At 69.7% G+C, this 57671-nt stretch carries 52 protein-coding genes, 1 tRNA gene and 1 pseudogene (1 of these 54 running past the window's edge); 26 read left to right on the forward strand and 28 right to left on the reverse strand.

Features of this window, described 5'->3' with window-relative positions; genetic code table 11:
* Window positions 1–39: 39 nt before the first annotated feature.
* The 3 genes from EJC77_RS08990 to uriH are packed head-to-tail and all read right to left on the reverse strand — an operon-like array spanning window position 40 to window position 3420.
* Complete coding sequence (locus tag EJC77_RS08990; RefSeq protein WP_125611788.1) at window positions 40–975, reverse strand: ribokinase; 936 nt, start codon at window positions 973–975, stop codon at window positions 40–42.
* Window positions 976–1012: 37 nt separating this feature from the next.
* Complete coding sequence (gene uriT / locus EJC77_RS08995; protein ID WP_125611790.1) at window positions 1013–2431, reverse strand: uridine transporter UriT; 1419 nt, start codon at window positions 2429–2431, stop codon at window positions 1013–1015.
* Entirely contained in the window at window positions 2428–3420 is a 993-nt protein-coding gene (uriH, locus tag EJC77_RS09000; RefSeq protein WP_125611909.1) for a uridine-preferring nucleoside hydrolase UriH, read from the reverse strand. Before uriH ends, uriT begins: the two co-directional genes overlap by 4 nt.
* Window positions 3421–3651: 231 nt before the next feature.
* Here uriH and EJC77_RS09005 point away from each other — a divergent pair, with 231 nt between their 5' ends.
* From EJC77_RS09005 to dhaM, 8 genes are all read left to right on the forward strand, one after another.
* Entirely contained in the window at window positions 3652–4644 is a 993-nt protein-coding gene (locus EJC77_RS09005; RefSeq protein WP_125611911.1) for a LacI family DNA-binding transcriptional regulator, read from the forward strand.
* Between the two features lie 86 nt (window positions 4645–4730).
* On the forward strand, window positions 4731–6179 hold the full coding sequence (lysS, locus tag EJC77_RS09010) for a lysine--tRNA ligase (protein ID WP_125611913.1): 1449 nt from the start codon (window positions 4731–4733) through the stop codon (window positions 6177–6179).
* A 256-nt stretch (window positions 6180–6435) separates the two neighbouring features.
* Window positions 6436–6765, forward strand: a complete 330-nt coding sequence (locus EJC77_RS09015) for a histone-like nucleoid-structuring protein Lsr2 (RefSeq protein ID WP_125611792.1) — start codon at window positions 6436–6438, stop codon at window positions 6763–6765.
* Between the two features lie 163 nt (window positions 6766–6928).
* A complete protein-coding gene (locus EJC77_RS09020; RefSeq protein ID WP_125611794.1) occupies window positions 6929–9418 on the forward strand; it encodes an ATP-dependent Clp protease ATP-binding subunit in 2490 nt (829 codons plus the stop codon).
* Between the two features lie 177 nt (window positions 9419–9595).
* Window positions 9596–10102, forward strand: a complete 507-nt coding sequence (locus EJC77_RS09025; protein WP_125611796.1) for an amino-acid N-acetyltransferase — start codon at window positions 9596–9598, stop codon at window positions 10100–10102.
* A 102-nt stretch (window positions 10103–10204) separates the two neighbouring features.
* Window positions 10205–11206 (forward strand): dihydroxyacetone kinase subunit DhaK, encoded by a 1002-nt coding sequence (gene dhaK / locus EJC77_RS09030; RefSeq protein WP_125611798.1) that lies wholly within the window; start codon window positions 10205–10207, stop codon window positions 11204–11206.
* A 2-nt stretch (window positions 11207–11208) separates the two neighbouring features.
* Window positions 11209–11877 (forward strand): dihydroxyacetone kinase subunit DhaL, encoded by a 669-nt coding sequence (gene dhaL / locus EJC77_RS09035; protein ID WP_240630025.1) that lies wholly within the window; start codon window positions 11209–11211, stop codon window positions 11875–11877.
* Entirely contained in the window at window positions 11874–12548 is a 675-nt protein-coding gene (gene dhaM, locus EJC77_RS09040) for a dihydroxyacetone kinase phosphoryl donor subunit DhaM (RefSeq protein ID WP_125611800.1), read from the forward strand. The genes dhaL and dhaM overlap by 4 nt, the downstream gene beginning before the upstream one ends.
* A 62-nt stretch (window positions 12549–12610) precedes the next feature.
* Here dhaM and EJC77_RS09045 read toward each other — a convergent pair whose 3' ends face one another.
* Window positions 12611–13537 (reverse strand): HhH-GPD family protein, encoded by a 927-nt coding sequence (locus EJC77_RS09045; RefSeq protein WP_240630028.1) that lies wholly within the window; start codon window positions 13535–13537, stop codon window positions 12611–12613.
* A 162-nt stretch (window positions 13538–13699) separates the two neighbouring features.
* Here EJC77_RS09045 and EJC77_RS09050 point away from each other — a divergent pair, with 162 nt between their 5' ends.
* Window positions 13700–14320 (forward strand): hypothetical protein, encoded by a 621-nt coding sequence (locus EJC77_RS09050; protein ID WP_240630031.1) that lies wholly within the window; start codon window positions 13700–13702, stop codon window positions 14318–14320.
* A 116-nt stretch (window positions 14321–14436) separates the two neighbouring features.
* Here the strand turns inward: EJC77_RS09050 and disA are convergent, their stop codons facing one another.
* From disA to EJC77_RS09065, 3 genes are all read right to left on the reverse strand, one after another.
* Window positions 14437–15507, reverse strand: a complete 1071-nt coding sequence (gene disA, locus EJC77_RS09055) for a DNA integrity scanning diadenylate cyclase DisA (protein WP_125611807.1) — start codon at window positions 15505–15507, stop codon at window positions 14437–14439.
* An 81-nt stretch (window positions 15508–15588) separates the two neighbouring features.
* The gene (gene radA, locus EJC77_RS09060) at window positions 15589–16986 is read right to left on the reverse strand and encodes a DNA repair protein RadA (RefSeq protein WP_125611809.1); all 1398 of its coding nucleotides are present in this window, start codon (window positions 16984–16986) and stop codon (window positions 15589–15591) included.
* Between the two features lie 37 nt (window positions 16987–17023).
* Window positions 17024–18145, reverse strand: a complete 1122-nt coding sequence (locus tag EJC77_RS09065; protein ID WP_125611811.1) for an FUSC family protein — start codon at window positions 18143–18145, stop codon at window positions 17024–17026.
* A gap of 224 nt (window positions 18146–18369) precedes the next feature.
* Between EJC77_RS09065 and pstS the strand changes: the two genes are divergently transcribed.
* The 5 genes from pstS (at window position 18370) to EJC77_RS09090 (ending at window position 23568) form a co-directional block, all read left to right on the forward strand.
* Window positions 18370–19485, forward strand: coding sequence for a phosphate ABC transporter substrate-binding protein PstS (gene pstS, locus EJC77_RS09070; protein ID WP_125611813.1), 1116 nt, complete (start codon window positions 18370–18372; stop codon window positions 19483–19485).
* A gap of 49 nt (window positions 19486–19534) precedes the next feature.
* Window positions 19535–20464: a phosphate ABC transporter permease subunit PstC gene (gene pstC, locus EJC77_RS09075; RefSeq protein WP_276309067.1), complete on the forward strand. Its 930-nt coding sequence runs from the start codon at window positions 19535–19537 to the stop codon at window positions 20462–20464.
* Window positions 20461–21570, forward strand: coding sequence for a phosphate ABC transporter permease PstA (gene pstA, locus EJC77_RS09080; protein WP_125611917.1), 1110 nt, complete (start codon window positions 20461–20463; stop codon window positions 21568–21570). The genes pstC and pstA overlap by 4 nt, the downstream gene beginning before the upstream one ends.
* A 36-nt stretch (window positions 21571–21606) precedes the next feature.
* On the forward strand, window positions 21607–22386 hold the full coding sequence (gene pstB / locus EJC77_RS09085; protein ID WP_125611817.1) for a phosphate ABC transporter ATP-binding protein PstB: 780 nt from the start codon (window positions 21607–21609) through the stop codon (window positions 22384–22386).
* An 87-nt stretch (window positions 22387–22473) separates the two neighbouring features.
* A complete protein-coding gene (locus tag EJC77_RS09090; RefSeq protein WP_125611819.1) occupies window positions 22474–23568 on the forward strand; it encodes an AI-2E family transporter in 1095 nt (364 codons plus the stop codon).
* Window positions 23569–23660: 92 nt separating this feature from the next.
* Here EJC77_RS09090 and EJC77_RS09095 read toward each other — a convergent pair whose 3' ends face one another.
* The 3 genes from EJC77_RS09095 to EJC77_RS09105 form a co-directional block, all read right to left on the reverse strand.
* On the reverse strand, window positions 23661–24683 hold the full coding sequence (locus EJC77_RS09095) for an inorganic phosphate transporter (RefSeq protein ID WP_125611821.1): 1023 nt from the start codon (window positions 24681–24683) through the stop codon (window positions 23661–23663).
* Window position 24684: 1 nt separating this feature from the next.
* The gene (locus tag EJC77_RS09100; RefSeq protein WP_125611823.1) at window positions 24685–25302 is read right to left on the reverse strand and encodes a DUF47 domain-containing protein; all 618 of its coding nucleotides are present in this window, start codon (window positions 25300–25302) and stop codon (window positions 24685–24687) included.
* A 204-nt stretch (window positions 25303–25506) separates the two neighbouring features.
* On the reverse strand, window positions 25507–26154 hold the full coding sequence (locus EJC77_RS09105; protein ID WP_125611825.1) for a hypothetical protein: 648 nt from the start codon (window positions 26152–26154) through the stop codon (window positions 25507–25509).
* A gap of 161 nt (window positions 26155–26315) precedes the next feature.
* Between EJC77_RS09105 and EJC77_RS09110 the strand changes: the two genes are divergently transcribed.
* Window positions 26316–26388 (forward strand) — tRNA-Lys (locus tag EJC77_RS09110).
* A gap of 222 nt (window positions 26389–26610) precedes the next feature.
* Here the strand turns inward: EJC77_RS09110 and EJC77_RS09115 are convergent.
* From EJC77_RS09115 to EJC77_RS09145, 8 genes and pseudogenes are all read right to left on the reverse strand, one after another.
* A pseudogene (locus tag EJC77_RS09115) lies at window positions 26611–27627 on the reverse strand (Abi family protein).
* Window positions 27628–28361: 734 nt separating this feature from the next.
* Window positions 28362–28700 (reverse strand): PIN domain-containing protein, encoded by a 339-nt coding sequence (locus tag EJC77_RS20665; RefSeq protein WP_205787019.1) that lies wholly within the window; start codon window positions 28698–28700, stop codon window positions 28362–28364.
* Window positions 28701–28754: 54 nt separating this feature from the next.
* Window positions 28755–28928: a hypothetical protein gene (locus EJC77_RS20670; RefSeq protein WP_205787021.1), complete on the reverse strand. Its 174-nt coding sequence runs from the start codon at window positions 28926–28928 to the stop codon at window positions 28755–28757.
* Entirely contained in the window at window positions 28925–30055 is a 1131-nt protein-coding gene (locus EJC77_RS09125; RefSeq protein ID WP_125611827.1) for a helix-turn-helix domain-containing protein, read from the reverse strand. Before EJC77_RS09125 ends, EJC77_RS20670 begins: the two co-directional genes overlap by 4 nt.
* 92 nt (window positions 30056–30147) lie before the next feature.
* Window positions 30148–31056 carry an ROK family protein gene (locus EJC77_RS09130; protein ID WP_125611829.1) on the reverse strand — a complete coding sequence of 303 codons (909 nt, stop codon included), beginning with the start codon at window positions 31054–31056 and terminating at the stop codon, window positions 30148–30150.
* Window positions 31053–33656: a GMC family oxidoreductase N-terminal domain-containing protein gene (locus EJC77_RS09135; protein WP_164520368.1), complete on the reverse strand. Its 2604-nt coding sequence runs from the start codon at window positions 33654–33656 to the stop codon at window positions 31053–31055. The genes EJC77_RS09130 and EJC77_RS09135 overlap by 4 nt, the downstream gene beginning before the upstream one ends.
* A 25-nt stretch (window positions 33657–33681) precedes the next feature.
* The gene (locus tag EJC77_RS20355; protein WP_164520369.1) at window positions 33682–34440 is read right to left on the reverse strand and encodes a DeoR/GlpR family DNA-binding transcription regulator; all 759 of its coding nucleotides are present in this window, start codon (window positions 34438–34440) and stop codon (window positions 33682–33684) included.
* Between the two features lie 32 nt (window positions 34441–34472).
* A complete protein-coding gene (locus EJC77_RS09145) occupies window positions 34473–35825 on the reverse strand; it encodes an APC family permease (RefSeq protein WP_205787024.1) in 1353 nt (450 codons plus the stop codon).
* 422 nt (window positions 35826–36247) lie between these two features.
* Between EJC77_RS09145 and EJC77_RS09150 the strand changes: the two genes are divergently transcribed.
* The gene (locus EJC77_RS09150; protein ID WP_125611837.1) at window positions 36248–36841 is read left to right on the forward strand and encodes a TetR/AcrR family transcriptional regulator; all 594 of its coding nucleotides are present in this window, start codon (window positions 36248–36250) and stop codon (window positions 36839–36841) included.
* 98 nt (window positions 36842–36939) lie between these two features.
* Here the strand turns inward: EJC77_RS09150 and EJC77_RS09155 are convergent, their stop codons facing one another.
* Window positions 36940–37932, reverse strand: a complete 993-nt coding sequence (locus EJC77_RS09155) for a methyltransferase (RefSeq protein WP_125611839.1) — start codon at window positions 37930–37932, stop codon at window positions 36940–36942.
* Between the two features lie 110 nt (window positions 37933–38042).
* Between EJC77_RS09155 and EJC77_RS09160 the strand changes: the two genes are divergently transcribed.
* Complete coding sequence (locus EJC77_RS09160; RefSeq protein ID WP_205787031.1) at window positions 38043–38792, forward strand: alpha/beta fold hydrolase; 750 nt, start codon at window positions 38043–38045, stop codon at window positions 38790–38792.
* On the opposite strand, the gene EJC77_RS09165 is transcribed toward EJC77_RS09160, so the two are convergent.
* The gene (locus tag EJC77_RS09165) at window positions 38789–39769 is read right to left on the reverse strand and encodes an aldo/keto reductase (RefSeq protein WP_125611841.1); all 981 of its coding nucleotides are present in this window, start codon (window positions 39767–39769) and stop codon (window positions 38789–38791) included. The genes EJC77_RS09160 and EJC77_RS09165 overlap by 4 nt on opposite strands.
* A 96-nt stretch (window positions 39770–39865) precedes the next feature.
* On the opposite strand from EJC77_RS09165, the gene EJC77_RS09170 reads away from it, so the two are divergent.
* Window positions 39866–40606: an SDR family NAD(P)-dependent oxidoreductase gene (locus EJC77_RS09170; protein ID WP_205787033.1), complete on the forward strand. Its 741-nt coding sequence runs from the start codon at window positions 39866–39868 to the stop codon at window positions 40604–40606.
* Between the two features lie 153 nt (window positions 40607–40759).
* Here EJC77_RS09170 and EJC77_RS09175 read toward each other — a convergent pair whose 3' ends face one another.
* Complete coding sequence (locus tag EJC77_RS09175; RefSeq protein ID WP_240630034.1) at window positions 40760–42145, reverse strand: amidohydrolase; 1386 nt, start codon at window positions 42143–42145, stop codon at window positions 40760–40762.
* Window positions 42146–42261: 116 nt separating this feature from the next.
* Between EJC77_RS09175 and EJC77_RS09180 the strand changes: the two genes are divergently transcribed.
* The 7 genes from EJC77_RS09180 to EJC77_RS09210 are packed head-to-tail and all read left to right on the forward strand — an operon-like array spanning window position 42262 to window position 49532.
* A complete protein-coding gene (locus tag EJC77_RS09180; protein WP_205787035.1) occupies window positions 42262–43386 on the forward strand; it encodes a zinc-binding dehydrogenase in 1125 nt (374 codons plus the stop codon).
* A 31-nt stretch (window positions 43387–43417) separates the two neighbouring features.
* The gene (locus EJC77_RS09185) at window positions 43418–44395 is read left to right on the forward strand and encodes an aldo/keto reductase (protein WP_125611844.1); all 978 of its coding nucleotides are present in this window, start codon (window positions 43418–43420) and stop codon (window positions 44393–44395) included.
* Window positions 44396–44400: 5 nt separating this feature from the next.
* On the forward strand, window positions 44401–45396 hold the full coding sequence (locus tag EJC77_RS09190; RefSeq protein WP_125611846.1) for an alpha/beta hydrolase: 996 nt from the start codon (window positions 44401–44403) through the stop codon (window positions 45394–45396).
* Window positions 45393–46349 carry an alpha/beta hydrolase gene (locus EJC77_RS09195; RefSeq protein WP_205787043.1) on the forward strand — a complete coding sequence of 319 codons (957 nt, stop codon included), beginning with the start codon at window positions 45393–45395 and terminating at the stop codon, window positions 46347–46349. Before EJC77_RS09190 ends, EJC77_RS09195 begins: the two co-directional genes overlap by 4 nt.
* 25 nt (window positions 46350–46374) lie before the next feature.
* Window positions 46375–47340: an alpha/beta hydrolase gene (locus EJC77_RS09200; protein ID WP_125611848.1), complete on the forward strand. Its 966-nt coding sequence runs from the start codon at window positions 46375–46377 to the stop codon at window positions 47338–47340.
* Between the two features lie 19 nt (window positions 47341–47359).
* Window positions 47360–48331 carry an alpha/beta hydrolase gene (locus EJC77_RS09205; protein WP_125611850.1) on the forward strand — a complete coding sequence of 324 codons (972 nt, stop codon included), beginning with the start codon at window positions 47360–47362 and terminating at the stop codon, window positions 48329–48331.
* A gap of 40 nt (window positions 48332–48371) precedes the next feature.
* Entirely contained in the window at window positions 48372–49532 is a 1161-nt protein-coding gene (locus EJC77_RS09210; protein ID WP_240630037.1) for a multidrug effflux MFS transporter, read from the forward strand.
* Between the two features lie 43 nt (window positions 49533–49575).
* Here the strand turns inward: EJC77_RS09210 and EJC77_RS09215 are convergent, their stop codons facing one another.
* The 5 genes from EJC77_RS09215 to EJC77_RS09235 all read right to left on the reverse strand — a co-directional run bounded on the left by EJC77_RS09215 (window position 49576) and on the right by EJC77_RS09235 (window position 55120).
* Window positions 49576–50691, reverse strand: coding sequence for a flavin-containing monooxygenase (locus EJC77_RS09215; RefSeq protein WP_164520370.1), 1116 nt, complete (start codon window positions 50689–50691; stop codon window positions 49576–49578).
* A 68-nt stretch (window positions 50692–50759) separates the two neighbouring features.
* Entirely contained in the window at window positions 50760–52373 is a 1614-nt protein-coding gene (locus tag EJC77_RS09220; protein WP_125611856.1) for a LuxR C-terminal-related transcriptional regulator, read from the reverse strand.
* 224 nt (window positions 52374–52597) lie between these two features.
* Window positions 52598–52864, reverse strand: coding sequence for a hypothetical protein (locus tag EJC77_RS09225; protein WP_125611858.1), 267 nt, complete (start codon window positions 52862–52864; stop codon window positions 52598–52600).
* 460 nt (window positions 52865–53324) lie between these two features.
* Entirely contained in the window at window positions 53325–54248 is a 924-nt protein-coding gene (locus EJC77_RS09230; protein WP_125611860.1) for an RNA polymerase sigma-70 factor, read from the reverse strand.
* Entirely contained in the window at window positions 54245–55120 is an 876-nt protein-coding gene (locus tag EJC77_RS09235) for an NAD-dependent epimerase/dehydratase family protein (RefSeq protein WP_205787052.1), read from the reverse strand. The genes EJC77_RS09230 and EJC77_RS09235 overlap by 4 nt, the downstream gene beginning before the upstream one ends.
* Window positions 55121–55312: 192 nt before the next feature.
* Between EJC77_RS09235 and EJC77_RS09240 the strand changes: the two genes are divergently transcribed.
* Window positions 55313–55771: a VOC family protein gene (locus tag EJC77_RS09240; RefSeq protein WP_125611864.1), complete on the forward strand. Its 459-nt coding sequence runs from the start codon at window positions 55313–55315 to the stop codon at window positions 55769–55771.
* Between the two features lie 125 nt (window positions 55772–55896).
* Here the strand turns inward: EJC77_RS09240 and EJC77_RS09245 are convergent, their stop codons facing one another.
* The gene (locus EJC77_RS09245; RefSeq protein ID WP_125611866.1) at window positions 55897–56730 is read right to left on the reverse strand and encodes an ATP-binding cassette domain-containing protein; all 834 of its coding nucleotides are present in this window, start codon (window positions 56728–56730) and stop codon (window positions 55897–55899) included.
* Window positions 56727–57671, reverse strand: partial view of a dipeptide/oligopeptide/nickel ABC transporter permease/ATP-binding protein gene (locus tag EJC77_RS09250; RefSeq protein WP_125611868.1) — the 3' portion only. Its footprint extends 849 nt past the window's final position; 945 of the gene's 1794 nt are visible here — the last part of the coding sequence; its start codon lies off the right edge, out of view; it ends in the stop codon at window positions 56727–56729. The genes EJC77_RS09245 and EJC77_RS09250 overlap by 4 nt, the downstream gene beginning before the upstream one ends.

Consider the following 57671-nt stretch of genomic DNA (forward strand, 5'->3'; position numbering starts at 1 on the left):
TGACACCAGCCCGCCCAGCCTAACTACACGGCATTGGCACTAGCCGTGCAACGCCAGCGCGTCCTCGACCTCCTCCGCCGTCGGGTAGGCCGCCTGGGTGCCGCATTTCGTCGTGGCCAGAGCGGCCGCCACGGACGCGTACCGCGCCGCGTCCACGAGTGCGTCGCCCGCCGCCAGGCGTGCGGCCACGGCGCCCGTGAACGCGTCGCCGGCGCCGGTCGTGTCGACGGCGGCCACGGTGGTCGGTGCAACCCGCACCGGTTCGCCGCCGGTCGCCAGCACCACGGAGCCCTGCGAGCCGAGGGTCACCAGCGCGTTGGGGATGCCGCGGGCGGTGAGGGCCTCCGCCACCGGCGCCCACTCACCGGCGGCCGCATCCGCCCCGGGCAGGGCCGGGACGTCCAGGAATTGCGCGGCCTCGTGCGCGTTGACGAGCAGCACATCGCAGTACCGCACCAACTCGTCGTCGACCGCGGCGTACGGTGACAGGTTCAGCAACACCGTTGCCCCGGCGTCGTGCCCCAACCGCGCCGCGGCCGTGACCGTGGGGGGCGGCACCTCCAGGCACAGGCAGACGACGGCGGCACCGGCGAACGCGGCCGGGTCCAGGTCGGCGGGGGTGAGCGTGCCGTTGGCGCCGGCGTCGATGATGATGGTGTTCTCCGCGTGCGCGTCGACGGAGATGACGGCCACACCCGTCGGCGCGTCGGCACGGCGGATGCGGCCGGTGTCCACCCCGGCACCGGACACCGACGCCAGCAGCATGTCGCCGTTCGCATCGGATCCGACGGCGCCGAGCAGTGCCGTGTCGCCGCCGAGGCGAGCCGCCGCGACGGCCTGGTTGGCGCTCTTGCCGCCCGGGTTGACGGCGAAACCGTGCCCGTGCAGCGTTTCGCCCGGTTGCGGGAGCCGGTCCGTGTAGATGGTGAGGTCGGCGTTCAGCGACCCGGCCACGACGATGCGTGCGGAATTCATGGCGTGCCTTTCGATGCGGTGCGGGGTGGAGGCCGGCTCAGGCGTGGACCTCGGCCTCCACGGGCTTCGGGATCAACAGGGACGCCGCGAGCGCCAGCGCCGTGATGACCAGTGCCACGACCACGACTGTCGTGTACGAGGCAACGACGCCCATGGACGCGGTGGCCACCAGGATGGCGGGCAGCACCAGGAAACTCAGCCCGGCGCCCAGGTTGAACGCGCCGGCGTTCATGCCGGGCAGGAAGCCGGGGTTGCCCTTGGGGGAGTGCACCACGCCAAGACCGTTGAGCATGATGTTCACCGTGCCGGCGTACATGATGCCCAGCAGCGCCGTGCCGGCGATCATCAGCGGCAGGTTGTGCAGGCCGAGGAAGCCGATCACGGCCAGCGCCACCAGGGCGCCGACCATGCCCGTGCGCAGCACCCTGGTGTAGCCCAGCACGGGGGCCAGCCGGCCGCTGATCGGGCCGAAGACCCAGCCCAGCAGCGCGTACGGGGTGAGGATCAGCAGCGACATTTCGGTCGCCCCGATGGCGAAGCCCGGCTTGGCGGCCTGCACGAACGCGGGCACGATGCCGTTGATCGCGGCGAAGATGCCCGTCATGGTCAAGATGGTGGTCAGCAGGGTGGCCCAGGTGGAGCGCTGGCGCAGGTGCACGATCTGGACCATCGGGTGCTTGGAGCGCTTCTCCGTCGCCCAGAACAGGATGAAGGCGATCGCGGCGATCGCGGCCAGGGCGATGACCAGCACCAGGGTGCTGGTCGAGTAACCGCCCAGCAGGGCCGTGGCCTCGTTCAACATGGTCAGCAGGGCGCCGACGGCGATGACGATGAAGAGCACGCCCCACCAGTCCATCCGGGTGCCCTCGCCGGGCTTGCTCTCGCGGGCCAGGACCGCCACCAGGACGGCGGCCGCCGCGCCCAGGACAACCATCAGCCAGAAGACGCTGCGGAAGCCGTAGTGCTGGGCCAGGAAGCCGCCCACGAACGAGTCGATGCCGGCGATGCCGCCGTTGACGGCCGTGATCAGGCCCATCAGGACGCCGTATTTTTTCGGGTCGGTGACCTCGGAGCGCAGCATGATCAGGGCCAGCGGAACGGTGGGGCCGCTGACGCCCTGGATGATGCGTCCCACAAACAGCCAGGTCACGTCGGGGGCGAGCGCGGAGATGACCGAGCCGACGGCCATGAGGACCATCATGGCCAGCAGCACCCTTTTGCGGCCGATGATGTCGCTGAGACGGGGCAGGAACAGGGAGAACAGTGCGGCGGCGGTGAAGAACGAGGTCTGGGACAGGCCGATCACGGCCTGGTTGGTGTGCAGTTCCTCGCCCATGATGACCAGCGCCGGGCTGAGCATGGACGCGTTGAGCTGGAACGCGATGCAGGCGGCCAGCAATGCCACCATCAGGGCCGTGACGTTGCCGGCCTTGGACTTGGCTGCGGCGATGCTCATGCCGCCACGTCCCCGATCCGCACCAGGGCGTCGGTCACCAGGCCCCAGAATTTCTCGTGGTCCAGGGTGACGGCAACGGAGGTGTTGCAGTCCGCGGGCGGCTCGGCGCGGAAATCGGCGACGGTCATGCCGAGTGTCAGGGTGCCGGTCAGTTCGATGTCGACCGGGACCTTCCGGGTGGTCATCACGGTCGGGTCGATCACGTAGGCGACGGCGCACGGGTCGTGGACGGGCGGGTAGTCGAAGCCCTGGGCGTCCTTGTAGGTCTTGGTGAAGAACTCCATCAATTCCATGACGAACCTGGCGGGCCCGGTGCCGACGGCCTCGATCTTGGCCACGACGTCGGGGGTTGCCAGCGCCTGGTGGGTCAGGTCCAGGCCCACCATGACCACGGGCCACTTCTCGTTGAACACGATGTGCGCGGCCTCGGGGTCGATCTTGATGTTGAACTCGGCCACCGCGCTCCAGTTGCCCACATGGTAGCCGCCGCCCATGAGCACGACCTCCCGCACGCGTTCGACGATGCGCGGCTCCTTCCGGGCTGCCATGGCGATGTTCGTCAGGCCGGCCGTGGGCACCAGCGTCACGGTGCCGGGCTCGTGCGCCATGATCGTGTCGATGATGAGGTCGACGGCGTGGCGCGGGTCCAGCTCGATGGTCGGCTCGGGCTGGGCGGGGCCGTCCATGCCGGATTCGCCGTGGATGTCCGGCGCCGTTTCGATGCTGCGCACCAGCGGGCGGTCGCAGCCGGCCGCGAACGGGACGCCGGTGATGCCGGCGATGGTGCCCACGACCAGGGCGTTGCGGGTCACCTTCTCCAGTGTCTGGTTGCCGACGACGGTGGTCACGGCCAGCAACTCGATGTTGGGGTTGCCGTGGGCCAGCAGCATGGCGACCGCGTCGTCGTGGCCGGGGTCGCAGTCCAGGATGATCTTGCGGGGGGTGGTGGCCGGTGCCGGGCTGGATTCGGGGTTCACGGTGCTCTCCACGTCGTCGGGGTTCCTGCGCACGGCCGGCGCAGGGTCTTCCCTATGAAGTGTGACACCAGCGGAATGTGACGTCAAGCGCTTAACGTCATGAATTCGACGTCACGGATCAAGCGCTTGATGCCAGAAGCGGCGGGGGGCGCCGGCGGCCGCTACCATCGAGTCATGGGGTCCGGCGAAGTTTCCAAGCACACGAACGGCTATGGGCAGTCCGCCCCGCGTGCGACGGCCGCCATGGTGGCCGCGCGGGCGGGGGTGTCCACCGCGACCGTGTCGCTCGTGATCAACGGGAAGACGGCCGGGCGGGTCTCGGCGGACACGATCGAGGCGGTGCAGCGGGCCATCGCCGAACTCGGCTACGTCGTGGACGGCATCGGCAGTTCGCTGGCGCGCGGCGGCAGCAACATCGTGATCCTCGTCGCCCCGGATGTGGCGAACCCGTTCTACGCCGACGTCATAGCGGGGGTCCGTGGCGCCCTGGGCGACGACTACCAGCTGCTGCTGTCAGTGACCGACGCCGGCAAGACGCCGGAGCCCGGGGACATCCGCAAGTTGTTCTCGCTGCGCCCGGCCGGGTTGCTGGTCGACGCCCCGGGCACGGACTTCCTGGCCCACCTGGCGCCCGTGAGCCCGATGGTGCTGCTGGACGCGCCCGGCATTGACAGCACGGCGCCGTCCGTGAACTTCGACGTCGCCCACGGGGCCCGCGAGCTGGCCGACCACCTGGCCGGCCTCGGGCACCGGCGCGTCGCCTACCTGGACGCCGTGACGGGCACGGGCACGTTCCGGCTGCGCCGGGACGCCTTCCTGGCCCGGGCGGTCGAGCGGGGCCTGAAGACCGTTGCCGACGCCGGCGCGAAGGTCGACATTGCGGCGTCCGCCGCCGCGTTCGCCGACGCCTGGCCGCGCTGGGCACCCGCGGGGGTGACCGCCGTCGTCTGTGCCACCGACACACACGCCTACGGCGTGTTCGCGCAGGCACGGCGGGCCGGGCTGCGGATACCGGACGACGTGGCCGTGGCCGGGTTCGACGACCTGCCGTACTCGGCCACCAGCACTCCCGGGCTGACGAGCGTCCGCCTGCCCGCCGCCGCGCTCGGCCGGGCGGCCGGCAGCCAGCTGCGCCGGCTCATGGAGGGCATGCCCGTCGAGGAGTCCCGCGTGCTGCTGCCCAGCCGGCTCATGGTGCGCGGATCGACGGACCCGTCGCATCCAGGGCGCGCGTAGGTGGCTGTCAGGAACAGCCACTAAGCTTGGTTGGCGTGAGTGCTGAAAATACCGTGACCCTCGAGGCCGGCGATGTTTCCGAGCAGATGCATGTTCGTTTGGAGAAGCGGGCCAAGCTGCTCGAACGCGGTGAGCAGGCCTACCCGGTGGGCGTCGCCCGCACCCACACCATCGAGGAAATCCGCGAGAAGTTCCCCGACCTGGCCCCCGACGACGCCACCGGTGAGATCGTCGGCGTCGCCGGCCGCGTCGTGTTCGTCCGCAACAAAGGAAAGCTCTGCTTTGCCACGCTGCAGTCCGGCGCCGGGACGCGCCTGCAGGTCATGTTGTCGCTGGCGGGCGTCGGCGAGGATTCGCTGGCCGACTGGAAGTCGCTGGTGGACCTGGGTGACCACGTCTTCGTGCACGGGGAGGTCATCAGCTCCCGCCGCGGCGAACTGTCCGTCATGGCCGATTTCTGGTCGATGGCCTCGAAGTCGCTGCGCCCCCTGCCGGTGCTGTACGCCGAGTTGTCCGAGGAGATGCGGGTCCGGCGGCGTTATGTCGACCTGATTGTGCGCGACGCGGCCCGCGAGCAGGTGCGTACGCGTTCGGCCATTGTGAAGGCCATTCGCGACACGCTCAATGCCGAGGAATACATCGAGCTGGAAACGCCGATTCTGCAGCTGGTGCACGGCGGCGCCGCGGCCCGTCCGTTCCGCACCCACATGAATGCGTTTGACCAGCCGATGACGCTGCGAATTGCGTTGGAGCTATACCTGAAGCGGGCCGTCGTGGGCGGCCTGGACAAAGTCTTTGAGGTGGGGCGCATCTTCCGCAATGAGGGTGTTGATTCCACCCACAGCCCGGAATTCACCATGCTCGAGGCGTATGAGGCCTACGGCGACCAATTCACCATGGCCAAAACCATTCAGCGGGTAATCCTGGCCGCCGCCGACGCCGTCGGATCACGCGTCATCGAGACCGACCGCGGCACCATCAACCTCGAGGGCGTTTGGCCGTGGCTGCCCGTCTACCGGGGATTGTCCGACGCCGTGGGCCGGGAGATCACCCCGGATACCCCGGCGGAGGTGCTGCGCGAAATAGCGGCCGCCCATGAGATGAGGATTGACCCGGCCTGGAATGCCGAGAAGCTGGTCGTGGAATTGTTCGGCGAAATCGTCGAACCGACGCTCATCCAGCCCACATTCGTGTGCGACTACCCGCCGTCGGCCCAGCCGCTGGCGCGTCCGCACCGTGACAACCCGGCCCTGATCGAGGCGTGGGACCTGGTCATTGACGGCCGGGAGACGGGCACCGCCTTCTCGGAGCTCGTCGATCCGGTCATCCAGCGCCAGCGCCTGACGCAGCAGTCGCTGGCCGCCGCCGCGGGCGATCCGGAGGCCATGCAATTGGATGAGGATTTCCTGCGCGCCTTGGAATACGGGGCTCCGCCGATGGGCGGTTTGGGCTTGGGGGTCGACCGGTTGGTGATGTTGTTCACCCGGGTCGGAATTCGTGAGGCGATCCTCTTCCCCCTGATGAAACCTGAGTAGAAGCTGGGAAATATGGAGTATGTAGCAGTTATCGTTCCATCCGTCGGCGTCGGGGTCCTATTCTTCTTCGCCATGAAGGCCATCTTTAACGCGGACCGCGCCGAGCGCGAAGCGCTGGCCGCGGCGGAGCGCGAAGCCGCGCAAAAGGATGAATTTCCGCGCTAATTGCGCGCCCCTTTGACGCGGGGCCATGGGCCGAGCATAATTTAGGTTGAATCAATGATATTCAACCCTATATGTGAGGCGGTAAGTCACCATGGCACAAAGAGTCGAGATCACCCTGGTGGATGACCTGGACAAGTCCGCGGCCGATGAGAATGTGACGTTCGGGCTTGACGGGGTCAGCTACGAAATCGATCTGTCGAGTGCAAACGCACAGGAATTGCGCGACGCACTTGCCAAGTACATCGCCGCCGGCCGCCGTGCCGGTGGGCGCGCCATCCGCGGCCGCGGGCCGGCCGCCGCCTCGCGCAAAAGCGATGTCGGCGACATCCGGGCCTGGGCCCGTGACAATGGCTACAACGTGCATGATCGCGGCCGCATCCAGGCCGACGTCCGTGAGGCCTACTACGCCGCGCAGGGCTGAGCGGCAACGTCCACCACATTGGACGCCGTCCGTCCCGGGAACCCGGGGTGGGCGGCGTCTGCCGCGTTAACAAGGGTGCACATTTCCCCTGTGGCGAACAAGCGCCCATCCGGGCTCGCACCTGCGTAGCATCAAAGTACGCAGTAGCTAGGAGTGTGGCGAAATGTTTGAGAGATTTACCGATCGAGCCCGACGCGTTGTTGTGCTGGCCCAAGAAGAGGCTCGCATGCTCAACCACAATTACATCGGCACGGAGCACATCCTGCTCGGCCTCATCCATGAGGGCGAGGGTGTCGCCGCCAAGGCTTTGGAGTCCCTGAACATTTCCCTGGATGCCGTCCGGGAACAGGTCCAGGAGATCATCGGGCAGGGGCAGCAGGCCCCGAGCGGCCACATTCCGTTCACGCCGCGTGCCAAGAAGGTCCTCGAGCTGTCGCTGCGCGAGGCCCTTCAGCTGGGCCACAACTACATCGGCACCGAGCACATCCTGCTCGGGCTGATCCGCGAGGGCGAGGGCGTCGCCGCCCAGGTCCTGGTGAAGCTCGGCGCCGACCTGACGCGTGTGCGCCAGCAGGTCATCCAGCTGCTCTCCGGCTACCAGGGCAAGGAGCCGGTTGCCAGCGGCGGCCAGCAGCAGGAGGGTACCCCGGCCGGTTCCGTGGTGCTCGACCAGTTCGGCCGCAACCTGACCCAGGCCGCCCGTGAGAACAAGCTGGACCCGGTCATCGGGCGCGAGCACGAGATGGAACGCGTCATGCAGGTCCTCTCCCGGCGCACGAAGAACAACCCGGTGCTGATCGGCGAGCCCGGTGTCGGCAAGACGGCCGTCGTCGAGGGCCTGGCCCAGGCGATCGTGCGCGGCGACGTGCCCGAGACCATCAAGGACAAGCAGCTGTACACGCTGGACCTGGGCTCGCTGGTGGCCGGTTCCCGGTACCGCGGCGACTTCGAGGAACGCCTGAAGAAGGTCCTCAAGGAGATCCGCACGCGCGGCGACATCATCCTGTTCATCGACGAGATCCACACGCTCGTCGGTGCCGGTGCCGCCGAGGGCGCCATCGACGCGGCCTCCATCCTCAAGCCCATGCTGGCCCGCGGCGAGCTGCAGACCATCGGCGCCACCACGCTCGACGAATACCGCAAGCACATCGAGAAGGACGCCGCGCTGGAGCGCCGCTTCCAGCCGATCCAGGTCCAGGAGCCGTCCGTGCCGCTGGCCATCGAGATCCTCAAGGGCCTGCGGGACCGCTACGAGGCACACCACCGGGTGTCCATCACCGATGGGGCGCTGTCCGCGGCGGCCACGCTGGCCGACCGGTACATCAGTGACCGGTTCCTGCCGGACAAGGCCATCGACCTGATCGACGAGGCCGGCGCCCGGCTGCGGATCCGCCGCATGACGGCTCCGCCGGAGCTGAAGATGATGGATGAGCAGATCCTGTCCATCAAGCAGCGCAAGGAAGACGCCATCGACGCCCAGGACTTCGAGGGTGCCGCCTCGCTGCGGGACAAGGAGCAGAAGCTCATCTCGGCCCGCGCCGAAAAGGAGCGCCAGTGGAAGTCCGGCGGCCTGGACGAGATCTCCGAGGTCGACGACGAACTCATCGCCGAGGTGCTGGCCAACTCCACCGGCATCCCGGTCTTCAAGCTGACCGAGGAGGAGTCCTCGCGCCTGCTGAAGATGGAGGACGAGCTGCACAAGCGTGTCGTCGGCCAGAACGAGGCCATCCGGTCGATCTCCCAGGCGATCCGGCGCACCCGTGCCGGCCTGAAGGACCCGAAGCGCCCGGGCGGTTCGTTCATCTTCGCCGGCCCCACCGGCGTCGGCAAGACGGAGCTGGCCAAGGCGCTGGCCGAGTTCCTGTTCGGCGAGGAGGATGCGCTGATCACCCTCGACATGTCCGAGTACTCGGAGAAGCACACGGTCTCGCGACTGTTCGGCGCCCCTCCCGGCTACGTCGGCTACGAGGAGGGCGGCCAGCTGACCGAGAAGGTGCGTCGCCGCCCGTTCTCCGTGGTCTTGTTCGACGAGGTTGAGAAGGCGCACGCGGACCTGTTCAACTCGCTGCTGCAAATCCTCGAGGACGGCCGCCTGACGGACAGCCAGGGGCGTGTGGTGGACTTCAAGAACACGGTCATCATCATGACCACGAACCTGGGCACCCGGGACATCTCGAAGGCCGTCACCACCGGCTTCCAGTCCGGCACGGACACGCAGACCGGCTACAACAGGATGCGGGCCCGGGTCACGGAGGAGCTCAAGCAGCACTTCCGCCCCGAGTTCCTCAACCGTGTTGACGACGTCGTCGTGTTCCCGCAGCTGACGCAGGACGAGATCATCGAGATCGTCGACATGTTCATCGCCCGCCTGGAGAAGCGCCTGGCCGACAAGGGCATGGGCATCGAGCTCACGCAGGCGGCCAAGGTCCTGCTGGCCACCCGCGGCTACGACCCGGCCATGGGCGCCCGCCCGCTGCGCCGGACCATCCAGCGCGAGATCGAGGACCACCTGTCCGAGAAGATCCTGTTCGGCGACATCAAGACCGGAGACATCGTGGCCGTCGATGTGGACGGTGAGGGAGACGAGGCGACGTTCACGTTCGTCGGCTCGGCCCGCCCGCACATCCCGGACGCGCTCCCGGCCACCGCTTAACCAAGGTCTCGACAGGCTGGACACCGGGGTCTCGACGGGCTCGACCACCGGTGGTCGAGCCCGTCGAGACCCCGGTAGTCGAGCCGAGACCCCGACGACGCCGGTGACCCACCTTCCAAAGGTGGGTCACCGGCGTCGTGCGTTAAGCCCGCCCCGCCCGGGCCATAGACTGGCACGGTGACCACCCACTTCCAGCTTCGCCCCGCCCGCACCTCCGACGTCGGCGCGATCAAGGCGCTGGTGGCGCCACTGGCCGACCGGCGCATCCTCATCGCCAAGGAGTCGGTGGCCTACTACGAGGCGCTGCAGGAATTCAGCGTCGCCGAGAGTGCCGGAAAGGTCATCGGCTGCGGCGCCCTGCACGTCATGTGGGAGGACCTGGCGGAGATCCGCACCCTGGCCAGCGCGGACGCGTGGCGGGGCCGGGGCGTGGGGCACGCGCTCGTCGAACGCCTGCTGCACGAGGCCCGCGAACTGGGCGTCAGCCGGGTCTTCTGCCTCACCTTCGAGGTCGAGTTCTTCCTGCGCCACCGCTTCACCGTGATGGCCAACCAGGAAGCCGTCGACCCGGCCGTGTATTCGGAACTGCTGCGGTCCCAGGACGAGGGCGTGGCCGAATTCCTCGACCTGGCCCGGGTCAAGCCCAATACGCTCGGCAACACGCGCATGATCCGCCACCTGTAACGTCCCCTACCCACGGCGCACGCCTGCCGGTAGGGTCGAGCCATGAGGCCGCCCCGCCGTTGCGCGGCCTTCGCTCACTGATTGCACTCGGAGGGTTCCGCCATGAAAAAGCTGATCAATGATCCCAGGGCCGTTGTCGACGAATCCGTGGACGGATTCGGCCGCGCCCACGCCGACCTCGTGACGGTGCACATCGATCCGTTGTTCATCACCCGCAAGCAGGCACCCAAACCCGGCAAGGTCGGGCTCGTCTCCGGTGGCGGCAGCGGGCACGAACCCCTGCATGCCGGCTATGTCGGGTTCGGCATGCTGGACGCGGCCGTTCCCGGGGCCGTGTTCACCTCGCCCACGCCCGATCAGATCATCCCGGCGACCGTCGCCGCGAACTCGGGTGCCGGCGTCGTCCATATCGTGAAGAACTACACCGGCGACGTGCTGAACTTCGAGACGGCGGCGGAAATGGCGCAGGCCGAGGGCGTCGACGTGCGCACCGTGCTGGTGAACGACGACGTCGCCGTCGAGGACTCGCTGTACACGGCCGGGCGGCGCGGGGTTGGCGGAACCGTGCTGGTCGAGAAGATCGCCGGGGCCGCCGCCGAACGCGGCGACGACCTGGACGCGGTCACGGCGATCGGCCGGCGCGTGAACGAGAACGTGCGCACCATGGGCGTGGCCCTGTCCGCCTGCACCGTCCCGCACGCCGGCGTGCCGAGCTTCGAGCTGGGCGACGACGAGATCGAGATCGGCATCGGCATCCACGGCGAACCCGGTCGGCACCGGATCCCGATGGAGAACGCGGACGGCATCACCGACCGCCTGCTCGCACCGATCCTGGCGGACCTGTCGCCGGCTCCCGGGGACAAGGTGCTGTTGTTCGTCAACGGCATGGGCGGCACCCCGGCCAGCGAACTGTACATCGTGTACCGGCATGCCGTGGGCGTGCTCGAGGCGGCCGGGCTGGTCGTGGAGCGCTCGCTCGTGGGCAACTACATCACGGCCCTGGAAATGCAGGGCGCCTCCATTTCCGTGCTGCGGCTCGACGACGAGATGACGGCCCTGTGGGATGCGCCCGTGCACACGCCTGCGCTGCGGTGGGGGGTCTAGCCGTGGCCGGATTGGGGACGGACTGGGCCGTTGCATGGCTGCGGCGCAGCGCCGCGGTCGTCGCGGAGCACCGGGTGGAGCTGATCGAGCTGGACCGGGCGATCGGCGACGGCGACCATGGGGAGAACATGGACCGCGGCTACACCGCCATCCTGGCCAGGCTTGACGAGACGCCGCCGGCGACGCCCGGGGCGGCGTTCAAGCTGGCCGCCATGACGCTCATGTCGAAGGTGGGCGGAGCGGCCGGGCCGCTGTACGGGACGGCGTTCCTGCGCGCCGCCACCGCGGTCGGGGAAGCCGGGACGCTGGACTCCGGGCTGGTCGCCGCCGCCCTGGCCGCGGCCCGGGACGGCGTCGTGGCCCGCGGCAAGGCCGAGTCCGGCGACAAGACCATGGTCGACGCGTGGACGCCCGCCGTGGATGCGGCGGCGGCCGCTGCCGCGTCCGGCGCCGAACCGTCGGCCGTGCTGGGTGCCGCGGCGGACGCGGCGGAGGCGGGCGCCGTCGCCACGGATCCGCTGATCGCCCGCAAGGGGCGTGCCAGCTACCTGGCCGAACGGGCCATCGGGCACCGCGACCCGGGCGCCGCGTCCTCCGCGCTCATCCTGCGCGCCGCCGCCGACGCCGCCTCGGACGCCGCCTCCGGGGCGCCTTCCGGGGCGGCGGCATGAGCGTCTCCCTGGTCATCGTCTCGCACAGTGCCAAGCTCGCCGAGGGGGTGGTGGAGTTGGCGGCCCAGATGGCCCCGGACGTCACCCTGGTCGCCGCCGGCGGGATGGACGACGGCGGCATCGGGACGTCGTTGGAGAAGGTCCTGGGAGCGCTGGGGTCGGCGGATCGCGGTGACGGGGTCGTGGTGTTGACGGACCTCGGCTCGGCGGTCATGACGGCCGAGTCGGCGCTGGAATTCATGGGGCATCCGGACACCGCGCGGCTTGCTTCGGCGCCGCTGGTGGAGGGCGCCGTGGCCGCGGCCGTGGCAGCACAGTCCGGCGCCGCGCTGGGCACCGTGGTGAAGGCGGCCGAGACCGCGCTGGAACCGGTTGACGACGGGCCCGCCGTCGCGGCGGCTCCGTCGCCCGCCGTCGCGGTCACGGCGTCGCTGACCCTGATCAACCCGCTGGGGTTGCACGCCCGCCCGGCCGCCGTGCTGGCCGGTGAGCTTGGGGCCCTGGACGTCGACATCGAGATCAACGGTGTCGACGGGCAGTCGGTGATGCTGCTGATGACCCTCGGCGCCGGCAAGGGGACGGTGCTGGACGTGAGCGCGTCCGGGCCGGACGCGCAACGCGCCGTCGACCTGGTCCGCCGCGAGGTGGAGAACGGCTTCGGCGAGCTCTGACCCGGGTCTCGACAGGCTCGACCACCGGTGGTCGAGCCTGTCGAGACCCGCTCCCCGGTCGGTCAGCGGGGCAGGTGGTATCCGGCGTCCGACATCTCCGCCAGGCCGTCCGCCACGAGACCGGCCAGTGACCGTTCGAGCTGCGGTGCATGCGTGTTCAGGTCGTGCAGCGCCGACAGGGCCCGGAGCACCTCGCCCGGATGCGCCATGGAGGCGGCCACGACCGATGTCACGGGTCCCCACAGCAGGTCCGCGTGCACGGGCGACTCCGCAGCCCGCAGCACGGCCAGGACGGCGCCGCGCACCTGCCTGTCCGTCCCCGCCCACGGCTGCCCCTTGGGCACATACGTCGGCTCGGGCTGGCCGGCCGCGATCCAGGCGCACTCGGCCTGGACGGGGCAGGCATCGCACTTGGGGCGCCGGGCCGTGCACACCAGGGCACCCAGCTCCATGACCCCGGCGTTCCACGCCACGGACTCGGCGTCGTCGGCCGGCAACAGCTCCGCGGCGAGCCGCATCTCGGCGGCCGTCAACGCCGGGGCCGGCAACGCCTGGCCCAGCACCAGCCGTGCGTGCACCCGGCGGATGTTCGTATCCACCACCGTGCTCCGCCGGCCGAACGCGAACGCGGCGACGGCCGCGGCCGTGTACGTCCCGATGCCCGGCAAAGCCAGCAGCTCGTCGACCGTGCCCGGCACCAGCCCGTCATGGCGTTCAACCATCACCCGCGCCGCCTCGTGCAACCGCAGCGCCCGCCGCGGGTAGCCCAGCCGCCCCCACGCGCGCACCACCTCGCCCGCCGGCTCGGCCGCCAGGTCAGTGGGTGTGGGCCACCGCCGCAGCCACTCCTCCCACACGGGCAGGACGCGCACCACGGGCGTCTGCTGCAACATGATTTCACTGACCAGCACACCCCACGGGGAGCACTCGCCGCGCCACGGCAGGTCGCGGGCGGTGACGGCGAACCAGTCGAGAATGGCCTTGTGCACGGGGAGTTCCTTGTGGTCTGACGTTCGGGTGACCACACAAACTCTAGATGACGGCGTGGTGGTCCGCCCCGGCAGCACACCCTTCGCTAGGGTAGAGGCGTGGGCGAGAACGGCGGCAGGGCGGGCGGAGGTGCCGGGCAGCGCCCCGTACCCAGGAAACCCGTGTCTGCGGCCGTGTACCGGCGTCGCCGCCTCGTTGTCGGCGTTCTGGCGCTTGTGGTCGTCGCGGCGCTTGTCGTCGGTGCCGTTGCGCTGGTGCGACTGGTTGGGCGCGCAGGCACGACGGCGGCGCCCGCCGCCGACCAGCAGCCAAGCGCAGAACAGTCAGGTTCGGCCGGCCCGACGGCCACCGCCACGGGGAACGCCTCCGGATCGCCCAAGACATCGGCGGCGGCGAGCGTGTGCGCCCAGGCCGACATCCAGGTCGCCGCCCTCACCGACAAGCAGGCCTACGCCCCCGGCGACAAGCCGATGCTCACCCTGAAGGTCACGAACACGGGCGCGTCCGCCTGTGACGTCAATGTCGGCACGAACCAGATGGCGTTCATCGTCACCAGCGGCAACGATCCGGTGTTCAACTCTCAGGACTGCCAGGTCGGCGGCACGGATCTGGTCAAGACCATCGCGCCCGGCAAGAGCGAGACGGCCAACTTCCCGTGGCAGCGCAATCGCACCATCGCCGGGTGCGGGAAGGTCGAGTCGTCGTTGGGTGCCGGAACCTACGTGTTCACGGCGCAGCTGGGCAAGATCGCCAGCAATGATGCGCGGTTCACGCTGAACTGAGTCCCGGGCGGTGGTCGAGCTTGTCGAGACCGGGACCCCGGTGGTCGAGCTTGTCGAGACCGGTACCGGGGGTGATTTCGACAGGCTCAATCACCGTTTACGGGCTCAATCACCGTTTACAGGAATCTGTCCAGCAGGCTGGCCTCGGCGATCCGGGACAGTCCCTCGCGCACGGAACGGGCGCGCAGTTCGCCGATGCCATCCACGACCATGAGCTCGTCGATGGTCGCCGCCATGAGGTTCTGCAAGCTGCCGAAATGGTCCACGAGGCGGGCGGCCACGGCGCCCGGGACGGCCTTGAGCCCGGAGACCAGCCGGTACCCCCGCGGTTGGATGATGGCGTCCAGCGACTCGTTGCCGGCGGTCAGGCCTACGATGTTCGCGATCTGGACCAGGTCGATCAGGTCGGCCTGGTCGATGCCTCGCAGCGCCGCCACGGCGGCGTCGACGTCCGTGGCCTCCGGGTCGGTGTAGTCGCGGATGACGGTGCCGGCGCCCGGCCCGCGGGACGCCGTGAGTTCGTCGAGCTGCAGCGACAGGAGCCGGCCGTCAGTGCCCAGTTCCAGTACGTACTGGGCGATCTCCTCCGAGATCCGGCGCACCATCTCGTGCCGTTGCAGGGTGACGGCGACGTCCCGCACGGTCACCATGGCCTCGATCTCGAGGGCGGAGAGCGAGTTCGTCACCTGGTCCAGGCGGGAGCGGTACCGTTCCAGGGTCGCGAGGGCCTGGTTGGCGCGGACCAGCACCTTCTCCGAGCCCTCCAGCACGTACCGCAACCCATCCACGTACAGGGCGATGATCTGCATGGACTGGCTGACCGAAATGACCGGAAGCCCGGTCTGGATGGCCACGCGTTCGGCCGTGCGGTGCCGTGTGCCGGACTCCTGCGTCTCGATGCTCGGATCGGGGACCAGCTGGACGGCGGCGCGCAGGATCCTGGTTGCGTCCTTGTCACAGACGATCGCCCCGTCCATCTTGGCCAGCTCACGCAGCCGGGTCGGGGCGAAGTCGATGGCGATCTCGAACCCGCCCGAACACAGCTGTTCCACGGTCTTGTCGGAGCCGAGCACGATCAAGGCGCCGGTGCGGCCACGCAGGATGCGTTCGAGCCCGTCACGCAGCGGCGTTCCGGGGGCGACGCGCGCCAAAGTGGCCCTGAGGGTCTCTTCGGGGCTACGAACCATGGGGGCATTCCTTCGAGTACGCGCGCGGGGACCCGCACTTGACCACTTGCCCCATGATAATGGGCGCGCGCCCGAATGCCGTTATGCGGCGGCGGCCGCCCGCAACAACTCGATGGCCTCGAACACGTGCTCGATCTGCTTGACCATGAAGTTCGGCGGCAGCGTGCCCGGACCGTTCTGGCTGCGCGGCACCAGCGCGTGCGTGTAGCCGAGCCGGTGGGCCTCGTGGATGCGCTGGTTGATGCCCGGCACGGCGCGCACCTCCCCGGCCAGCCCCACCTCCCCGAACGCGACGAGTTTTTGCGGCAGCGGGACCCGGGACTTGGCCGACATCACGGCCAGCGCCATAGCAAGATCCATGGCCGGTTCGGTGAGCCTGGCCCCACCCACCGTGGCGACATAGACGTCGTCGTTCTCCACCCGCACCGGCGTGCGCGCGGCCAGCACCGCCAACATCATGGTCATGCGGGACGAATCGAGCCCGTTCGCACTGCGCCGGGGCTGGCCGGCGGACTCCGCGACGAGCGCCTGGACCTCGGCCAGCAGCGGCCGCCGGCCCTCCAACGCGACCGAGATGCACGTCCCGGACACCGGGGGAGTGACGCGCGTGATGAACAGCCCGCTGGGATCGGTCAGGCCCTCGATGCCGGTTTCGGTCAGGTCGAAGCAGCCGACCTCGTCCGTCTGCCCGTACCTGTTCTTCGTGGCGCGCAGCAGCCGCAGCCGGGAGTGCCGTTCGCCGTCGAACTGGCACACCACGTCGACCAGATGCTCGAGCAGGCGCGGGCCGGCGATGGAACCGTCCTTCGTCACGTGCCCGACGAGCAGCGTGGCCATATTGTCCTTTTTTGCCGCCGCGATGAGTGACGCGGCGACCTCGCGCACCTGGGACACGCCGCCGGCGCTGCCGTCCACCAGCGTGCTGCTGAGCGTCTGGACCGAATCCACTATCAACAGTTCCGGGGACGCCTCCGCCACATGGCCGAGCACCGTTCCCAGGTCCGTCTCCGCTGTCAGGTACAGCGTGTCCGCGACCGCCTCGATCCGGTCGGCGCGCAGCTTCACCTGGGCGGCCGACTCCTCGCCGGTCACGTACAGCACCTTGCGCGCCTTCATGCCGTGCTCGTTGCGGGCGAACTTCGCGGCGACGTCCAGTAGCAGCGTCGACTTGCCCACCCCCGGTTCGCCGGCCAACAGGATCACGGCGCCCTGCACGATGCCGCCGCCGAGCACCCGGTCCAGCTCGGGCACGCCCGTGGGCTGGTAGGCGGCCGTCGTGGCGTCGACGTCGGCGATCGGCTGGGCCGGGCGCGCGACAGCGGTGGCGGCCGTGGTGCGGGCCACGACGACGCCGAGCTCCTCCACGGTGCCCCAGGCCTGGCACTCACCACACCGGCCGACCCACTTGGCCGTGGTCCAGCCGCATTCGGCGCATCTGTAGTTCTGGGTGGTGGGCTTGCGGGCCGTCTTCGTTGCCATGCCACCAACCCTACAAGCGGGCTCCGACAACGACTCCCTACAGCCGCGGCATCAGGTCGCGGGCCTCGGTCGGGTCCATCCGCGCGATCTCCAACAGGTCGACCATGAGCGTGCGGAACAACAGCACCACCGTCTGACCCTCGATCCGCGTGATGTCCAGCCGGGACGGGTGCAGCCGGGTGGCGACGACGGCCAGCGTGTCCCGCACATGGTGCAGGGAGCCGCCGCTCGACCGCGGGTCGGACAGTGCCGCGGCCAGCTCCTCGACGGCGGCGGCCGCGTCGCCGATCACCTCCGCCAGGTGGTCCTGGCCGGTGTCGGACAGGGCGGCGTTGGTGATGGCGCTCGTCAACCGGCGGGCCAGGACCCGGCTGCTGCGGAACGCGAAGTCGACCCGCTCCATCGTCACCGTCAAACCCTCGACCTCGTCCAGGTGCCGCCGGTATAGCGGCGAGAGCCGGGCCACCTCCCGGGACCCGCGCAGGCCGGCGCGCATGGCGTCGATGCGCGGCTGGATGCCCCGGGCGCGCACCAGCGCGTGCCAGGCCGTCGTCGCGTCGTTGTAGGCCAGGGCGGCCGCGCATTCGCGCAGCACGGCGGCCAGCTCGCCGAGCACCAGCAACAGGTCCTCGCGCGGCTGCCGCCGCGGGTCCCGGGAGACCAGGAACGTGGCCAGGAGCGCGAAGACACCGCCGACGACGGCGTCCAGGCTGCGCGTGAACGGGCCTCCCGCGGGGACGGGCAGCAGCACCACGAGCAGCGACTGCATGGCCAGCTGCGTGGTGAAGATGGCGCCGCTGTCCAGGAACCGGGCCAGCAGGATGGAGATGAACATGACGAGCGCGGCCTGCCAGATGCCCGACCCCAGCCAATGCAGCAGCGAGTCACCGATGGCGATGCCCAGGGTGCAGCCGATGCCCACCTCGAGCACGCGGCGCAGGCGCGAGTCGCGGGAGAAGCCGAGCGCGATGATGGCGCTCGTGGCGGCGAACAGCGGGCCCTGGTGGCCGAGCGCAAACTCGGCGACGTAGAACGCGGCGACGGCCACGACGCTCATCATGGCGGCCCGCGGGATCGACATGACGCTGCGACGCATCCCCAGCCGGGCCCGGACCTTCACGAACGTGAGCGTCTTCGCGACCCCGGACGACTCAGCCATGGAGCAAGCCTAGTGGCCGAGGGGCCCCGGGTGAGCGAAGCGAGGTCGGGGAGGCCAATAGGCGCTAGTGGCCGAGGGGCGCACCAAGAATCCGCATGCCGTTTACCGGGCGTTCACCTCGGCGGGCCGGTTTCGTTACCTGCCCCTCCTATCGTCATGGTGTCAACCGTCTTAGACCCCGCAGGGGACAACCCCGCAAGGGGCAACACAGTAAGGGACAAAAAGTGAAGGCACTTCACATTGGCCGCGTCGCAGCCGTCGTCACCGTCGGCGCGCTGGCTCTGACCGCCTGTGGCACCGATAACGTGGTTGGTTCCGGCACCACGCCTGCCGCCACCACGAGCGGTGCGACCGTGACCGGCACCCTGACCGGGACGGGCGCCACCTCGATCTCCGCCGCCATGGACGCCTGGAAGGCCGGCTTCGAGTCCGCCAACACGGGTGCGAACGTCCAGTACTCGCCCGAGGGGTCCGGAGCCGGGCGCAAGGCCCTGATCGCCGGCGCCGTGCAGTTCGCCGGCTCCGACGCGTACCTGAAAGACGAGGAGCTGGCGTCCGCGAAGGCCAAGTGCGGTCCCGACGGCGCGATGAACATCCCGTGGTACATCTCCCCGATCGCCGTCACGTTCAACGTCCCGGGCGTGAAGGACCTCAAGCTCGACGCCGGCACGGTCGCCAAGATCTTCCGCGGCGAGATCAAGACGTGGAACGACCCGGCCATCGCCACGGCCAACCCCGGCGCCAAGCTGCCGGACCTGGCCATCACCGCGGTGCACCGCTCGGACAACTCGGGCACCACGCAGAACTTCACCGACTACTTGAACAAGGCCGCCGCGTCCGTGTGGACCGACAAGGCCTCCGGCGACTGGCCGGCCGCACTGCCCGGTGAGAACGCCAAGGGCACCTCCGGCGTCGTCAAGACCGTCACCGAGACCGCCGGCGCCATCGCCTACGCCGACGACTCCGCCGTGACCGACGCCCTGGGCAAGGCCGAGTTGAAGGTCGGCGACGCGTACGTGGCCGTCACGGCCGAGGCGGCCGCCAAGGCCGTTGACTCCGCCACCGTCGTTCCGGGCCGCTCCGCCAACGACCTGTCGCTGAAGCTCAACCGCACGCCCAAGGATGCCGGCGCCTACCCGGCCGTGCTCGTCTCCTACGCCGTGGTCTGCCAGACCTACCCGGATGCGGCCACCGCGGCCCTGGTGAAGGCGTTCGGCACGTTCGCCGTCGGCGACGCCGGCCAGCAGGCGTCCGTCGCGGCAGCCAAGAGCGCCCCGTTGTCCAGCACGCTCGCGGCCAAGGCCAAGGCCTCCTTCGCGTCGATCAAGGTCGCCAAGTAAGCCTGCCGGATACCCCGGCACCCGACTGGTAAACGACAAGGGAAGCAATTTGTCCATCACCAAACAGGCAGGTTCGGCCGGCGGCCGCACCGGAGACAAGGTGTTCTCCGGTGCGGCCCTGGGTGCCGGCGTCCTGATCATGGTCGTCCTGTTCGCCGTCGCGGTGTTCCTGCTCGTGCAGGCGCTGCCGGCGTTCACGGCGGCCCCCGCGGACGTGACCGGCGGGAGGGGCTTCACCAGCTACATCGTCCCGATCGTGGTCGGCACGCTCATTGCCGCCGCCATCGCACTGGTCATCGCCACGCCCATCGGCGTGGCCGTGGCCCTGTTCATCTCGCATTACGCCCCGCGCCGGCTGGCGCAGGGCCTCGGCTATGTCGTGGATCTGCTGGCCGCCATCCCCTCCGTCGTGTACGGCGCCTGGGGGGCCAGTTTCCTTGCCAGCCAACTCAAGGAACCGTACCAGTGGCTCGCCGACAACCTCGGCTGGATCCCCATATTCGCCGGACCGGCCTCCAGCACCGCCAAGACCATGCTGACCGCGGGCATCGTGCTCGCCGTCATGGTCCTGCCCATCATCGCCTCACTGTGCCGTGAGATCTTCCTGCAGGCCCCCGCGCTGCACCAGGAAGCCGCGCTGGCGCTGGGCGCCACCCGGTGGGAGATGGTCCGCATGGCCGTCCTCCCGTTCGCCCGCGGCGGCATCATCAGCGCCGTCATGCTCGGCCTGGGCCGGGCCCTGGGCGAGACCATGGCCGTGGCCCTGGTCCTCTCCTCCGGCCCGCTGATGGCCAGCCTGATCCGGTCCGGCAACCAGACGGTCGCCGCCGAGATCGCACTGAACTTCCCCGAGGCGTTCGGGCTGCGCCTGCACGAACTGATCGCCGCCGGCCTGGTGCTGTTCATCATCACCCTGGTCGTGAACATGGTTGCCCGGTGGATCATCAACCGGCACAAGGAATTCTCGGGAGCCAACTGATGTCGACGCTTTTGACCGAGCGGAAGAGCTCCAACCTGACCCGCGGCAGGCTGCCCGGGTACGCGTCGTACGTGACCGCGGGCGCCGCCGTCGTCCTCGCCGCGGCGCTCATGGCGCTCGCCGGCTTCAACGTGCTCGGCTGGGCCGTGCTTTCCGGCCTGCTGTACGCCGTCGGCACCGTGACCAGCGCCGCCGTCGTCGAGGGCCGGCGCAAGGCCGTGGACCGGCTGGCGACCGCACTGGTGGTGGGGGCGTTCCTCGTGGCGCTGCTGCCGCTGGTGTCCGTCATCATCACCGTGCTGATCAACGGCATCCCCGGGCTGCTGGCCCCCGGCTTCCTGGGCACCTCGATGAACGGCGTCTCCGGCATCCAGGACAACCAGTCCGTGGCGAACCACACCACGGTTCTCGGTGGCGCCTACCACGCGCTGGCCGGGTCCGTCCTGATCACGCTGTGGGCCACCCTGATCTCCGTGCCGATCGGCCTGCTGACCGCCATCTACCTGGTCGAATACGGTGCCGGGAACAAGCTGTCCAAGGCCATCACGTTCCTGGTCGACGTCATGACCGGCATCCCGTCGATCGTGGCCGGCCTGTTCGCCGCGGCGCTGTTCAGCATGCTGCTCGGCCCCGGCACGAAGACCGGCTTCGTCGCGGCCATCGCGCTGTCCGTCCTGATGATCCCGGTGGTGGTTCGCTCCAGCGAGGAAATGCTCAAGATCGTGCCGAACGAGCTGCGCGAGGCGGCCTACGCCCTGGGTGTGCGCAAATGGCGCACCATCATGAAGGTCGTCATCCCCACGGCGATCTCCGGCATCGCCTCCGGCGTGACGCTGGCCATCGCCCGCGTGATCGGCGAGACGGCCCCGCTGCTGGTGACGGCCGGGTTCGCCACGACCATCAACTTCAACGTCTTCAGCGGCTGGATGGCCTCGCTGCCGACGTTCATCTACACGCAGATCATGACCCCGACGTCGCCGTCCAACCCGGACCCGTCGACGCAGCGTGCCTGGGCGGCCGCCCTGCTGCTGATCCTCCTGGTCATGCTGCTGAACCTGGCCGCCCGCCTGGTGGCGCGCCTATTCGCCCCGAGGAAGGGCCGTTGATGCCCGCCGCCACTACTCTCGAAATGGATCAACCACATGTCTAAGCGCATCGACGTGAGCGACCTCAACGTCTTCTACGGCGACTTCCTGGCCGTGGAGGGCGTGAACATCACCCTCGACGCCAAGTCCGTCACCGCGTTCATCGGCCCGTCCGGCTGTGGCAAGTCGACGTTCCTGCGCACGCTGAACCGCATGCACGAGGTCGTTCCCGGCGGCCGCGTGGAAGGCAGCGTGCTGCTGGACGGCGACAACCTGTACGCCGACGGCGTCGACCCCGTGCTGGTGCGCAGCCAGATCGGCATGGTGTTCCAGCGGGCCAACCCGTTCCCCACCATGAGCATCCGCGACAACGTGCTGGCCGGGGTGAAGCTGAACAACCGGCGCATCTCCCGTTCCGACGCGGACGCCCTGGTGGAGGCGTCGCTGCGCGGGGCGAACCTGTGGAAGGAGGTCAAGGACCGGCTGGACAAGCCCGGCTCGGGGCTGTCCGGCGGCCAGCAGCAGCGCCTGTGCATCGCCCGGACCATCGCGGTGAAGCCGGATGTGATCCTCATGGACGAACCCTGCTCGGCGCTGGACCCGATCTCCACGCTCGCCATCGAGGACCTGATCAACGAGCTCAAGGACCAGTACACGGTGGTCATCGTCACGCACAACATGCAGCAGGCGGCGCGCGTGTCGGACAAGACGGCGTTCTTCAACATCGCCGGCACCGGCAAGCCCGGCAAGCTGATCGAGTTCTCCGAAACGACGACGATCTTCAACAACCCGGTCGAGAAGGCCACCGAGGACTACGTCTCCGGCCGCTTCGGGTAAACCGCAGGATCGCGCACTTGGCGATTCGCAACCCCCGGGTGTGCCAGAGTTGACCCCAAGCGTTCAGCCACCGTCGAAGGGGTGCCCATGGCCGGTCCAGGAAGTTCCGAACAGGCCCCGGGCCGCACCGTCCCCGCAAGGCGGGCCATCGACCAGGCGTTCCGCTGGGGCCTGACCGCCACGCTCGGGGCGCTGACCGGGCTGGCCATCGGCTACATCCTGTTGGGGCTCAAGGGCATCATGCTCTCCGTGCTGGCCTCGCTGTTCCTGGCCCTGGCGCTCGAGCCGCTCATCGTCTGGCTGGGCCGGCACCACATGCCGCGCGGCCGGGCCATCGCCGTGGTGGGCGGCGCCTTCGGCCTGGCCACGGCCGCGTTGCTGTGGCTCGTGGTGCCGTTCGCGGTCCGGCAGTTCACGAACCTCGTGGCCGTCCTGCCGCAGGCGCTGGACCAGGTGGAGCGGCAAAAGTGGTTCACGCGCGTGGACGAGCTGACGAACGGCCGCCTGGACTCCATCCTCGAATGGGTCCAGGGCCTGATCGGCAACGCCGACTTCCTTCGCCAGGTCGGCGGCGGCCTGCTGCACTTGGGCGTGGGCGTCGCGTCGGCGGTCTCCAGCGGCATCTTCATCGTCATCTTGACGATTTACTTCGTGGCGTCGATGCGGCCCATGAAGCGCGGCGTCTACTCGCTGGTGCCGGCCTCGCACCGGCTGGCGTTCATGCGCCTGACCGAGCGGATCGCAGACTCCGTGGGCAAGTACCTCAGCGGCATGGTGGTGCTGTCCACGTGCAACGCCCTGCTCACGTTCCTGCTGCTGACCATCGTGGGGGTGCCGTTCGCGTGGCTGTTCGCCCTGCTGGCCCTGTTCATCACGCTCATCCCGCTCATCGGCACCATCGTCACGACCGCCATGATGACAGTCGTCGCGCTGTTCACCTCGCCCATGGCCGCCATCATCGTGCTGGTCGTCATGCTCGTCTATATGCAGGTGGAGGCATATTACCTGACCCCGAAGGTCATGAGCCGCGCCGTGCAGGTCCCCGGCGCCGTCGTGCTGATCTCGGCCGCCGCAGGCGCCGCGCTGCTCGGCCTGTTCGGCGCGCTCATCGCGGTGCCCGTCGCGGCCGCCATCATGACGATCGTGCGCGCGGTGGTGGTCCCGGCGCAGGCGCGCCGCTGAGTCACCGGGGTTGCCGAGGATCGTCCGCGTGCCGAGGTAGCGCCAAGACGTCGAGGTGCACGGAAATATCCGTGCACCTCGACGTCTTGGCGCTACCTCGACGCGCCCGCCAGCGGCGACAGGGCCAGGTAGAACGCGCCCCCGGCCAGTGCGCACACCACGATGGTCGCCACCCAGGCGCCGACGATGCGCAGCATGAGCGGGCCGTTCGTGACGCTGAAGCGCTGGTTCGCCCCGGCGCCGGCCGCCGCCGCCGTGACCGTGTGCGTGGTGGATAACGGCAGGCTCAGGCCCAGCGCCCCGACGAACAGCAGCACGGCGCCGACCAGCTGGGCCACGAATCCGCGCATCGGGTCGATCCGGACCAGCCGGTGCCCCAGCGTGTAGGAGATCCGCCAGCCGCCGCACAGCGTGCCGGCGGCCAGCAGCACGGCCGTGAAGACCGGTACCCACCCGGGCACCTCCCCGACCCCGGCGGCACCGGCGGCCACCAGCGCCAGCAGCACGACCGTCGTCGTACGCTGGCCATCCTGCAGGCCGTGGCCGAAGGCGACGGCGGCGCTGGTGACCGACTGGATCTGGCGCGTGCGGCGGTTCACCTCGTGCGGGGCCGTGTTCCGTGCCGCCCACAGCGCCGGGTAGACGGCCAGGAAGGACAGCGCGAACGCGACCAAGGGGGACAGCAGCAGCGGCAGCACCACGAGCGTCAGCAGCGTCGAGTCGATGCCCTCGAGCCCGTGCCGGCCGATCAGCGAGGACCCCAGCGACGCCCCGAGCAGGGCGCTGATGAGCGCATGCGTGGAGGACGACGGGTAGCCGCGCCACCACTGGTAGACGCCCCACAGGCAGGCGCTGGCAAGGGCGGCGAGCAGCAGGATCAGCCCGTCCCGTCCGGCCGGGACGGTGAAGAGCCGGCCCGCGAAGGCCTGGACGAAGCCGACGCTCAGCAACGCCCCGGCCAGGTTGCACACCGCCGCGAGCAGCACCGCGATGGTGGGGGTGAGTGCGCGCGTGCGCACGGAAAGGGCGACGGCGGAGGAGACGTCGCGGAAACCGTTCAGAAACGCGAAAATCGCCGCGCCAAGGAGCACGACGACCAGCAGGAGGACAACCACCCTACGATTCCTTGACGATGATCGACCCGATCCGGGTGGCGACGCGGCGCATGTTCAAGCTGCCCTGCGCCAGCTGGTCCGCCAGCGCGCGGTACTTCGTGAACTGTACGAACGTGTGCTCGGCCAGCAGCTCGGCCAGGAACGCCCGGTGCGTGTGGTCGGCGCGCTTGGCCAGCCGCAGCACCTCCAGCCAGTAGTCCTCCAGCGAGTCGAGGTCCTCGGTGCGGGCCATGGCCGTGACGGTCAGCTCCGCCTGGCGGGCCAGGATTTCCAGCTGGTCGCCGGCGCGGCCGGGGAAACGCTCCAGCCTGAACAGCGTGATGACCTCCGCCGCGCCGGTGAGCGTCTCGGCGGCCTCGTTGAGTCCGCGGCCGATCGCGAACAGGTCCTCGCGCGGCAGCGGGTTGATGAAGCTGGTGCGCATGGTGGTCATGAGCGTGGCGAAGTTGGCGGTCGAGGCGGCCTCGTGCCGGCGCATCTCCTCGGCCAGGTCCCCGTGCCCGTCGCGGGCGGCGCCGAGCAACTCGGCGAGCGTCTGGGTGCCGGCCAGGACGTGTTCGGCCATGCCGCGCAGGATGTCGAGCCCGGCGGTCTCCTGGGGGAACAGTCGGAACTTCAAGATTGAGCCTCACGTGAGCGGTCCATGGCGGTCAGGCGGGACAGAAAAATGGTGTCGAACCGGGGAGCGCCTCTCGGCGTTAGGCCGCTCGAAGCGGCTAAAAGATGGAGCCCGGGGGTTCCACGGTTCGACACCACTTTCAGTTTTCTACGTCGCCGCCTGACTGTCAACTGCGCCCCTGTGGACAACCCCTTGCGGGATCGTTCAGTCGAGCTCGCCCTTGCGCCAGGCCGCCGCGCAGCCCTCCAGGTCCTCGGCCGTGCGGACCAGCTGGTGCGCCTTGCGCGTCAGCGCCGTGGCGTGCTCGCCGTTGGACTTCTCGCGTTCGTCGGCGATGGTCGCCTGGCCGAGGGCGACGACGCGGCAGAACGCGGCGAACCGTTCCAGCGCCACATCGAAGTCGCCGTCGAACGCGCCGGAGAGGATGGCATCCGCCATGGTGGCGATCTCCTCGGCGCCGGGCGGCTCGGACACGCCGGCGACGGCGCTGGAGACCTGGGCGGTCTTCTGGCCGGCGCGGAAGAACACGCTGATGCCCTCGGCGTCCTGCTTCGTCGCGGCGCGCAGCGCGTACAGCCGCCACAGGGCGCCGGGCAGCGACCGGGCCGGGCTGGCGGCCCACATCTCGGCGATGGCCTCCAGGCCCTGCCGGTCGGCCAGCTTGACCAGGCGCTTGCGGACCTCCGGGTCCTCCGACTCGCGGCCGCGGCGCACGAGCGCCTGGGCGGCCAGGTGCGCGGCCTCGGACACGCGCGCCGGATCCGTGCCGCCTGCGAACGGCTCGAAATCCGCCGGCGCGAACGGCCGCGGCTTGTGCGGACGGGGTGCACGCGTGGCTGGTCCTTGGTTCATGATTCGACATTACCCCCGTGCGGTGACGGGGTCGAGAACCGCCGCGGGGCGCTGTGGACGGACGAATTTCCGGCGATTCCGGTCGGTTGCTTGGGTGCGATACGATGGTTGACGACCACTGTGGCGCCGCATTAATGCTGGCTGCCTTGGTGGCCGAGTGCGGGCCTTTAGCTCAGTTGGTAGAGCATCGGACTTTTAATCCGTGGGTCGTGGGTTCGAGCCCCACAGGGCCCACTAACGAGATGGTCGTCTGGGCGGTCATCTCGGAACGCTCACCTGGCGTCCGGCTGTGCGCGAGAGGGTCGTATGCGCGACTCTGAACCGACGGGCAGTCTCGTGGGCGGGGAGAGGCCGGAGATCGGCGAAGTTGCCGCCATCCGTCGGCGGCGCCATTTGCGGCTGGCCGTCGAGTATCCAATGCGTGGTGGCACTACGGCCCTATCGATCACACCAGCCTTACGGGGTCTGCGAAGGACCCGACCACAATCGCTCTTGGTGCCAGTGACTGGGGAAGCCCATCTCTGCGACAGCGCGTGCGGGAATTGGGATGAAGGAGACTTCGATGAGTGAGCGCACCTTCGCGGTCCAGGTCGTTCCTGGAGATATTCCTTGTAGAAGGAATCCCATGACGGTCAGCGCCCCGTAGAGGCGTTCGCTCTGCCCCTCGGGCAGTGAGCGCAGGTCGTCGAGCGTGCGCAGGGCCGCGGTGCTGACCGGGGCGAAGGAGCGGTTCCAGACACGGGAGTGGTGGGCGCACGTGTTGCGCAGGACGGTCAGCTGCTCGAGCCACCGGGCGAGCGGATGCGACTTCCTGGTTTTCTTCTGTTGGTTCGCGCTGAGGCCAGAGTCGTCGATGGTGATGCCCAGCCGTTCGGCGATCGCCCATTGGTCTCGGGCGCGGAGTCCGTCGTAGAGCTTCGAGACATCGGAGAAGTCGAGCACCTCGGTCAACACCTAGATTGGCAGTTCACCGTTGTACTTCGCTTCGTGGTGACGAATTGGTTCGCTATGCCTGCGGGCGCGGGCCGCCCGAAGGCGTGCCGTAGCCAGCCAGATGTCGTGATCAAAGGTGGGACGGAAGATGGAGGTGTCTCGGTAAGCGAGCGGCCCGATCGAGCCGATCCGGTAGCTCACGTGGCTGCGCAGCGCGACCTCGATGCGCTCGATGCCGTCATGGATGAGCGTGCGCAACTTGCGGTCGAACTCATACAGCCGGACCACATCATCGAAGCCCGCGCCTGGGACGAAGTGATCGCGGCGCGCCTGTTGCGATGGATCACCGATCTCACGGTAGGGGTACCAGTATCCGCTCAGCCGGTAGTAGCCGACGCTCCTCAACCACTGCTCGGCGACAGTCCGATCCAGCGCAAGTCCGCGTGACGCGAGGACATCGACCTGCTCGTCGATGCTCGCGAAGGGCTTGACGGGCTGCGTCACGTCAGTATGAACCCCTCCGAAAGAGATCCAGCCCACACCAGGAGACCTGGGCGGGCTGAACGATTGACATCAGTCTAACACCTGCCGACCGCGGCACCGGAGCGTCAGGACCGCGGCATCGTGATTTCCGTGGGATGGGTGGCATCGGGGAGCTCGAGGGCGTTTCGCGTGGCGCGACCGATGGCGGCGCCGAACATGGTGGGAAACCTGTGCGGGAAGAGCCGGGTGACGGTGCCACGGCGAACAGCTGTGTTTGCCCCGACGACAGCTCGTGCGGGAAGCGCAATGCCAGCTTGTCCAGCAAGAATTCGGACAACAGGGTGTCGGCGCGTACCCAGGCCTCGGGCAGCCCCCACGAGGACGCGACCAAGGCAAGGTGTTCGCGCAGCGTCAGGTTTCGGGCCAGCGGCGGCAGACCGATCAGGGCGGCGACCAATGCCCGGAAGGCCCGGTCGCGCTCGTCGGGCGGGGAACCGGCGACCGACACGGTGCCACGGTGCACCGCGTACTTTGCGCAAATCGTCCGAACCGGCATCGCGGCCTCGTAGTCCGCGACGATTTCGGCGCGCCTCGGTGGGCTCAACCGTATTTGAGACTTCACCGAATTCTTCACGACTGGACCACGCGTATCGTGGATGTCGGACCCCGCCCACGCGCACGACGCATCCCAGACCCCTTGAGAACCTGGCGAATCAGCGTTTTCACCGGCTGCCGCGTGTTTGAGAAGCTACCCGCAAGGTCCACTCCTGCCGGGGTCCGGTCTGCAACGGTCATGGCCGGCCGTCGGCATCGGGGGACAGCAGACCGTTTTCGTTCGCCCAGCGTGCGAAATCTCCCGGACGAAATGGCAGGCGGTACTGGGTCTCCATCAGGTGGTCGGCCAAGTCACTCACCAGAGCAACGGTCAGAAGACCCTCCCGGATGGCTTGGCAGAGCATCCCTAACGTGCCTTGGAAGCTGACGGCGGCCTCTTGTGCGGCGCGTCGCGCTACACCGTCGTCGAGGACGGCGGTGGAGTGATGGACATGGGCGTACGCGAGAACCGCGGCTTCGCCGATGTTGCGCGTTCCCACGACCAGCAGGCTGGAGAAGTGCGCGAAAGCGGCCAATTCGACGTCCGAAGTGAGCGTGGATGTCCCGATCCAAGCGGCGTCGAGGACGGACTATAGGTGCGGGTGCGTGTGCAGCCCTTGGCGCAGTTCGCACTCGACGGCATCGGGGATGACGACTCGCCGGCTGCCCGCGATCGTCCTCAGGACGCCGAGCCAGCCCGCTTCGGCCAGATGGCTGAGCGGTCCGGTGTCGATGACCAACTCGCCATCGTCTTCGTCGGTCACGAGACGAACTGCCAGATTTCCTGTTCGGTCCGGGGCGGCAGGACCGGCAGATCGGCGGCGTTCCAGGTGTCGAGCAGCAGGTCCAGGGCGCGCACGTCACTGATCGTCTCGGACTTGAACAGGCGGAGAACGGCTGCCGCGTACTCCCGCGGAAGCTCGCCACCCGGCAGTTCATCGGCGACGACGAGATCGTATTCGACGAGGTCGGCCCGGCCCGTCCGGACCGTCCGCACGTAGCCGGCCTGGCGATCGTTGATCAGGTTGAGGTCGCGCAGGCGTCGAGCCAATGTTGACATGTCGACGCGATAATGACTGGCAGTTCGCACCGCTGCCGCGCGCAGGTCGCTGTTGTCGTCAGCGCACCAGGCCCGCCACTTCTCGCGCAGTGACGTTTCGGGGAGCAGAAATGCTCGGGCGAACCGATCGAGCCCATGCTCCCGGCGATTTGCCTCAATGCTGTTGTCGATGCGCCAGTCGACGGTGTACTCGTCGGCGATGAGAACGTGGCCGAATTCGTGGGCCAAGGACAGCCGCCGTCGTCCGGTGTGAAACGTGCCGTTGACGATGGCCACGGCACCTGCAGGAAGAAGGACGCTTGCCGCATCGGCCGCATCCGCCCCGAGATCGACGACGAACGTCAGAACCCCGGCGGCCGAGAGCTTGGCGCCCAGCCCGTGAAGGGATTCGCCGGGTTCCACATTGAGGACTTCCTCGCGCGCCTGCCGAGCCAGCGCTTCGGCCTCCGCCAAGGTCGTCGGTTCGGGCAAGGGAGGAATCGCCCGAAGCGTCCCCCGCAACTCGGCGTCGTGCTGAGCGACGAACTCCACGGCACGCACAACACGCTCGATGACGGCATCGATGCGTGGGCTCGGCTCGCCGGGATCGACCGCGTTTCGGTGGGACACGATGGCGGGAGGAGCCTCATCGACGAACCATTCGATTCGCTCACCGACCGCCTCGGCGATCCGGGCCAGCTCCAGGGCAGTGATGCGACGGGCCCCGGTCTCGATCTTGGCAAGGGCGGAACGTTCCAGCCCTACTGTCGGGGCGAGATCGTCTTGCGTGAGCCCGGCGCGCTGACGTGCCTGGGCAACGCGCATTCCAAGTCCACCTGAGTCAAGGATCATATGTGCGATTCTAGAACATCGCGACAAGCGTCGCCAGACCACGACGGTCCGCCACAACGCCGAGGGGCCCACGGACCGAGCCCTCGCCGCGTCTACCCCGACGCCACCCGCGCCGCACCCAAGGCACCTGCGTACTCGTCGCCGTCGGACATCAGCAATTCCGGCGCCGGGAAGCACCCGGTGACCGACGCGAGTGCCCGCTCCAGCGCCGGCATGAACGCGCGGTGGTATTGCGCCACGCTGCCGCCGATGACAACGCATGCGCTGCGGTGCACCGTGAGCAGGTCGGCCAGGCCGGCCGCCACGGTCCGCCCGAACGAATCAAACAACGCACGGGCCGCGGGGTCGCCGGCCAGGGCGTTTCCAAACGCCGTGCCGATGTCCGCCGGCGTGCCGGTCGCCGAGCCGAGCAGGCGTCCCGCGTCCCGTTGGAGCGCCGACCGGGACGCAAGTTGCTCCCAACAGGCGCCCCGGCCGCAATAGCACGGCGCATGGGCGCCGGCCACGCTGAGATGGCCGGCTTCCGGGTGCACCCCGTCGGCGCCCCGGACGGGCAGCCCGCCGCGGATCGCGCACACGCCCACACCGGTCCCCAGCGTCACCACGAGCGCGCTTGCGCGGTCACGCGCAACACCGTTGGACGTCTCGAAGATCGCCGCGGTCACGGCATCGTTGTCGATGGCCGGGCGCACGCCGAAACGGCGTTGCAACGGTCCCAGGATGTCGATCCCGGTGAAGGCGGGCAGCGTTTCCGGGTTGCGGATGGTGCCGTCCGCGTCGATGGGCCCGCTGGCGCCGATGCCGATGCTGTGTGCGGGTCGCCCGGCCAGGACGTCCTCGATGTGGTGGGCCAGGAACGCGTGGACCTGCCCTGCACCGTCCTTGGGCGTGGCGACGGACGCACGGGCCGCGACCCGGCCGGCGTCGTCCACGGCCACGAACCGCGAACCGGTGCCGCCGAGGTCGATGCCGACCGAGAGGCCGCCGCGGGTGCCATTCATAGGATCGTTGTGACCTTGCTGCCGAAGGCGAAGTCTCCGGGGACAACCCCGTTGGCCCGCGCCAGCTCCACCGCGGCGAGCTCGGCGACGACGGCGTTCGTCGCCAACCGTTCGAGGGTGGTGGCCCCCGCCGCCGGGATCGTGATCGCGCCGTCGAGCTCAACGTCGCCGATGAGGACCACCGTCGAACCGGTGTCGAGCAGGTCGGTGGCCAGCCGGGGCAGCGTCTCGTCATCGGAGGACGAGTCGGCGCCGTAGAGGAACGCCGTGAGCCCCGGTCCGGCGAGCTCGAACGGGCCGTGCCGGAACTGCCCGCCGATGAACCCCTCGATGGCCACCTTGGAGGCCTCCTTGGTGATCAGGCCCGCGAGCAGCGCGGTGGCCGCATCGTCGCGTTTCCCGACGGCGGCGATCCGCCGGCCGGGGGCGGCGATGATCCGTTCGGCCAGCCGGCCCAGGCGCGTTTCACCGATCGCCGTCTCGACGATCGCCGCGACCGCGCGGATCTCATCGTTGACCGGGGCCGCATCCTTGCCCATGAACGCGGCGGCGATCTGCCGGTGGACGCCCAGGGTGTTGAGGTAGCTCTTCGTGCTGACGGTCGCCTCCGGCCCGCTGAACAGCGGAAGGAACACGTCGGAGGCCCGGGCCAGGGGGCTGGATTCGTCGTCCGCGACGCCCACGAGCGCGCCCACGCTTGCCGAACCGGACCGGACCATCTCAAGCAACTCGACGATCTCACCGCTGGCGCCCGACTGGGACGTCGCGACCAGCAGCGTGTCCGGAGTGAGCAGCTCGATCGAATCCAGGAGCTGGCCCGAGTCGACCCACCAGGTGGGCCGGCCGGTGGCGGCCAGGGCCCGCCACGTGGGCAGCGCCGAGAAGTGGGAGCTGCCCATGCCGGTGAAGACAATGCGCTGCCACGGGCGTCCGGCGATCGCACGGAGGGCACGGTAGTCGCCCGAATCCGCGAGGCGCGCGAGCGCGCGGGGCTGCTCGGCGATGTCCTGCTCGAACGACGTGTTGGCGGACAGGCCGCGCGGCGGGGCGGCCAACACCCGCGCCGGGGCGGCCAGGTTCGCGTCCACCACCTCGACCGGCGCGGCCCCGGCCATCAGGGCCGCGATGTTGGCGCCGATCATGGCGGTGGGCAGGTTGATGTTGCCGCGGGTGATGGCGGGCATGATCGACGCATCGGCGACGAAGAGCCCCCGCACGCCGTGCACCTGGCCGTTGTCGGCTACGACGGCCAGCGGGTCGCTGGCCGGGCCGAGCTTGCAGGTGCCGGCCGGGTGGCAGTAGTTCACGATGTCCTCGAGCGGGTCGGCCGGCCCGGTGATCACCCGCTCGCCCAGGATGGGCGCGAGTTCCTCGCGGGCCACCATGCGTTCGAGCAGGTCACGGGCCTCCTGCAGGACCGTCCTGTCGTGGTTCTCGGGGTCGGTGCCGTAGCGGTGGTCGATGACCGGGTTCACCACGTCCAGGCCGGGGCCGAGCGTGACCGTGCCCTCGGACTTGGCGCGCATCGCCCCGCCGTACAGGCTGATCGGGGGCAGGCCCGGGTGGCCGCTGTTGGCGCCGGCCACCATGAACACGTGGATGTCGTACGGCCCGTCGTCGCAGACGCTTGACCGGGCACGGCCGAGCGCCTGCTCGTCCGGGTGCAGTTCCAGTGCGGCCAACTCCTCCAGCAGGCCGGGCCGGCCGGCGAAGTCGAGCTGGATGCAGGAGTGGTCCAGCAGGTGCTTGCCCACGCCGGGGAGGTCCCGCTCGACCTCGATGCCCAGGGCACGCAGCTCGTCCGCGGACCCCACCCCGGAGCGCAGCAGCAGGGCGGGGGAGTGGTAGGCGCCGGCGGCCAGGACCACGCGCTGGGCGGCGATGTACGACGTCGTGCCGTCACCTTGGGTGACGAAGGCGCCGCGGGCGCGGCCGTCGGCGATGTCGATGCGATCGACCGTGACATTGCCTTCGATGGTCATATTCGGGCGCTCGCGGACGGCGTCCAGGAACGCGAACGCGCTGTTCCAGCGCACGCCGTCGACGATGTTCACGGGCATCGGGCCGATGCCCTCCGCCGCGGCCAGGTCGTCGAGGTCGTCGGCGAACGGCAGCCCGGTGGCCATGCCGGCTTCGACGAAGGCGCGCTGCGGCGGGGTCAATTCGGCCTCGGTGTAGCGGTTCACGCGGAACCGGTCGCGGACCCATTCGAGAAGGGGCGCCACCCGGTCGGCGGTCCAGGACGGGTTGCCCCGGGCGGCCCAGTCGTCGTAGTCGTGGCGGGCGCCGATGGACGCCGTGCAGCCGTTGTGCGACGAGCAGCCGCCGAGGATGCGCGCCCGGGGCAGGTCCAGTACGCCCTCGCCGGCCGACCGTGGCGTGTGCAGGTCGTAGTCGTGGGACAGTGGGATGGCCCGGGCGTCGAGCATGTCGGCGGGCCATTGCCCGCCGGATTTCTTGCCGTAGTCCGGGCCGGCCTCGACGAGGAGGATCGTCTGGTCGGTGTGGGCGGCGAGCACGCCGGCGAAGGCGGCGCCGCCGGTGCCGCCGCCGATCACGAGGGTGTCGACCGTAGCCGGCAGGGGAGCGGTGGTGTTCATGGTTGTTCCTTGGATCCGGTGGGGTTCATGCAATGAGGAGCTCGGCACCGGCCACCGAGAACTCCTTGCGTTGCTGCGCGGTGGCAGCATCGTCCGTGACAATGAGGTCGACGTCGTTCAGGCCGCAGATGCGCGCGAACGCTTCCTTCGCGAACTTCGATCCGTCCAGTGCGACGATGGTGCGTCGCGATGCGGAGAGCGCGGCCCGTTTCACGGCCGCGTCCTCGACGTTCCATTCGGTGAAGCCGGCGTCCGCCGAGGCTGCGGACGCCGTCATCACGTAAAGATCGAACCGAAATCCCCGCAGCGAGGTCTCGGCCTGGGAGCCGATGATGCTCGACTCCCCGGCGCGGATCTGCCCGCCGGGAACCATCACCCTGGTGGCCGAGTCGGCCGAGAGGATGTCCGCCACCCGGAGATTGAGGGCGCAGACCGTGATGTTGCGCCCCACCAGCTCCTCGGCGATGGCAACCGCCGTCGTGCCGCCGTCGAGAATCACCGTCTGGCCATCGATGACCTGGCGCGCGACGGCCAAGGCGATCCGGCGCTTCGCCTCGCTGTTGGTGCGGGACCGAAGCGCAAAGGGAGGCTCGAAACTCCCGCTGGCCGCCGGTGCCGCCCCTCCGTGCGTGCGGACCACCAGGCCGGCGGAGGCCAGCTGGGTCAGGTCGCGGCGCACGGTCATCTCGGAGACGTTGTAGCGGGCGCTGAGTTCGGCGATGGTGACCTCGCCACGGTTGTTCAGCTGCTTGAGGATGTCTTGTTGGCGTGTCTCGGCGTTCACAGGGGTGCTCCTTCGGGCCGGGCGATTTCGGTTTAGTCGACATCGGGCAGCTCGCCCGCGTGCTGCATCCAGTCTCGCCGTCCGGGCCGCAGGTTGCGAAAGACGAGCAACGCCACTCCGAGCAGCACATAGAACAGGGCGACGAACGGTGCCAGCAGCACCGGGAAGTCCGGCAGCGGAACGATGCTGTTGTAGGCGATGACCACGAGCGCGACGGTCGAGACAATCGGTGCCGCCACGTGGGCCCAGACGCTGAACTCGTCGCGATGGCGCTTGAAGAAGAAGATGAAGGCGGCGATGTTCATCAGGATGAAGATGGGGATGTAAACGAAGGTTCCCGTCGTACCCAGCAGGTTGAACAGGTTGAATGGCCCCATCGGAATACCGGCCGCAAGGCAGATGATGATGGCGATGATCGATTGGGCGTACACGGCGACGATCGGCGTCCGGTGCTTGCGCTGTACTCGCGCCAGGATCGCGGGGAGCGCACCCGTGCGGGCAATCCCGTACAGGGTGCGAGTGGCGCTGGTGGTGCAGGCAATGCAAACACCGAGGCCGGAATTCACGAGGGCGATCAGGATGATGATCGATGCGCCATTGAAGAGACGGTCGGCCAGCACGAAGGCCGGTGCGGTCGGGGAGTCCGCCAACGCCGCAAGGTTCTGTGTGCCCCAGCCGATCTGCAGGCCCCAGGCCGTGACGACATAGAACACGCCAATGAGGACCAGGGAACCGATGATGGCCTTGGGGATGATGCGCTTCGGATCCCGTGATTCCTCACCCACCACGGCCGCGCTCTCGAAGCCGGTGAACGCGAAGATGGACAACACGATCGCCAGGAAGAAACCCGAGCCGTTCGTGATGTTGGCGGGATTGAAACCGTCGAGGTTCACCCCACCCTTCCCGGGCATCGACAGGCCGGCCACGGCCAGGCCCAGGCCAACGGCCATTTCAAAACAGGTCATCACCACGAGGAACTTGATCGAGATCACGATTCCCCGGTAGGCGCAGGCGAAGCAGATGACCAGGATGACGACGGAATAGGCCCACCAGGGAACACCGATTCCGTACTTGCCGCCGAGTTCATCCTCGAGGACGGCGCCCGTGAAGGCGGACAGCGCCGCCGGCACGATCGTGACCATGATGGCGTACAGCCAACCGGTCATGAAGCCGGCCATCGGACCGATGCCGGCCGAGACGTAGGTGTAGAAGCCGCCGGCCGACGGGAGGTGCCGGGCCAGGCCCAGCATCGGCACGGCGATCACCAGGCACACGAGGAAGGCGGCCAGATACGTGAGCGGTGCGCTGACCCCGGCCTGCCCCGTCGTGAACGCGATCGTGTAGAAGATCCCGAGTGTCGGGGAGATCTGGGCAATTGACTGCATCAAGGCTCCGCCGAGCCCGATCGAGCCCTTGCGCAGTCCTGATTCTTGGCCGCTCGGGGCGGTCCGGGGTGAGGCTTTGGGTTGCGCGGTAGACATGGGCTCTCCTTCGAACGACCGAAAACGCGCCGCCCGGATCAGGTGATCCGAACATTTGACGTGTTCAGTATGACACACAATGCGTTAGATTCAACCCAGTTTCGTTCGATTTTTTGTTACCGCCGAGTTGTGCATCGGGACCCGCCCGGCCTGTCGGTCTGCCGGGCCAACGCCGCCAGAGGGGCGGCGCCGGTGCCGGTTTGGCCGCCGACGTACAGGCCCCGGGAATTCCCCCAATAAGACAAGCAACCGTGGACGGACTAGGCTGGAGAAGCGCCGGAGTCCGGCCCAACACCCAAAATCGGCACGATACAAATGGAGCCGCATTGCCCAGGAAAATCGATCACGACCAGCGTCGAAAAGAAGTCATTGACGTCACCCGTGAACTCATCGTCGACGGCGGCATCGAGGCCGCCACAATGCGCGAGATCGCCCGCCGGGCCGGGTTTGCCAATGGTGCGCTCAAGCACTTCTTCACCGGCAAGGACCAAATCATCCAGGGCACCTACGAGCAATCGCTCGGCATGATGACCGAGCACCTCGACGCCGAGCTGGGGCAAAAGCGCGGGTTTGAGGCGCTGCGCGCCATGTGCGTGGCCACCATGCCCACCGATCCGGAGCGGATCACGGCCGGCCGGGTGCTGCTGTCGTTCTGGGAGCGCGCGGTCTCCAACAAGGAATTGCACGACACCTATTCCAAGCACCTCACGGCGTGGCGGGCAGCGCTCGGGAATTACATTGTGCAGGGGCGCGAGGACGGGGATATCGTCACCAATACCGCCGACGACGAGCTAATTGATGAAATCATCATGATGAATGTGGGCGCGAACATCCTGACGCTGCTCGAACCGGGCGTATTCACCATCAAACGCCAAGAGGCGAATTTGGCGTCCTTCTTCACCCGGCTCCGGGAGCCGTAGCGCGCGGGGTGCCGAAGAGCCCGCAACACGGCGTCCGTCGCCGGCGTTCCCCAAGATCGGCGGAACGCCGGCGACGGACGCGAGCGAGGCGGTGAAGCCTAGACGGCCTTGGCCACCAGGATGCGCGGGCTGCCCGGCAGGGTGATGACCTCGACCGGCGACCAGCCGGCCGCGGCGAGCCAGTCGCGGACCACGGATTCCGGGTACACGACCGTGCCGTCGATGTTGTAGTACTCCCCGGCGTGCAGGGCGTCGATCTTGCGCTGCACGGCGTCGTCGTCGAGGAAGAAGTCAAGCATGGCCAGCGTGGCCCCGGGGGCCGCGGCGGCCCGGGCGTTGGCCAGGATCCGGCGATTTGTCGCATCGTCGAAACGGTGCGCCACGTGGTTGACCATGACCAGGTCATGGTCGCCGGCCGGCGTCGCCGTCTCGGTGTCGGCTCCCTCCACCTGGGCGCGCCCGGCCAGGCCGGCCGCGTCCACGGCCGCCTGGACGCTGGCGGCGAAGTCGGGCGCGACGACGAAGCGCGTCGTGAGCTCCGGGTTGCCCAACATCGCCTTGATGGCGAACGCCGGGCTCAGTCCACCCAAGTCCAGCACGTTGCGGAACGGGGAGAAGTCGAAGTGGCGGGCGAACATCTCGGCGTGCAGCTCGTTGTACGTCATGACCCCGTTCATGAACTCGCCCCAGCCGGCCTCGTCGAGTGCCAGCGTGCCGGCCTCGTTGGTGTCGACCGTCTTGTCGTAGCCGCGCCACTGGTCGTAGCTGATCGTACCCAGGAAGGCCAGGAACGGGGCCAGATCGAGCTCGGCGTTCTCGCCGGTCAGGTAGGCGGCCGAGTCGGCGGTCAGCGCGTAGCGGCCGGCCTGGCGGGTGAGCAGGCCCTGGGCGGCCATGCTGTCGGCCAGGATACCCACCTGCTGGGCCGCCACGCCCGTTGCCGCGGCGAACTCCTCCACGGTGGACGCGCCCTGGTCGATGGCGTTGAACAGCCCGATGCGGCTCGCGGCGAAGAGCTGCTTGGCGCCCATGAAGCCGATGGCGATGTCGACGATGGCCTCGGGGGTGGCGGTTTTGGTGGACGTGGTCACGGTCGGGCACCTTTCGTTGGGGGTAGTGAAACCAGAGTCTACATGCGTAGACTAATAGTGTCCATAGGTCCAGCAGGCCAGAAGTCCGCCCCAACCAGCCAGGAGAACCAGTGACCCAGTACGCACCCCTCGCCGCCGTCCACACGCTATCGGCAGGGACCGCCGCGGCACGCCCGGTGGTCCTCATCCACGGGTTCGCCTCGTCGGGCGCCGAGGATTTCACGGCCACCGGCTGGGCTGCCGACCTGGCCGCCGCCGGCCACCATGTCACGGTCGTCGACCTGCCCGGCCATGGGGACGGTCCTGCCGTCGCGAACCCGGCCGAGGCGCAAACCGCCCGCGTCGTCGCCCAGCTGGCCGCCGTCGTCGACCGCGTCCTGGCGGACACCGGTGCGGCCACCGCCGACGTGATCGGCTACTCGCTCGGCGCCCGGCTGGCCTGGGAGCTGCCGGCCGCGGCGCCCGGCCGCGTGGGACGCCTGGTGCTCGGCGGCATCAGCCCGATGGAGCCGTTCGCCATGGTGGACACCGACGAGCTGCGCGCCGTCGTTGTCGGCGCCTCCGAGCCGACCAACCCGCTGGTCGGCATGATGGCGCAGATGGTCGGCGCCTCCGGGCGCGACACGGGTTCGCTGATCAACCTCATCGGCGGGCTCGCCGCGGAACCGTTCGCCCCGGCCGGCAACGCCCCGGCCGTGCCGACCCTGTTCGTGGCCGGCGCGGACGACATGATGACCGGCGGCATCGAGGAACTGGCGGCGCTGGTTCCCGTCGCCTCGCTCACGCGCGTGCCCGGCGACCACCGCGGCGCGCTGGACTCACCCGAGCTCCGCAAGGCCGCGATCGACTTCCTCGCCTAGGAAGGCGCCGGCCAGGTGCCGTCCGCGTTGACGTCGCGGTCCAGCCACAGCCCGGCCGTCGCCTCACGCAGCGCGCCGGCGCCGACCCGCTCCAGCAGGTCCAGGGCGCCGAGGTTGTCGTCGAACTGGGCCACGCTGCTGACGCCGAACAGCACGTTCGCGGTCGCCGGGTTGGCCAGCGCGAAGGCGATGCCCAGCTGCGTTGGCGTGGCACCCAGCGCCTCGGCGATGCGCGCCACCTCGGGGTACGCGGCGACGATGCGCTCGCGGATGCCGCCCACATCCGCGCCGATCTTGCGCGCCGGGGTCAGCTTGCCGGCCAGGATGCCGCCCTCGAAGATGTCGGAGGCCTGCAGCGCCAGCGTGCCGGCCTCGAACAGCGGCTTGTAGGAGGACCCCTCCGCCATCGTGCGTCGCACCAGCCCATACTTCAGCTGCGCGAACGACGGCGGCGTGAGACCCTGCGCGGCCGCGTGGTCGAGCGCCAACCGCAGGTCCGTGATGGCCCAGTTGTTCACGCCCCACGAATCGAAGCGGCCGGCCGCGATCTCGGCCGCGACGTCGTCGACAATCCGCCGCACGTCGATCGGCCCCATGTAGTCGCCCACCACCACGGCGTTCGCCTTCTCGATGCCGATGCGCTCCAGCGACGTCGTCATCTGGTCGGCGAACCCGGTGGTCGGGTACTCCCACAGCCACAGCTTGCCGCACAGCCTGTAGTCCGCCCGGGCCAGCCCGGCCTCGCGCACGGCGTTGCCGAAGATGATGTCCGTGCGCGCGTTCTCGGCGTGCGGGCCCATGTTGTAGTGCGCCACGTCGAAGAACGCGGCCCCGGCCTGCGCGGCGCGGGCGATCAGCGCCACCGAGTCGTCGAACTCCATCCGGTCCCACGTGTTCCAGGAGCCGAGCGAGAACACGGGGACGTCGGGGCCGCCCGGGCCGAGCGGGCGGGTGGGAACGGTCTGGGTGAGTGCCATCGGGGTCTCCCTGGGGGTGCGAACAAGTTTTTTGTCTACGTGCGTATACTATAACGCCATGCGCCCCATCCCGGCGGCGCCCGTGAAGGAGGAACCGTGAGCAGTCCACGCAACGTCATCGTCACCGGCGGCGCCGGCGGGATCGGCCGCAGCATCGCCGAGGCATTCATCGAACGCGGGGACCGCGTCATCCTGGCCGACCTGGACACGGAGGCCGTCACGGCCGTGGCCACGCAGATCGGCGCCACGCCGCTGATCGTCGACATCACCGACAGGGACACGGCCCCGGCCATCCTGGCGGACGCCGCGGCCGGGCACGGCGGCATCGACGTGCTGGTCAACAACGCCGGCCTGCTCTCGCTGCACGGCTCCATCACCGAACTGGACCCGGCCGACTACGAGGCCACGCTGCGCGTCAACGTGCTCGGCACCTTCCTGGTCACCCAGACCGTGGCCAAGGCCATGATCTCCGCCGGCAAGGGCGGGGTGATCGTGAACATCTCCTCGATCGGCGGACGCCAGCCCACCCCGGGCATGGGCGGCTACGAATCCAGCAAGGCCGCCGTCGACTCGCTCACCCGCTGGGCCGCGATCGAGCTGGCCGGTCACGGCATCCGGGTCAACGCCGTGGCGCCGGGCCCCGTGCTGACCCCCATGCTGGCCATGGCCATGCCGGAGGGCTCCGAGGCGCGCGCGGCCTGGGAGTCGCGCATCCCCCTGAAGGCGCTCGCCGCCACCACCGACGTGGCCGCGGCCGCGGTGTTCCTGGCCAGCGCCGACGCCGGGCACATCACCGGCGTGAGCCTGCCGGTGGACGGCGGCCAGCTGCTCACCTGAGCCGGCCGGTGATTGAGCATCGAAATCAGGGGTCTCGACGGTGATTTCGACAAGCTCAATCACCGGGGTCTCGCTCCCCAGCCGCTCCCCACCCTCGCAAGCTCGGGCGGGGCCCCTCGCGGCCGTGGGCCCAGGCTCGACCACCGNACGGGCTCAATCACCGGTGCGCTCGTAGACCACCTTGCCGCCGAGCACCGTGTAGTCGACCGGCACGCCGGGCAGGTCCGCGGGGGACAGGTCGAACGGGTTGGCGCCGAGCACGGCCAGGTCGGCCACATGGCCCACGCGCAAACTGCCCTTCCAGCCCTCGGCGCCGTCCTGCCAGGCCGGCGTGACCGTGTAGGCGCGGAGCAGGTCGCGCATGCGGGTGCGCGCGTCGGCGGCCGGGCCCATCCACTCGTTCGCCGCCGCCAGCCCCACCCGCCAGTCGGGGACCGTGACCGGGGCGTCCGAGCTGAGCGCCAGCGGCACCCCGGCGTCCAGTGCGGCCTGCAGCGGCCAGGCCTCGGCGGCGGTCTTCTCGCCCAGCACGCCGGCCACCCAGGCGGCCGTGTGGTGGGCGATGCCGCCCTGCACGTTCAGCCCCATGCCCAGCGGCGCCATCCGGGCCAGCGTCTCCGGCGTGGCCAGGTCGCCGTGGATGATGTAGTGCCGCAACGGCGCCTGGCCCGCCGCGGCCAGGGACGCCACCGTGTCCACCGTGACGTCGATGCTGCGGTCGCCCGTGGCGTGCACGCCGACCTGCAGGCCCCGCTCGTGGACCAGTGTGATCATCCGGCGCAGCGATTCCTCGCCGTCGGCCGCGTCCGTGCCGCCCGTGAACGGCGCGCCCTGGCTGCCATCCGGGTAGTGCCCGTGGATCCAGGCGCTGTGCATGGGCGGGATGCCGTCGGCGAACACCTTCACCCCGGCGATCCGCAGCGTCTCCGGGTTGGGCGTGCGGGTGTCGATGCGTGCCAGCCCGGCGGCCAGGTCGTCGACCGTGCTGCCCCCGTCCAGCAGCCCGAACAGCAGCAGCACGTTGACGCGCGCGGTCAGCAGGCCCTCGGCGTCCAGGGCCAGGTACTCGCGCAGCACATCCTCGCCGAAGCAGCCGGTGGGGCCGGCGTCCTCGCCCGGGCCCAGGCCGGGCTCCGTGTAGCTGGTGATGCCCAGCGAGGCGATGAGGCGCCCGGCCTTCAGGATGGCTGCGCGGCGTTCGGCCGCGTTCGTCACGAGCGGCCCGTGCGCCTCCTCCGGGGCCAGGTCCGAACCGAACATGGTGTTCGGCCACAGGGCGCCCAGCCAGGCGCCGTGCAGGTGTGAGTCGTTGATGCCCGGCAGGGCGGCCCGGCCGGCCAGGTCGATCACCCGGGTGTCCGGGCCGATCAGGGCCTCGGCGCCGGCGCCGAGGCAGGTGATGCGGCCGTCGTGCGCGGCGAGGCCCTCCACGACGCGGTCGTCGCCGTCGAGCGTGAGGATCGGCCCGCCGCGCACGACGAGATCGGCGGGACGATCGGGGAGTGCCCGGGTGTGGTCGGGAGCCACTTGTTGCAGCACTTTTTCTCCTTGGGGACGGGTTCGCAATTTGAGTCAACGTATGTAGACTATCCCACAATGGTGCGGTGGATCACAGCCCGCCCCGCACCGCCTGACCAGTCACCGAGGAGACGACCATGACGACTTCCCCCCAGACGATTCCCACGAGCACCCGGGCCGCGGTGCTCACGGCCCACGGTGAACCGCTCGAAATCCAGGACTTGCCGCTGCCGGCGGACATCGAGCCCGGTGCGGCGCTGGTGCGCATCACGCGCACCACGCTGTGCGGCACCGACATCGAGATCTGGTCCGGGAAGATGAGCTTCCCGGGCATGCTGCCCATGGTCCTGGGGCACGAGATGGTCGGGGAGGTCATCGCCGTGGGCGAGGGCGCCCGTGACGCGTTGGGCCGCGAGATCACCGTGGGCGCCCGCATCGGCTGGTCCGAGTCGACGTGCGGGAAATGCTTCGGCTGCCGGGTGCTGCGCGAGCCGGTGGCCTGCTCGCGACGCGGCTACGGCTTCATGCAGCGCTCCGACGTGCCGCCGTACGCCACCGCTGGGCTGGTGGAGACCTGCTACGTGACGCCCAACGCGGAGAAGCTGCTGCTGCCCGAGGGCCTCGACGACACGCTGGCCGCCATGGCCGGCTGCGCCGCGAAGACCGTGCTGCGCGCGTTCGACCGGGCCGGCGGCGTGCGTCCGGGCTCCCGCGTGGTCATCCAGGGCAGCGGCGCGCTGGGACTGTTCGCGACCGCCGTCGCACGCATCTCCGGAGCCGGCACCGTGATCACCGTCGGCGCACCGGCGGACCGGCTGGCCATGGCGAAGCGCTTCGGCGCCGACCACGTGGTCGACATCGCCGCCGGCCCCGAGGCGACCATCGCCGCCGTCAACGAACTGACGTCCGGCATGGGCGCGGACCTGATCCTCGACTTCGCCGGCGCCCCGTCGGTGGGCCCCGAGGCCGTGGCCATGGCCGCCCAGCGCGGCACCTTCGTGGTGGTCGGCTCCACCGGGCCCACGGGCGAGGCCATCACGCTCGGCGCCGTCATGGGCAAGGAGATGACGATCGTCGGCTCGCTCAACGGCGACATCTCCGACTACTACCGGGCCACCGAGTTCTTCCGCACGTTCGCGGACCGCATGCCGTGGCAAGACCTGTTCAGCGAGCCGGTGGGCCTGTCCGGGGCGAGCGAATGCATCGCGGACATGTCCCGGCTGGGCCAAATCAAGGCCGTCATCGACCCCCGCCTCCCGTAACCCGCACACCCGCCTGACCGAAAGGACCCCCATGTCTGCCACGCAGTCCACCACCCTGGTGCCGCGCCGGGCCATCGGCACCACCGCCATCGAAGCCTCCGTGCTCTCGCTCGGCTCCTGGCACACCTACGACCGCATGGACTTTGAGACCGCGGTGACGATGGTGCGCACCGCCGTCGACGCGGGCATCAACCTGTTCGACGTCGGCGTCTACGGCTTCCCCGGCATGATGCCGCCGGCCGTCACCGACGTGCTGTTCTCCGCGATCATCCGCGCCGCTGGCGTGAAGCGCGAGGAATACCTGCTCTCCGAGAAGCTGTGGCTGGAGGGCTACGGCGACGGCGGCTTCCGGCCCCAGCTCGAGGGCGCGCTGTTCCGCGTCGGCACCGACTACGCCGACCTGGTGGTGCTCGGGGACCTGCGCCGCGACGACCTTCAGCTGCGCGACCTGGTGCTGGACCTCGCCGGGCTGCAGAAGTCGGGCATCATCCGGGCGTGGGGCGTGAACAACTGGTCGGCCACGAACATCCAGTCGCTGATCGACATCGCCCGCGAGGAGGGCGTGCCCGGCCCCGAGATCACGCAGCTGAAGTACAGCCTGTCCCGGCGCTCCATCCCGGACGGCGAGCCATTCGCGAAGCTGTGGGAACAGGGCATCACCATGCAGTCCTCCGATGTCCTGGAGGGCGGCATCCTGGCCGGAAAGGTCAACCCCGACCGCGAGGTGGGGCGCGACCCGGGCGGCATCCGGGCGAAGATCATCGAGTCCGTGCCGGCCGTCACCGCACTAGCCGGCGAACTCGACACCACCCCGGCGCAGCTCGCCGTCGCCTTCACCCTCACCCACCCCGCCAACACGACGACGCTCTTCGGAGCGACCCGCCTCGAGCAGCTCGAACAGAACATCGGTGCGATCGCCCTCGTGGAGCGCGTCGGCGCCGCCCGGCTGCGCGAACTCGTCGCCCCGTTCTGGGCGGATGCGGGCATCGTCGACCCGGAAGGACCGTAACCGCCATGACCGGCACCGATACCGCAATCGCACCCGTCCCCTTCGACCCCGAGCTCGCCCCCATCCTCGAGGCCATGGCCGCCGCACCGCTGCCCGCCATGACCGCGGAAACGCTGCCGCTGATGCGCGACGGCGCCGCGGACATGTTCCCGTCCGCGGCGGACGCGATCGGCGACCGCCCGGTCGAGACCGAGGAGCGGCTCATCCCCGGCCCCGCCGGCGCCCCCGACCTCGAGATCACCATCCTTCGCCCGCGCGGGCACGACGCCTCCGCCACCGTGCCCGGCCTCTACAACATCCACGGCGGCGGCATGATCGTGGGGCACCGCTCCTGGGAGACCGGCCGCCTGGTCGACCTGGTGCTGGAACTGGGCGTCGTCGTCGTCAACGTCGAATACCGGTTGGCCCCGGAACACCCGTTCCCGGCCGGTGTGGAGGACTGCTACGCCGGGTTCGCCTGGTTCGCCGCGCACGCCGCGGACCTCGGCGTCGACCCGGAGAAGATCGTGGTCATGGGCGGCAGCGCCGGCGGCGGGTTCTCCGCGGCCGTGGCGTTGCTGGCTCGCGACCGCCAGGGTCCGGCGATCGCCGGGCAGCTGCTGCTGTGCCCCATGCTCGACAACACCAACACCACGGTGGCCAGCCGGCAATACGACGGGATCGGCACCTGGCAGCGCGACGCGAACCTGCTGGCCTGGAAGTGCGTGCTCGGCGCCGAGCTGGCCTCCTCGACGGAGGCGTCGCCGTACGCGGCGCCGAGCCGTGCACAGGACCTCTCCGGCTTGCCGCCGGCGTTCATCGAGGTGGGGGCCGCGGAGATGTTCCGCGACGAAGACGTCGAGTACGCGTCACGCATCTGGGCCACCGGCGGACAGGCGGAATTGCACGTCTGGAACGGCGGGTTCCACGGCTTCGACATGTACGCCCCGGACACGGAGATCACGCGCGCCGCGCTGACGGCCCGCAGCTCGTGGCTACGCCGCGTCCTGGGGATCCGGTGAGGGCCGTCCCCGTCCCCATCGACCCGGAGATCGCGGCGCGGATGGCCGGGCAGCCGGCCGGCGAGCCGATCACCCGGGAGACCCTCGTGGCGAGCCGGGCCGGCATGGCCGGGTTCTTCCCGCCCGCAGCCGAGGTGATCGGCGCCCGGCCGGTCCGGGCGGAGGAGCGGCTCATCCCGGGGCCCGCGGGCGAGCTGGAGGTCACCATCATCCGGCCCGCCGAGCCGCGGCCGGACGCCCCGGGCCTGTACAACATGCACGGCGGCGGCCTCATCATGGGCACCCGCCACATGGACACGGGCCGGATCGTCGACCTGGTCGAGGAGTTCGGCTTCGTTGCCGTCAACGTCGAGTACCGGCTGGCCCCGGAGCACCCGTACCTGGCACCCATGGACGACTGCTATGCGGGGCTGGACTGGATGGCCGGGCATGCCGGCGAGCTCGGCTTCGACGCCGGGCGGCTGTTCACGATCGGCGGCAGCGCCGGCGGGCTGCTCAGCGCCTCGATGGCGCTGCAGGCCCGCGACAACGGCGGCCCGGCCATCGCCGGCCAGGTGCTGCTGGTGCCCATGCTCGACTACCGCAACACCTCCGTCTCCACCCACCAGTACCCCACCGACGGGCCCTGGAGCCGGCACATCGACGTGCTCTCCTGGGACTGCGTGCTCGGGGACCTGGTCACGGGCGACGACGTCTCGCCGTACGTGGCCCCGGCCAACGCGGCCGACCTGTCCGGCCTGCCGCCGGCCTACATCGAACTCGGCTCCGCCGAGACGCTCCGCGACGAGGCGCTCGCCTACGCCACCCGCATCTGGGCGGCCGGCGGCGAGGCCGAACTGCACATCTGGTCCGGCGGCACGCACGGCTTCGAGATGTTCCACCCGGACACCCGGCTCGCCCACGACGCCCTGGCCGCCCGCTCGAGCTGGTTTCGCCGCATGCTGGCCCGCTGAAACCTCCCACCGAATCGAGGACCCCATGACCACCGTCCCCTTCGACCCCGAGCTGCTCGCGGGCCTGGCCTTCTTCCAGCGGGAGATCGAGGGCACCCCGCTGCGCACTGGGAACATCCACGCCAGCCGCGCCCGCTTCGCCGCCCTGACCGCCCCCATCGAGGCGGTCGTCGGCGACGCGCCCGTCGCCTTCGAGCACGTCTCGGTGCCTGGGCCCGCGGGCGCGCCCGACGTCGCGCTGACCGTCATCCGCCCGGCGGCCGGCACGAGCGGCGCCGCGGGCGTCTACAATATCCACGGCGGCGGGACGGTTCTGGGCAACCGTTTCTTCGGCGTCGGCGAACTCATCGACCTCGTCGTGCGCCACGGCGTCGTCGCCGTCACGGTCGAGTACCGGCTCGCCCCGGAGGATCCGTACCCGGCCGGCGTCGAGGACTGCTACGCCGGGCTGGTCTGGATGGCCGGGCACGCCGCGGAGCTCGGCATCGACCCCGCACGCATCGTCGTGCAGGGCGCGAGCGCCGGCGGCCTGTTGAGCGCGGCCGTGTCGCTGCTCGCCCGCGACCGCTCGGGTCCCGCGATCGCGGGGCAGATCCTGGTGAGCCCGATGCTCGACGACCGGAACGACGCCCCATCGACGCACCAGTTCGACGACGTCGGCGTGTGGGACCGCGGCGCCAACCACGCGGGCTGGACCGCCTACCTCGGCGACGCCCGGGGGTCGGCGGATGTCCCGGCCTACGCGGCGCCCGCGCGGGCCACCGACCTTTCCGGCCTGCCGCCCGCGTTCATCGAGTTGGGCGCCTGCGAGGCCCTGCGCGACGAGGACATCTCCTACGCGAGCCGCATCTGGGCGGCCGGCGGCCAGGCCGAGCTGCACATCTGGCAGGGCGCCTTCCACGGTTCCAACGGGATCGCCCCCGGCGCGGAGGTCTCCCGGGCCACCGACGCCGCCCGGCTCAGCTGGATGCGCCGCATCCTCGCCCTCTGACCCCAGCGAAAGGACAGTCATGACCCCTGTGCCGGTTCCGTACGATCCCGAGCTCGAGGAGGGGCTCGCGTTCTTCCTGGACCTGGTCGAGCGGATCCCGTTGCGCGAGCACACGATCCTGGAGAACCGGGCGCACTTCGCCACGATCATCCAGCCGATCGAGGAGCAGGTCGGCGACCTCCCGCTCGACTGGGAGAACAGGGTCATCCCCGGCCCGGCCGGCGCCCCCGATGTGGAGATCACGATCATCCGGCCGAAGGGCGCCGTGTCCGGCGCCGGCGTGCTGGGCATCCACGGCGGCGGCATGGTGCTGGGCACCCGCTTCTTCGCCACCGGCGAGCTGATCGACCTGGCGCTGCGCCACGGCGTCGTCGGTGTGGCCGTCGAATACCGGCTGGCGCCGGAGCATCCGGGCACCGCCGCCGCCGAGGACTGCTACGCCGGGCTGGTCTGGTTCGCCGGGCACGCCGCCGAGCTGGGCGTCGACCCGGGGCGCATCATCGTCTCGGGTGCGAGCGCGGGCGGCGGCCTGTCCGCGGCCGTGGCACTCATGGCCCGCGACCGCAAGGGACCGAAGCTGGCCGGCCAGCTGCTGAACTGCCCGATGATCGACGACCGCAACGACACCGTCTCCTCTTACCAGTACGACGGCATCGGCGCCTGGGACCGCAACAACAACGACACCGGCTGGAGCGCGCTGCTTGGCGTGACCCGGTTCACGGATGCCGTGTCGGCGTACTCGGCGCCGTCCCGCGCCACCGACCTGTCGAACCTGCCGCCGGCCTACATCGAGGTCGGAAGCGCCGAGGTGTTCCGCGACGAGGACGTGGACTACGCGACCCGCATCTGGGCGACTGGAGGCCAGGCCGAATTGCACGTGTGGTCCGGCGCCTACCACGGCTTCTCCGGATTCTCCCCGGACGCGGTCGTCTCGCAGGCCGCCAACGCGGCCCGCGACAGCTGGATCCGGCGCACCCTTGGCCTTAGGTGAGCACACTGGAGCTCGCCGCACCGGGACCCTCCGGCGCACCGTGCTGCTGCTCGGTGCGCTGGAGGCGTTCGGGCCGCTGTCGATGGACCTGTACATGCCGTCGCTGCCGCACCTGGCCGCCTCGCTGCACACCACGGACACGCTCGCCCAGGCGACCATGTCGGTGTGCATGATCGGTCTCGGCGTCGGCCAGCTGGTCGCCGGCCCGCTCAGCGACCGGTATGGACGACGGCGGCCCCTCCTGATCGGGGTCGGCCTGTTTGCGCTGTTCTCACTGGCCTGCGTGTTCGCACCGAACATCGAGGTGCTGCTGGCCGTGCGGTTCCTGCAGGGACTGGCCGGGTCCGCCGGCGTCGTCATCACCCTGGCGATCGCCCGCGACCTGTTCAGCGGCGTCGAATTGTCCAAGATGCTCTCGCTGCTGGCGCTGGTCAGCGCCTCGGCGCCCATCTTGGCCCCGATCGCCGGCGGCCAGCTGGCCCGGGCCATGGACTGGCGCGGCATCTTCGGCGTGCTGGCCGGGATCGGCGCGCTGTTGTTCGTGCTGGCCGCGACCCTGCTGCGCGAGAGCCACCCGCACGGGCAGCGCACCGCGGCCGGGTTCCATGGCACGGCCCGCCAATTCCGGGAGCTGGCCCGGGACCGGCTGTTCGTGGTGCTGCTGGTGACGTCCGCCGCCAGCGGGGTCGGGTTCTTCACGTACCTGTCGATGTCCAGCTTCGTCATGCAGAACCAGTTCGGTTTCACGCCGCAGCTGTTCAGCCTGGTGTTCGCGCTCAACGCGCTGGCCAACATGGGCGGGTCCCAGGTCAGCCGTGCGCTGGTGGGCCGTCTCGGGCCGCTGCGCACCTACCTGGCCGGGTACGGGGCCACCGTGCTCGTGGTGTTGGCCATGCTGGCGGCCGCCCTGCTCTCGGCGCCGCCTCTGGTGTTCCTATTGTGCCTGGCGGCCTACTTGGCCGCCGGGTCGATCAGCGGGCCGAACACGACCACGCTGGCCATGAACGGGCATGGTGAACGGGCCGGGACGGCGGCCGCTATGTTCGGCATGGCCATGTTCGTGGTGGGTCCCATCGTGTCTCCGCTCGCCGCGTTGGGCGGGGCGACGGCGGCAACCATGGCGTTGACCATCGCCGGCGCCGTGCTCGTGGCCGGCGCGCTGGCGTTCACGATCGTCCGCCGCCGCGCCCGCCACGCATGACATCAAGACTCGGCCCAAGTCACGTACGGTGAACAGCCCGGCGTCAGGGAGTGCTCGGCGCCGCCATCCTGCGCTTCTGCACCGCAACCTCCTTGGAAAGGAGCTGCGCAACGACGAACGCGGCGTCGCGGCCCATCCCGATGAGTGCGGCCGAGAGCGGCGAGTACTGGAACGGCAGCCCGACGAACGCCAAGCCCGGCACGCCGACGGCCAGTCCGCGCACGTGAGCGGGTAGACCGTTCCCACCGAACGCTGCCGGGATATCGATCCATCCCAGGTCGGGCAGCGATCCCGTACACCACACCACGGTCGTGGCATCCACGATCTCGCCGTCTTCGAGCGCAGGGCGGCCGTCGCTGACGCCGACGACCCGGCCGACCTGCCGGACACCGGCGTCGGCGAGGTCGCGACCGTGGTTGCGCACGCGATTCACTCCGTGTCCGCGATGCTCCTTCAGGAACCGCTGGCCGCGCTTGGTGTCGAGGGTGACCCGCAGCAGGTGGCGCAGGAAGACGCCGGAGAGCAGGTTGCCGAGCGGGGTGTCCACGCGAAATGGCACCTCCCCGGGGTTGCGTCCGGCGAGGGTCGTGGCGTGTCCGGATTCCGCCGCCTCGAGCGCGATGTCCGTGCCGGAGTTCGCGGCCCCGACCACGAGCACCGGCCCCGGTGCGAGATCCTCCGGACCGATGTAGTCAAGCGAGTGCCGCTGGCGGATCGTCGCATCGAGCTCCGACGCGAAGCGCGGCCGGATCGGGCGATGGTGGGCACCGGCGGCGACCACGACGCGCTCGGCGAGCACCTCATCGCCAGTCGACAGGACCAGGCGGAAGGCATCATCCGTGCGGGAGAGCCGGTCCACGCGTACACCCATGCGCAGCGGAAACGCATGCGCCTGGGTGTACGCCTCCAGATAGTCGGCGAACTGACCCGCGGTCGGGAACTCGAAAGCCCCGATGGGCAGCCGCATCCCCGGCAGCTCGCAGAATCGCCGCGCCGTGAACAGCCGCAGCGAGCGGTACCGTTCGCGCCACGGATCGCCGACTCGGGGATGGGCGTCGATCACCTCGAAGGAGACGGCGCGCTCGGCAAGAAGCCGCGCGGTGTGAAGACCGGCCGCGCCGGCCCCGATGACAACAGTATTGACGGCAGTGGTGGACATGAGAACCTCCTGATCTGGTTCACGGTATCCACGCGCGCTCTGGGCTCGCATCGGCAGAAATGACCATTTCAGGATGCCGCGGCCAGGCCGTTCTTGAAGGCGTACGCCGTGGCAGCCGACCGGCTCGAAACGGCGAGCTTGACGAGGATGTTGCTGACGTGCCGGGCGACCGTGCGCTCACTGAGGAACAACTCCTCGGCGATGCGACGGTTCGACCACCCCCGCGCCACCAGTCCCAGCACTTCGCGCTCGCGCGCACTCAACCCTGCCGCAGCTCCGGCACCGGTCTTCGCGGCCGATGCGGCCCGTTCGAGCCGTTTCAGGTCGGGTACCGCCCCGAGCGACTCCAGCACGCCACGGGCGGCGTCGAACTCGAGCTGAGCGCCGCCCTCATCGCCCGTGGCACGCACAACCTCACCGATCGCGATCCGGGTGATTGCGGCCTCGTAGGGCGCATCGAGTCGCCGCCATTGCGCCCACGATGCGCGCAGCGCACGCAGCGCATCGGCATGGGCGCCGTCGACGAGGGCGCACATGCCTCGGGTCCTGGTCGCGAGGGCGTGCAGATACAAGGTGTCGAATGCGGCAGCGGATGCCTCAAGCGCCTGTGCTGCGGCCCGTGCGTCGGGCGTGAGATGCCGCTCGAGGGCCACTTGCACGGCGCACGCGAGCAGGTCGGCACGCTGCGCGGGCTCGGTGGCCGTGTCCAGCGCCGACTCCAGCCCCACCCACGCCGCCGTCAGCTCACCGGCGTCGCGGTGCAGCATCGCCAGGCACGGCTGCACGGCTCTACCGAAGGCGGCCGCCTTCCGCAATGCGGCGTGCGCGTCGGCGGCCCGGCCGGCGACCCGATGCAGCTCCGCAGTGCGGTACCAGGCGTTGCCGAGCGTTTCGATCCGCCGGTCGGTCGCGCAGACATGCTCGACCGCCTCGGTGGCGGCGGCCCACTCCCCGCCCAGCTGCAACACGGCCGCACGATGCAACGTACACTCACCGCGGAACAGTTCCAACCCCCGCTGCGCATCGCACCAGGTGCCCAGTTCGCGGGTCCACACCCTCGCCCGCTCGATGTCGCCGCGCCCGAGCAGGCTCGCGATCACCGCGCAGAAAGCGGGGCCGGCGGCCCGGTCGCTGACCCGGCCGTCCGCGATCATGAGGATCACGCGGTCCAGCAGCGCGACCGCCTCGCCGGCGCGGCCGAGGCCGAGCAGGGCACGACCGAGCCCCATGGTGGCCAGCGTCTCGGTGTCAGTGTCGGCGGCCGCCCTCGCGTCGTCGATCGCCGCTTCGAAGAGCGGGGCGGATGCCAACGCGTCGCCGCGAGCGAGCGCCTCCATCGCCAGGCAATGCGCACGCATGGCCTCGGTCGCCGCCGACGCGTCGGGGCGTTCGCACAGCTCCATGAGACGACCCAGCCAGGCACTCGCCCGCACGGCGTCGCCGTGCTCGGCGAACGTGAATCCGAGCCAGAACACGCAGCGCACCGCAGATGCGAGATCGCCGTCCTCCAGGTAGCGAAGGTGGGCTCGATCCCAAGCTCGGGTGCTCACCTCATCATGGCCGAGGAACCACGCCGCTTGGGCGAGTTCATCCAGCTCGCCACCGCCGAGCGCTTCCTCGCGGGCGCAGAGGTGCTGATACCGGCCTGTCCAGTCCACGACCGGAGTGTCGCGGATCGCCATGCACTACAGTATGCGGGTGAGCCTGCACCGCCGCAAGGACGCGGACTCGACAGTCCTCTGCCTCGACGAGTTCGGCCCGGAGAAGACCTGGGTCTGAGGCGCGTTATGTGGGTTGTTTTCGGCGTGTTGCCTTGATTTGTGGTGCCTCTGCGGCGTACCAGCGGTTGTCCAAGACCGTTGGACCGCAGAGGTGTTCCCGTGGTGCCCACTGAAGACCTGTTTGTCTACGTCTCTGTCGTTGCCGATGACGGGATCGGCACCGACGCGATCCGCATCCCACCCAGGCCGGGCCCGGCCCCGGCCTGCAGCGATGCCGAACCGGTGACCATCGCCGCGGTGCCCGCGACTGGGCGCACCTGTTCCCGCACCCGCCAATCCGAGGCCGACCGGCGCATCCGCCGGCTGGCGGCGCCTTCGACCAGCTGCGCGCCCTGCTCCTCGACCGGCACGCCCGCTTCGGCCGCGCCGCCGCCCACGGCGAGTGGCTCCACGGCTTCCGGCCGGCCTCCTTGTCCTTCTCAGTGGCCTCGAAATAGCCCGCCAGCAGCGCGCTGCCTGCCACACGGGTCCGTCCAAGCTGCTCGTGCAGCGCGGAATACCCCGGCTCCCGTCCGTCGCCGTGCTCGCCCCGCCACGTCTCGATGTCTGCGTCCGTCGGGTCGTCATCAAGCGGGGTGCCGGCGGCGGTCGCGGCCCTGCGGACCAGGTTCGTGATCACACCCCATCCTGTGGGTATGCCGGCTCCCGTGGACGTGCCCGAGCCGAGCAGGAGCGCATACACGCCCGGCTGCGCGTGCATGGCCAAGGCAAGGCTGATACACGGATCTATGGAAGCTGCCGGTGCGCTCATGATGCCAAAGTGCGGCTGTCCACCTCGATCGCAGACTCGCCGCCGAGATACTGTTTTGGGCGTGGGGATGGTCGTAACGTACGTGCCGTCGGTTCTTCGGGTCAGTCCGCGCTCCGGCGGACCTGGTTCGCCTCGCGGATGACCGCCCACGCGTCGGCGACCGGGCCCACGTGGCCGAGCTTGTCGGGGTTGATCACCGTGCGGATCGCCTGGATGCGCCCGCCGAGTATGTCGAGCGTCCAGGTGTTGAGAACCTTGCCGTCCCGGTCGCGGAAGATCGCCCCGGGCTGGCCGTTCACCTCGTGCGGCTCCACCGTCCCCCCGATCCGGGCGAACCAGGGCAGCGCGGAGGCCAGCACCCGGGCCACGTTCTGGGCGCCGAAGATGCCCCGGCCCCACTGGGGTGCCTTGCCGCCGCTGTCCGCGACCAGCTGCACGTCGGCGGCAAGCAGTTCCCGCAGGCCCTCGACGTCGCCTTCCCGCAGCGCGTCGAAGAAGCGCCCCGCCAGCGCATTGCGCTCCCTGCGGTCCGCTGCGAACCGCGGGCGTCCTTCGTCCATGTGGCGGCGCGCCCGCACCGCGAGTTGGCGGCACGCCGCCTCCGAGCGGCCCACCGCGGAGGCGATCTCGGGGAAACCGAAGCCGAACACCTCGCGCAGCACGAAGACCGCCCGCTCGAGCGGGCTCAGCCGCTCGAGCAGCAGCAGGGCCGCCATCGAGACCGAGTCGGCCAGTTCCGCCGCGCGGGCGGGATCGCTGTACGGATCGCTGACCAGTGGCTCGGGGAACCACTGACCCACGTACGTCTCCCGCCGGACTCTGGCCGAGCGCAGCACGTCGATGGAGATCCGGGTGACGGCGGCCGAGAGAAAGGCCTTGGTCGAGGTGGGAAGGGTCGGGGAGCCGTCATAGCGCAACCAGGTCTCCTGGACGGCGTCCTCGGCATCGCCCACGCTGCCCAGGATTCGGTAGGAGATCGCGAACAGCAGCGGCCGCAGCGCCTCGAACTCTTCGACCCGGCTCACGCCAGCTCTTCCTTGAAGCCCTGGCGCCACGAGGGGTAGCGCAGCTCCCAGCCGAGTTCGCGCTTCGCCTTGGCATTGGAAAAGCCGCGACCCTCGGTCATCATCATCACGGCCATGTCCCCGGCCAGCAGCCGGGCCAGCCAGGCGGGGACCCGCATGGGCCGCTTCGCACCCGCACACTCAGCCAGGTACGGCAGCCATACGCCGGCAGGGGCCGGCTCGTCGTCGACCACGTTGAACACTCCCCGGGCGTGCTGTTCCACGGCCAGCACCGTGGCGCCGGCCGCGTCGTCGAGATGCACCCACGAGTTGTAGCCGGTGCCGCCGCCGACCAGCGGGTACTGCCGCTTGCGCACCAGCGTGACCTGGTCGTCGATGGCCCCAGGTCCATACAATGCCCCGTACCGCAGGACGGCCCCGCCGGCGGTGACCACCACGTCCTCCAGGTGGTGCAGCGCGTCCGACAGCGCGGCCGCGAGGTCCGGGTTCAGCGGGTCCTCCTCGGTGTTGACCCAGGGGCCCGTGCGGACGGCGTTGAAGGCGCCGAAGCCCTGGGCCACCAGGTGGGACACCCCGGCGGCCTCGGCGGCGGCGAGCAGGTGGTCCGTCCCCTCGGTGCGCAGCCGGTTGGTGACTGCGAAGAACCTGTCGGGATGCCTCAAATCCGGCTTGCCGGCGTGCGCCGCGGACAGCCCCGTCATCTGGTGCACGATCACATCCGGCCGGGCCGTGGCCACCGCCTCGCCGACCGACGCCGCATCCAGGCCGTCCATCACCACTGCCTCGGCGCCCAGCTGCTCCAGCAATCCCACCGTGCCCGGATCCGTCGTCGTCCCCGTCACCTGGTGGCCCCTCGCCACGAGCTGCGGCACCAGCCGCCGCCCACAACCCCCGTCCCGCCTGCCACGAACACCCGCATGGCCATCACCTTCCTGATTCCAGAGCCTTTCTCCTGAACCCAAGACGAGACAGCCCGGCCGTCTGTGACATGGCAGCGACGTGAGCACAACCCGGAATCCGCCACGTGGTTCCCCTCGCGGCGTCCCGGTGATAGCCTCGCCACCATGCCGCTGGGTTGGAAGCTTGTCATCGATGCCGCCAACGCGCCAAGCCTCGCGGATTTCTGGGCCGCCGTACTCGGCTACGACGTCGAGGATCCCTCACCGCTTATCGACCGTTTGCTGTCAGCGGGGCAACTGCCTGAAACGGCGGTCGCGGAGCACGACGGCCACCATATCTTCCGCGGTTTTTCCGCCATACGCCACCCGGATGACCCCTTCGACCCGGTAAGCGGCGTGGGCCAGGGCCGGCGCTTGCTGTTTCAAGACGTGCCAGAACCCAAGACCGTCAAGAATCGCCTGCATGTCGATGTGCATGCTCCGCCGGGCACCCTGGATGATCACGTTGTGCGTCTGGAGGCCCTTGGTGCCCAACGCGTTGCAGAGTTTGACAAGGGACCGGCCGGACACTGGTGGGTGATGCGGGATCCCGAGGGAAACGAGTTCTGCATCGCTCAGGCGTAACCCGACGCACCCGCACAAGGTGACATCCCGCCGTCGTGCCTGAAAACCAAAACCAGGGCGCACTTGCGCACGAAAACCGGCGGATTTCCGTGCGCAAGTGCGCCGCAGTTGAGCGGGGTAGAGACTCAGGCGGCCGAATCGGCCCGCAGTTCCAGCCACTTGGCGCGGCGTTCGGCCTGGGCCTGCGGGTTCGCGATGGGGGAGGCCATCAGCAGCCGGCGCGTGTACGGGTCCTGCGGGTTGGCGGTCACGGAATCGCCGCGGCCCGTCTCCACGATGTCGCCGCGGTACATGACGGCCACGCGGTGGCAGACGCGGCGGACCACGCCCAGGTCGTGCGTGACGAACAGGTAGGAGACGCCCGTGTCGCGCTGAAGCTCGATGAACAGGTCCAGGATGGCGGCCTGCGTGGTCAGGTCCAGGGCGCTGACCGGCTCGTCGCAGACGATCAGCCGCGGCTTGCGGACCAGGGCCCGGGCGATCGCGATGCGCTGGCGCTGGCCGCCGGAGAACTCGTGCGGGAACCGCCCCACCACGGTGGACGGCAGCTTGACCCGGTCGATCATCTCCTTCACGGCGGCGTCCGCGGCCCGGCGGCCCAACCCGGACGTGGTCAGCGGCTCGGCCAGGATGTCCCCGACCGACATGGACGGGTCCAGCGAGCCGTACGGGTCCTGGAACACCACCTGGATGCTGGCGGCCAGCTTGCGGCGGGCCGCCCGCGTCAAGTGAGTGATGTCCGCGCCGTCGAACGTGATCTGGCCGCCGGCGACCGGGACCAGGCCCAAGATCGCCTTGCCCAGCGTGGACTTGCCCGAACCGGATTCGCCCACCAGCCCCACGCATTCGCCGGCCCCGATGTCCAGCGACACCTCGTTCAGGGCACGGAACGTCTTGCGGCGCCCGGGCAGCGGGTAGTCGATGGCCAGGTCCTGCACGCTCAACAGCGGGGTGCTCATGCGTTGACCGCCTTTCGTTCGGTGGTGTCATACGCGGCGTCGAGTTCGGTGCGGCTGGCCGCGTCGTCGAGCGAGGCGGCGATCAGTTCGCGCGTGTAGTCGTTCGCCGGGTTCGTGAAGATCGTGGCAACATCCCCGACCTCCACGATCTCCCCGTGCTTCATGACGGCGACCCGGTCGCAGATGTCCGCCACGACGCCGAAGTTGTGCGTCACGATGACCAGCGCCATGCCGTATTCCTGCTGCAGTTCGCGCAGCAGCTCCAGCACCTCCGCCTGGACGGTGACGTCCAGCGCCGTCGTCGGCTCATCGGCGATCAGCACCGACGGGTGGCCCGAGATGGCGCCGGCGATCAACACGCGTTGGGCCATGCCGCCGGAGAGCTGGTGCGGGTAGGAGCGCATCACGCGGGCCGGGTCATGGATGCCCACCCGGGTCAGCACGCCGATGGCACGTTCGCGCGCCTCGGTCCGGCCAAGCTTGTGCACGCTGCGCAGCGGCTCAATCAGCTGGTAGCCGATGGTGTACGACGGGTCCAGGTTCGTCATGGGCTCCTGCGGCACGTAGCCGAGCTTGCTGCCGAGCAGCTTGTGCCGGTCCTTGCGGTCCAGGGCGCTGACGTCCCGTCCGCCGATCCACAGCGCGTCGCAGCTCGCTACCCCGGCGGCCGGGAGCAGGTCCAGGATGGAAAACACGGTCTGCGACTTGCCGGAGCCGGATTCGCCCACGATGCCGAGCACCTCTCCGGGGGCCACATCCAGGTCGATGCCGTGCACCACCTCGATGTCGGCGTCGGCGCCGGGGTAGCTGACCTTCAGGTTGCGCACCTGCACGGCCGCCGCGGCGGGTTCGTAGTGCAGCGCGCCGGTGGTTGCGTCGTCAACGGACGACGGCGCGGCGGGGCGCCTTTTGCGCCGCGGCGCCGGCTGGCGGACGCTGAG

Origin of the sequence: Specibacter cremeus, from assembly GCF_003946885.1 — a bacterium.
In the GTDB taxonomy this organism is placed as follows: domain Bacteria; phylum Actinomycetota; class Actinomycetes; order Actinomycetales; family Micrococcaceae; genus Specibacter; species Specibacter cremeus.

Excerpts from the sequence above, each read along its gene's own strand:
- EJC77_RS09125 (WP_125611827.1), bottom strand. The coding sequence starts at position 30,055 with ATGATCCTTGACTCAGGTGGACTTGGAATGCGCGTTGCCCAGGCACGT.
- pstB (WP_125611817.1), top strand. The coding sequence starts at position 21,607 with ATGTCTAAGCGCATCGACGTGAGCGACCTCAACGTCTTCTACGGCGAC.
- EJC77_RS09220 (WP_125611856.1), bottom strand. The coding sequence starts at position 52,373 with ATGGCGATCCGCGACACTCCGGTCGTGGACTGGACAGGCCGGTATCAG.
- uriT (WP_125611790.1), bottom strand. The coding sequence starts at position 2,431 with ATGAGCATCGCCGCAGCCAAGTCCAAGGCCGGCAACGTCACGGCCCTG.
- EJC77_RS09205 (WP_125611850.1), top strand. The coding sequence starts at position 47,360 with ATGACCCCTGTGCCGGTTCCGTACGATCCCGAGCTCGAGGAGGGGCTC.
- EJC77_RS09240 (WP_125611864.1), top strand. The coding sequence starts at position 55,313 with ATGCCGCTGGGTTGGAAGCTTGTCATCGATGCCGCCAACGCGCCAAGC.
- EJC77_RS09180 (WP_205787035.1), top strand. The coding sequence starts at position 42,262 with ATGACGACTTCCCCCCAGACGATTCCCACGAGCACCCGGGCCGCGGTG.
- EJC77_RS09005 (WP_125611911.1), top strand. The coding sequence starts at position 3,652 with ATGGTGGCCGCGCGGGCGGGGGTGTCCACCGCGACCGTGTCGCTCGTG.
- lysS (WP_125611913.1), top strand. The coding sequence starts at position 4,731 with ATGCATGTTCGTTTGGAGAAGCGGGCCAAGCTGCTCGAACGCGGTGAG.
- EJC77_RS08990 (WP_125611788.1), bottom strand. The coding sequence starts at position 975 with ATGAATTCCGCACGCATCGTCGTGGCCGGGTCGCTGAACGCCGACCTC.
- dhaK (WP_125611798.1), top strand. The coding sequence starts at position 10,205 with ATGAAAAAGCTGATCAATGATCCCAGGGCCGTTGTCGACGAATCCGTG.
- EJC77_RS09245 (WP_125611866.1), bottom strand. The coding sequence starts at position 56,730 with ATGAGCACCCCGCTGTTGAGCGTGCAGGACCTGGCCATCGACTACCCG.
- EJC77_RS09015 (WP_125611792.1), top strand. The coding sequence starts at position 6,436 with ATGGCACAAAGAGTCGAGATCACCCTGGTGGATGACCTGGACAAGTCC.
- EJC77_RS09200 (WP_125611848.1), top strand. The coding sequence starts at position 46,375 with ATGACCACCGTCCCCTTCGACCCCGAGCTGCTCGCGGGCCTGGCCTTC.
- disA (WP_125611807.1), bottom strand. The coding sequence starts at position 15,507 with ATGGTTCGTAGCCCCGAAGAGACCCTCAGGGCCACTTTGGCGCGCGTC.
- EJC77_RS09135 (WP_164520368.1), bottom strand. The coding sequence starts at position 33,656 with ATGAACACCACCGCTCCCCTGCCGGCTACGGTCGACACCCTCGTGATC.
- EJC77_RS09165 (WP_125611841.1), bottom strand. The coding sequence starts at position 39,769 with ATGGCACTCACCCAGACCGTTCCCACCCGCCCGCTCGGCCCGGGCGGC.
- EJC77_RS09145 (WP_205787024.1), bottom strand. The coding sequence starts at position 35,825 with ATGCAGTCAATTGCCCAGATCTCCCCGACACTCGGGATCTTCTACACG.
- EJC77_RS09215 (WP_164520370.1), bottom strand. The coding sequence starts at position 50,691 with ATGTCCACCACTGCCGTCAATACTGTTGTCATCGGGGCCGGCGCGGCC.
- EJC77_RS09065 (WP_125611811.1), bottom strand. The coding sequence starts at position 18,145 with ATGGCTGAGTCGTCCGGGGTCGCGAAGACGCTCACGTTCGTGAAGGTC.
- EJC77_RS09185 (WP_125611844.1), top strand. The coding sequence starts at position 43,418 with ATGTCTGCCACGCAGTCCACCACCCTGGTGCCGCGCCGGGCCATCGGC.
- EJC77_RS09130 (WP_125611829.1), bottom strand. The coding sequence starts at position 31,056 with ATGAATGGCACCCGCGGCGGCCTCTCGGTCGGCATCGACCTCGGCGGC.
- EJC77_RS09190 (WP_125611846.1), top strand. The coding sequence starts at position 44,401 with ATGACCGGCACCGATACCGCAATCGCACCCGTCCCCTTCGACCCCGAG.
- EJC77_RS09020 (WP_125611794.1), top strand. The coding sequence starts at position 6,929 with ATGTTTGAGAGATTTACCGATCGAGCCCGACGCGTTGTTGTGCTGGCC.
- EJC77_RS09105 (WP_125611825.1), bottom strand. The coding sequence starts at position 26,154 with ATGAACCAAGGACCAGCCACGCGTGCACCCCGTCCGCACAAGCCGCGG.
- radA (WP_125611809.1), bottom strand. The coding sequence starts at position 16,986 with ATGGCAACGAAGACGGCCCGCAAGCCCACCACCCAGAACTACAGATGC.
- EJC77_RS09090 (WP_125611819.1), top strand. The coding sequence starts at position 22,474 with ATGGCCGGTCCAGGAAGTTCCGAACAGGCCCCGGGCCGCACCGTCCCC.
- dhaM (WP_125611800.1), top strand. The coding sequence starts at position 11,874 with ATGAGCGTCTCCCTGGTCATCGTCTCGCACAGTGCCAAGCTCGCCGAG.